We start from the raw sequence: 51,513 nt of genomic DNA on the forward strand, positions 1-51,513 counted from the left end.
CGGTTGGTGTACTTCTTGGCGATGGAGATCACCAGACGCAGGTTCGCCTCGACCATTTCCTTCTTGGCGCGGCGGGCCTTGGCCTCACCGATGGACATGCGACGGTTGATGTCCTTGATCTCGGCAACGGTCAGGCCGGTTTCTTCTTCCAGGTCGCGCAGCTTCTGCTGGCAACGCTTGATATCAGGCTGGAAGCGTACGATGGCCTCGCCGTGCTTGCTCTTGCTGCTGGCAATCGAGTCGCTCCACGACAGGTCGACTTCGTTGCCCGGGAACGAACGCAGGAACTCGGCACGCGGCATGCGCGCATCACGCACGCACAGCTGCATGATGGCGCGTTCCTGGGCACGCAGGCGCTCCAGGGCACCACGCACGCGCTCGACCAGCACTTCGAACTGCTTGGGCACCAGCTTGATCGGCATGAAGAGGTCAGCCAGGGCGAGCATTTCTGCCACGGCCTGCTTGTCTTCACGGCCTTTCTTCAGGGCCTTGAGGGTGATGGCCAGCTGATCGGCGACGGCGCCGAAGCGCTGCTGGGCGACCACTGGGTCGGGACCGCTTTCGGTCTCTTCCTCTTCGTCGCTGCCTTCGGACTCTTCGTCTTCGTCGTCGTCCTTGTCATCGGCCTTGGTGGCCTTTTCGTCCATGGGCGGCGGGACTTCGGCCGGTGGCGCGATGCCGTCGTCCGGGTCGATGTAGCCGCTGAGAACGTCGGACAGACGACCGCCTTCGCTGGTGACGCGATCGTATTCGGAGAGGATGTACTCGACCGTGCCAGGGAAGTGCGCGATGGCGCCCATCACTTCACGAATGCCTTCCTCGATACGCTTGGCGATTTCGATCTCGCCTTCGCGGGTCAGAAGCTCGACCGTACCCATTTCGCGCATGTACATGCGCACCGGGTCGGTGGTGCGGCCGATGTCGCTCTCTACCGCGGCCAACGCTGCGGCCGCTTCTTCAGCGGCGGCTTCGTCGGTGTCGGCATCGGCCAGCATCAGGGCGTCTGCATCCGGAGCACTCTCGTGGACCGGGATCCCCATGTCGTTGATCATGCGGATGATGTCTTCCACCTGCTCCGGATCTGAAATATCCTCCGGCAGGTGGTCGTTGACCTCTGCGTAAGTCAGATACTTCTGCTCACGGCCCAGGGTGATCAACTCTTTGATACGAGACTGCTGTTGCGCTTTTCCGGACATAACACCCTATCCACTGAAGGTCTTGGCGGGCAAAAAACAAGCCGGGGATTATACCCGAGCTATGACCTCACACGCCAGTTGAGGTCGGGTTTTGTGTCTGCTCTTTACGACAGAGCAAGCCGAGCAGTTGCGATTTCTCTTCCGCAGTCAGCCCGCTTTGTTTCTCTTTGCTGATCAATCGATCCAGGAGTCGCTCGCGCTGGCGGGCGGATAACCTAGTTATAGTGTCGAAAAACTGTTGTTCAAGGTTGCCGGCTTCGATCAACCATTCCTTCTCGGCCAGCGCGCGCAGCAGGCGGCCCTGTTCGGTGCCATGCCAGCGCGCTATCAACTGTAACGACCGCAAACCCGGATTCTTTTGCCGGGCTTCGATCAAGGCGACCAGCAGCTGTGCCTGAAAATTGTCTTCATCCGCGAACTGGCTGGCATTGTCGACTTTTTCGGCCAGTTCCGGGTGGTGCAGCAGGGTGCGCAGCGCCGTTTGCATGGGCTGCTCCACCGTGACCGGTGTACGCGGCTGGCGCGGTTCGAAGTCCTTGCGCCCGCCCTTGTTGCCCCACTGCTTGTTGTTGTCCCACTTCTTCTGGCCCTGACGACCGGCGCCACCCTGCTTTTGCGGGGTCCATTGCGGCGCTTCGTCGTGCAGGCCTTCGTAGCCGCCGGCGGGCTGATAGTCGCCGTAGTCCGGCATGCCGCCATAGTCGGCGAACGGGTCGTGGCTGGGCTGGCTCGGCGCGGGGGCGCTTTGTGCCATCTGGCTCATGGCGTCGCCGCTCAGCCCGGTGATCTCGCTCAGCCGCTGGCGCATCAGGGTGCGCAGGTTGGCGCCGGGGACCTTTTCGATCAGCGGTGCCGCCAGGGTCACCAGGTGCGCCTTGCCTTCCAGCGAGCGCGGGTCGGCCTCTTGGGTCAGCTGCTCGAAGAAGTAGTCGGCGAGCGGCTGGGCATGCTGGTTGATGCGTGCCTTGAAGGCGTCGGTGCCTTCGGCGCGTACCAGCGTATCCGGGTCCTCGCCCTCGGGCAGGAACAGAAAGCGCGCCCGGCGGCCGTCTTGCAGGCTCGACAGGGTCGCCTCCAGGGCGCGCCAGGCGGCGTTGCGGCCGGCCTGGTCGCCGTCGAAGCAGAACAGCACGCTGGGCACCACGCGGAACAGCCGCTTGAGGTGCTCTTCGCTGGTCGCCGTGCCCAGGGTCGCCACCGCATTGCGCAGGCCTTGCTGGGCCAGGGCGATGACGTCCATGTAGCCTTCGACGACGATGATCTCGTCGAGGTTGCGGTTGTGCTTGCGCGCCTCGAACAGGCCGTACAGCTCCTGGCCCTTGTGGAACACCGGGGTTTCCGGCGAGTTCAGGTACTTGGGCTTGTCGTCGCCCAGAACCCGGCCACCGAAGGCGATGACCCGGCCACGGGTGTCGCGAATCGGGAACATCACTCGGTCGCGGAAGCGGTCGTAGCGCTTGCCGGTCTCGGTGTTCTCGATCAGCAGCCCGGCGTCGATCATCACCTTCTGTTGCAGGCTGTCGCTGCTCAGGTGCTTGTACAGGTTGTCCCAGCCCGGCGGCGCGAAGCCCAGGCCGAAGTCACGGGCAATCTCGCCCGACAGCCCGCGCCCCTTGAGGTATTCCACCGCTGCCTTGCGCGCCGGGTGGCTCTTGAGCGCCTGGCGGTAGTACTGCGCGGCGGCTTCGAGCAGCGGGTACAGCGGTGAGTCGGTGGGCTGGCGCGGCTTGTTGCCCCGGTTGCCCTGTTCCCTCGGCACTTCCATGCCGGCGGCCTTGGCCAGTTCTTCCACGGCCTGGGGGAAGTCCAGGTTGTCGTGGTCCATGATGAACCCCAGCGCGTTACCGCCGGCACCGCAACCGAAGCAGTAATAGAACTGCTTGTCGGGGCTGACGCTGAACGAAGGGGTCTTTTCCTTGTGGAACGGGCAGCAGGCGACGTGGTTCTTGCCGGCCTTCTTGAGTTGCACGCGCGAGCTCACCACGTCGACGATGTCGGTGCGGTTCAGCAGGTCGTCAATGAAACTCTGGGGTATCAGCCCGGCCATGGTGTTCTCATCAGGCGAAATGCAAATTATCGGTGCGCGTCATTGTGAAGCATGGCTGACGGGGATGCACTCGAGCCCTGAAACGACAGGGTGCTTTCTTGAATGATGTGACGGGGTCAGCCATCTGCGCGGCTGCCTTATATAAAACGCTGCCCTGTCGACTTTGCTTGGAAAGCCTGCAGGGCATTACGTTCTGTGCGTGAATCGCTTCGCCAGGGAAGCGAACCGCACGGCCTGGAATCAGGCGAGATGTGCGCTGACCGCGAAGCCCGTCAAGCGGGACCTGCTGTCAGTGAAGCTGAACTGCCGACAGCCCGGCTCAGGGCCGGGCATGGCAGAAAGCTTGCGGCGTCAGTCTGTATTAGTACAGACGAACGGCGCGGCGCTGTTCGCGCTGAACTTTCTTGGCGTGACGCTTAACGGCAGCCGCTGCTTTGCGCTTACGCTCGGCAGTTGGCTTCTCGTAGAATTCGCGGCTACGAACTTCAGCCAGAACACCGGCTTTTTCGCAGGAGCGCTTGAAACGACGCAGAGCTACGTCGAAGGGTTCGTTCTCTTTTACTTTGACGGCTGGCATCCAGAGCTACCTTCATTCATTACCGGGGGCAACGCTTCGTGCAAACGTTGCACTGAATACGTCGGTTTTTAAGGGTTGCGGATGTTACCCCTTCGGGCGAGGGATTGCAAAGCCTCTGATCGAAAACCGCTGGTCGGCACCCGGGCCGACGACTATCATGCGCGCCTTCGAAGGCCGGGCGGCAGTGTAATCGCCCCGCCGCGTCACGTCTGCCCCCCTGAAAAGGCGCACCCATGCTAGTACTGGGATTAGAAACCTCCTGCGACGAAACCGGCGTCGCCCTCTACGACAGCGAGCGCGGCCTGCTGGCCGATGCGCTGTTCAGTCAGATCGACCTGCACCGGGTCTACGGTGGCGTGGTGCCCGAGCTGGCCTCGCGTGATCACGTCAAGCGCATGCTGCCGCTGATCCGCCAGGTGCTGGCCGAAGCCGACCGCGTGGCCACCGATATCGACGCCATCGCCTACACCGCCGGCCCCGGCCTGGTCGGTGCGCTGCTGGTCGGCGCCTCCTGCGCCCAGGCCCTGGCCTTCGCCTGGGACATCCCGGCGCTGGGCGTGCACCACATGGAAGGCCACCTGCTGGCGCCGATGCTGGAGGCGCAGCCGCCGCAGTTTCCGTTCGTCGCCTTGCTGGTGTCGGGCGGCCATACCCAGCTGGTGCGGGTCGATGGCATCGGCCAGTACGAGCTGATGGGCGAGTCGCTGGACGACGCCGCCGGTGAAGCCTTCGACAAGACCGCCAAGATGATGGGCCTGCGCTACCCCGGTGGCCCGGAAATCGCCAAGCTGGCCGCCAGTGGCGTGCCGGGGCGTTTCACCTTTCCGCGGCCGATGACCGACCGCCCCGGCCTGGCGTTCAGCTTCAGCGGCCTGAAGACCTTCGCCCTGAACACCTGGCAGCAGTGCCAGGCGTCTGGCGACGACAGCGAACAAACCCGTTGCGACATCGCCCTGGCCTTCCAGGAGGCGGTCGTGGAGACTCTGACCATCAAGTGCAAACGCGCCCTCAAGCAGGCCGGGCTGAACAGCCTGGTGATCGCCGGTGGGGTGAGTGCCAACAAGGCGCTGCGGGCTTCGCTGGAAAGCATGCTGGCGGGCCTCAAGGGCCAGGTGTTCTACGCCCGCCCGCAATTCTGCACCGACAACGGCGCGATGATCGCCTACGCCGGTTGCCAGCGTTTGCTGGCCGGGCAGAAGGAAGGCCTGGGCATTCATGTGCAGGCGCGTTGGCCAATGGAGCAGTTGCCCAGCCTTTAAGCCCGGGCTGCGTCAGAAATGTCGTTCGCGCCCTGCCAGCAGGTCGCGTAGATTGCCCCGGTGGCGCCACACGATGAGCAGCGTCAACAGGCTCACCGGCAACAAGGCGCGGGGTTCCTGCCAGGCCAGTAGCGGCAGGGTCAGGGGTGTGGCGATCAACGCCGCCAGCGAGCTGGTGCGGGTCAGGTAGAAGGTCAGCAGCCACACGGCCACGGCCAGTGCGGCGGCGGGCGGGTAGAGGCCCAGCAGCATGCCGGCGGCAGTGGCCACGCCCTTGCCGCCCTTGAAGCGGAAATACAGCGGAAACAGATGGCCGAGCACTGCGCATAGGCCGACCCAGGCCTGTTGGCCGTGGCCCAAGCCGTAGTGCTGGGCGATTAGTACGGGCAACAGGCCTTTGCAAAGATCGCCGGCCAGGGTCAGGATGGCGAGCTTCTTGCCCGCCAGGCGCAGCATGTTGGTGGCGCCGGCGTTGCCCGAGCCACTGGCGCGCGGGTCCGGGCTGCCGCTGAGGCGGCTGAGCAGGATGGCGAAGGACAGTGAGCCAAGCAGGTAGGCGAGTATCGCCAGTAACCAAAACATGCTAACCATTCCGGGCAAGGATGGCCCTGATTCTAACGGCGCATTGCGCCCTTGTCGTGCTGTGGAGAGTAGTGCTTGGACAGAGTGTTCATCGAGGGGCTGGAAGTCGAGACGGTGATCGGCGCCTATGACTGGGAGCGCGGCATTCGCCAGTGCCTGCGCCTGGACCTGAGCTTCGCCTGGGATAACCGCCCGGCAGCGGCGGGCGACGACCTGAGCAAGGCGCTGGATTACGCCAGTGTGTCCGAGCGCATCCAGGCCTTCGCCGCGCAGACCCAGTACCAGCTGGTGGAAACCTTTGCCGAGCGCCTGGCCGAAGTGCTGATGAGCGAGTTCGGCATTCCCTGGCTGCATATCAAACTGACCAAGCCGGGCGCCGTGGCGGCCGCTCGTGGCGTGGGTGTGGAGATCGAGCGCGGATGTCGCTGACGCGGATTTTCCTGGGCCTGGGCAGCAACATCGAGCGCGAACGGCACCTGACCGCCGGCCTCGATGCGCTGGCGGGCTTTCTCGGCGACCTGCAGTGCTCGCCGGTGTTCGAGAGCCATGCCGTGGGTATCAAGAGCGGGCCGTTCTTCAACCTGGTGGTCAGCGCGCTGACCGACCTGCCGTTGATGGAGCTGGACCGTCGGCTGAAATTCATCGAGGCCGACAATGGCCGTTATGCGCCCGACCGTGTCGGCCTGCCGCTGGATATCGACGTGTTGCTGTATGGCGAGCAGGTGGGCAATTTCGATGGGCTAGTGCTGCCGCGTGCCGAAATCCTGAAAAATGCCTTCGTATTGTGGCCATTGTCGTTGATCGCGCCGGAGCAGGTTCATCCCGGTGCGGGGCAGTCGTTCGCCAGCCTGTGGGCCGAGGCGCAGATCGACCAGCAGCTGTGGCCGGTGGCCTTCGAGTGGCAAGGCCAGGCGCTGACCCCGGCGCAAATGCTGACCCGTGCCTGACCGGGGCCAGGCCTTTCGCGGCTGAAGCCAATACTGATCAGTTAGGCCGTGGGAGCGAGCTTGCTCGCGAAGGCGGGGTCACGTTCACAGCGAAATCAGCGACTTTGCCACCTTTTCGCGAGCAAGCTCGCTCCCACAGAACCGCAAAGCGCTTAATCGAGCTGTATTGGCTTCAGCCGGGATGCTTTTCGTGGCTGAAGCCGCGCCTCCCGGTAGGCATCAGGCTTGCTGGCTGGCCTTGTAGACTTTCAGTCTGTCCAGCCTGGCTTCGCGCAGGGCATTGCCCAGTTCCTGGCCCTTGAGTCCCTTTTCCAGCAGCGGTTGCACGGACACCGCGCGGGCCGCGTCGGCGGCGCCGCGCAGGTAGATGGCCTGGGGATAATCTCGCTCTTCGAAACCCTGTCGGCCACGGGCGTCCATTTCGCAGGCGGCGATGAATTCTTCGAAGCGCTGCGGCCGACGGTAGACGTCGAAGCTCTGCAGCAGGTCCAGCAGGGTCGAAGGCTTGAGTTCCAGGGCGCGATGCCCGTGGGTATGGTACTGGCCGACCAGCAGGGCCAGTTCCTGGCACTCCTTTGGCGCCTTGACCCGCTCGTTGACCGCCTTGATCAGCGGCAGGCCGGTGTGTTCGTGGGCAATGTGGCGCGGCCATTCGTCCGGCGGGGTGGCGCCTTTGCCGAGGTCGTGCAGCAGGCAGGCCCAGCGCACGCTCAGCGGCTGCTGGTGGCGGGCGGCCTGCAGCAGGACGCGGAGAATGTGTTCGCCGGTATCGATTTCCGGATGATGCGCCTCCGGCTGCGGCACACCGAACAGGGCTTCGACCTCTGGCATCAGTTCCTGCAGGGCGCCACAGTCGTGCAATACCCGAATGAACACGTCGGGGCGCTCTTCCATCAGGGCGCGGGAGATTTCCTTCCAGCTGCGTTCCGGGGTCAGCGCCTTGAGTTCGCCGGACTCACTGAGCTGGCGCATCAGGGCCAGCGTTTCGGGGGCTATGCTGAAACCCAGCGGGGCATAGCGTGCAGCGAAGCGCGCCACACGCAGCACACGCAGGGGATCTTCGGCGAATGCCGGGGAAACGTGACGCAAGATGCGGGCTTCGAGGTCTTGCTGGCCGCCATAGGGGTCGGTCAGCTGACCGTCCTTGTCTTCGGCCATGGCGTTGATGGTCAGGTCGCGGCGGATCAGGTCCTGTTCCAGGGTGACCTCTGGGCTGGCATGGAACACGAAGCCGCCATAGCCCACGCCGCTCTTGCGCTCGGTGCGCGCCAGGGCGTATTCCTCGCCGGTCAGCGGATGCAGGAACACCGGAAAGTCAGTGCCCACCGGGCGGTAGCCCTTGACCAGCATCTCTTCACTGGTGGCCCCAACCACCACCCAGTCGGTATCGGTGACGGGTTGCCCCAACAGGCGATCGCGAACCGCGCCGCCGACTTTGTAAATCTGCATAAGAACCTCCGTAGGCCCGACAGGATAAACCTTGTACGGGCCGCAGGAGGTTAAAACTGCGTGATGAGGCGTTGCAGGGGAGTCAGAGGTGATGGACTACCGCCAGGTCCAGGCGCGGGTATTCGTTGTCGGCGCCTTCGCCACGGGGCGGTACGTGGTGGGTCTTGACGATCTGGTCACCCTGCAGGGTTTCCAGGTGCACGTCGAAGCCCCACAGGCGGTGCAGGTGCTTGAGCACTTCGTCCGTGGACTCGCCCAGCGGTTTGCGATTGTGCTGCTGGTGGCGCAGGGTCAGCGAGCGGTCGCCGCGCCGGTCGATGCTGTAGATCTGCACGTTGGGTTCGCGATTACCCAGGTTGTACTGTGCGGCCAGGGTTTCACGAATGATGTGGTAGCCCGCTTCGTCATGGATCGCCGGCACCAGCAGCTCTTCCTTCTGGTCGTCGTCCATGATGCTGAACAGCTTGAGGTCGCGCATCACCTTGGGCGACAGGTACTGCAGGATGAAGCTCTCGTCCTTGAAGCTGCTCATGGCGAACTTGATGGTGCTCAGCCAGTCGCCACCGGCAAGGTCCGGGAACCAGCGGCGGTCTTCGTCGGTGGGGTTCTCGCACATGCGGCGAATGTCCTGGAAGATCGAGAAGCCCAGGGTGTAGGGGTTGATGCCGCTGTAGTAGGGGCTGTCGAAGCCAGGCTGGTAGATCACGCTGGTGTGCGACTGCAGGAACTCGAACATGAAGCCGTCGGTGACCAGCCCTTCGTCGTACAGGTCGTTGATCAGGGTGTAGTGCCAGAAGGTCGCCCAGCCTTCGTTCATCACCTGGGTCTGGCGTTGCGGGTAGAAGTACTGCGCGATCTTGCGCACGATGCGCACCACTTCACGCTGCCAGGGCTCCAGCAGCGGGGCGTGTTTCTCGATGAAGTAGAGGATGTTCTCCTGCGGCTCGGCTGGAAACCGCGCGTTGTCGGCCTGGCTGTTCTTCTCGGCGCTTTTCGGGATGGTGCGCCACAGGTCGTTGATCTGCCGCTGTAGGTGCTCCTCGCGGTCCTTCTGGCGACGGCGCTCCTCTTCGGCGGAGATGGGGTAGGGCCGCTTGTAGCGGTCGACGCCGTAGTTCATCAGCGCATGGCAGGAGTCGATGAGGTCTTCCACGGCGTCGATGCCGTGGCGCTCTTCGCACTGGGTGATGTACTGCTTGGCGAACACCAGGTAGTCGATGATCGAACTGGCATCGGTCCAGGTGCGGAACAGGTAGTTGCCCTTGAAGAAGCTGTTGTGCCCGTAGCAGGCATGCGCCACCACCAGTGCTTGCATGCACATGGTGTTTTCTTCCATCAGGTAGGCAATGCACGGGTCGGAGTTGATGACGATCTCGTAGGCCAGTCCCATCTGTCCACGCGAGTAGGACTTTTCCGTGCTGAGAAACTGCTTGCCATAGGACCAGTGATGGTAGCCCAGCGGCATGCCCACCGAGGCGTAGGCGTCCATCATCTGCTCGGCGGTGATCACCTCGATCTGGTTGGGGTAGGTGTCCAGGGCATAGCGTTCGGCGATACGCGCGATTTCCCGGTCGTATGCCTGGATCAGTTCGAAGGTCCACTCTGACCCCGTGGAGAGGGGCTGGCGTTTCTGATCTCTAGCGGTCATGTCACTAACCTGCGCTGGAAGAGTTCACGGAATACCGGGTAGATATCACCGGCGGACACCAGTTGCTGCTGGGCGAAGGTATCGGCGAATTCCTCGCTGATGCGCTCGTATTCGTACCACAGCGCCTGGTGCTCGCGGGGGGTGATTTCCACGTAGGTGTAGTACTGCACGAACGGCATGATCTGCTTGGTGAGGATTTCCCGGCAGATGGGCGAGTCGTCGTTCCAGTTGTCGCCGTCGGAGGCCTGGGCGGCGTAGATGTTCCACTCGTTGGCCGGGTAGCGCTCGGCCATGATCTCCTGCATCAGCTTCAGGGCACTGGAAACGATGGTGCCGCCGGTTTCCCGGGAGTAGAAGAACTCTTCTTCGTCCACCTCGCGGGCGCTGGTGTGGTGGCGGATGAACACCACGTCGATCTTGTCGTAGTTACGCTTGAGGAACAGGTACAGCAGGATGAAGAAGCGCTTGGCGATGTCCTTGGTTGCCTGGGTCATCGAGCCGGAGACGTCCATCAGGCAGAACATCACCGCCTTGGAGCTGGGGTTGGGCTGCTTGACCAGCAGGTTGTACTTGAGGTCGAAGGTGTCGAGGTAAGGCACACGGCGAATGCGCGCCTTGAGGCGTTCGACTTCGCCTTCGAGTTCCTGGATATCGCCGAAGTTGTCCGGTTCTTCGACCTTCAGGCGCTCCAGCTCGGCCTGCACCTGCTTGAGCCGCGCGCGGCTGCTGCCCGACAGGGCGATGCGCCGGGCGTGGGCCGAGCGCAGGGTGCGGACGATGTTGATGCGCGAGGGGTTGCCCTCGTTGCTGATGCCGGCGCGCACGGTCTTGAAGGTGTCGGTGCCGGTGAGGTGGCGTTTGACCAGGTTGGGCAGTTCGAGGTCTTCGAACATGAATTCGAGGAATTCTTCCTGGGTGATCTGGAAGACGAACTCGTCCATGCCTTCGCCGGAATTGCTGGCCTTGCCGGCGCCCTTGCCGCCACCGCCGCCCTGGGGACGGGCGATGCGCTCGCCCGCAGTGAATTCCTTGTTGCCGGGGTGCACGACGGTCTGCTTGCCGCCGCGGCCATGGTGCAGGACCGGCTCGTCGATGTCGCGGCCGGGGATGCTGATCTGTTCGCCGTGCTCCATGTCGGTGATGGAGCGGCGGCTGACGGCTTCTTCAACCGCCTTCTTGATGTGGTCGCGGTAACGCCGCAGGAAACGCTGGCGATTCACCGTGCTCTTGTTCTTGCCGTTCAGGCGTCGGTCGATCACGTAACTCATAGGGGCCCCTTAGGGGAGCTGCAAGCTCCAGGCTACAAGCTGCAAGTTGCCTATCCAAACGCCGGCTTCACGCAGTCAACGGCGCACCTGCTGCCCCCTGTGGGGCGACAGGTACGTCGTTGCTGACCTGAAGCTTGCCGCTTGTCGCTGCCTTACTGCGATTTGCGTACGCGCAGGTACCACTCGGAGAGTAGACGCACCTGCTTGTCGGTGTAGCCCCGCTCGACCATTCGAGTGACGAAGTCGTTGTGTTTCTGTTGGTCTTCCTTGCTGGCCTTGGCGTTGAAGCTGATGACCGGCAGCAGGTCTTCGGTGTTGGAGAACATTTTCTTCTCGATCACCACCCGCAGCTTTTCATAGCTCAGCCAGGTTGGGTTCTTGCCATTGTTGTTGGCACGTGCCCGCAGGACGAAGTTGACGATCTCGTTGCGGAAGTCTTTCGGGTTGCTGATGCCGGCCGGCTTCTCGATTTTCTCCAGTTCTTCGTTGAGGGCCACGCGGTTGAGGATTTCACCGGTTTCCGGGTCGCGATATTCCTGGTCCTGAATCCAGAAGTCTGCGTACAGCACGTAGCGGTCGAAGATGTTCTGCCCGTACTCGCTGTACGACTCCAGGTAGGCGGTCTGGATTTCCTTGCCGATGAACTCGATGTAGCGCGGTGCCAGGTACTCCTTGATGAAGCGCAGGTAGCGCTCGCGGGTTTCGGCCGGGTATTGCTCCTGTTCGATCTGCTGCTCCAGCACGTAGAGCAGGTGCACCGGGTTGGCGGCGACCTCGTGCGGGTCGAAGTTGAACACCTTGGAGAGGATCTTGAAGGCGAAGCGGGTGGAAAGCCCGGTCATGCCCTCGTCGACGCCTGCGCTGTCGCGGTACTCCTGGATCGACTTGGCCTTGGGATCGGTGTCCTTGAGGTTTTCCCCGTCGTAGACGCGCATCTTGGAATAGATGTTGGAGTTCTCCGGCTCCTTGAGGCGCGACAGGGTGGTGAACTGGGCCAGCATCTTCAGCGTGTCAGGCGCGCAATGGGCGCTGGCCAGCGAACTGTTGATCAGCAGCTTCTCGTAGATCTTGATCTCGTCGCTGACACGCAGGCAGTACGGCACCTTGACGATGTAGATCCGGTCGATGAAAGCCTCGTTGTTCTTGTTGTTGCGGAAGCTGTGCCACTCGGACTCGTTGGAGTGGGCCAGCAGCGTGCCGTTGAAGGGAATCGCGCCCAGGCCTTCGGTGCTGTTGTAGTTGCCTTCCTGGGTGGCGGTGAGCAAGGGGTGCAGGACCTTGATCGGCGCCTTGAACATCTCGACGAATTCCATCAGGCCCTGGTTGGCCCGGCACAGCGCGCCCGAATAGCTGTAGGCGTCGGCGTCGTTCTGCGGGAATTCTTCCAGCTTGCGGATATCGACCTTGCCCACCAGCGCAGAGATGTCCTGGTTGTTCTCGTCGCCCGGCTCGGTCTTGGCGATACCGATCTGGTTGAGGATGGAAGGGTAGAGCTTGACCACCTTGAACTGGCTGATGTCACCGCCGAATTCGGCCAGGCGCTTGGTGGCCCAGGGCGACATGATGGTGTTGAGGTAGCGGCGCGGGATACCGAAGTCCTCTTCGAGGATGTCGCCATCTTCGGCAGCGTTGAACAGCCCCAGCGGCGACTCGAATACCGGCGAGCCCTTGATCGCGTAGAAGGGCACCTTCTGCATCAGCTGCTTGAGCTTTTCGGCCAGGGACGACTTGCCGCCGCCGACCGGGCCGAGCAGGTAGAGGATCTGTTTCTTCTCTTCCAGGCCCTGCGCGGCATGGCGGAAGTAGGAGACGATCTGCTCGATGCACTCTTCCATGCCGTGGAAATCGGCGAAGGCCGGGTAACGTCTGATCACCTTGTTGGAGAAGATCCTCGACAGGCGCGAGTTGGTAGAGGTGTCTACCAGTTCGGGCTCCCCGATGGCCATGAGCAGTCGCTCTGCTGCCGAAGCGTAGGCGCTGCGATCCCGTTTGCAGAGCTCAAGGTACTCCTGTAGTGAGAGCTCTTCCTGCCGTGTGGTTTCGAAGCGTTGTTGGAAGTGGCTAAAAATACTCATGACGTCACCTCGCTCGATACGTTGAGCCGGCGGCGGATCGTCAGTCGATGCTGGCAGCAGCTGAGTATCCAGATGCCGTTACCCCCCAGAACACCATAAAAGTAACTACCGATGACCCACGCGCCGGTGTACCGGCTCTCCCCGGATTACGGATGGCCTGTGGGTAAGAATAGTTCGGTTTCTGGAAGGTAAAGAAGGGATGTGCGAAAGGAGCCCCGAGCCGTTCGTCGGTTCAGGGCGCCAGCCCACGCGCTACGCGGGGTGAGCCGGATTAAATTTTTTTTTCGTTCAGCCTTGCTCGGTTTCGTTCGGGTAGTGGCCACGCCATGCCTCGAAGCCGCCGTCGAGGCTGTAGACGTCGGTGAAACCCTGGCTGGCCAGGTAGGCGGCGGCGTTCTGGCTGGAGTTGCCGTGGTAGCAGACCACGATCACCGGCTGGCTCGGCTCGGTGTCGGCGATGAAGCCGGCCAGCGAGTGGTTGTCGAGGTGGCGGGCACCGCTGATATGGCTGCCGGCGAAGGTCTGTGGGTCGCGGATATCGACCAGCACGGCGCCTTGTTCACGCAGGGTGTGGGCCTGCTCGGCGGAAATGCGTTTGAAGTCGGTCATGTCTGGGCTCCAGGCTGGGGTCAGTTCGGGGTGGTCGTGATCGGGCGCTGGGCCACGGCCCGCCCGTCAGGGTCGCAATCGCAGTAGTGGCGCTGCAGGGTATCGACATCGAGCAGGGTCATGCCACCGCCCCATACGCAGCCGCTGTCGAGGGCGAACACGCCGGGCTCGTCGCAGCGCCCCTCCAGGGCCGCCCAATGGCCGAAGATGATCTTCAGGTCACGGGTCTTGCGCTCCTTGTGGCTGAACCAGGGGGCATAGCCGGGCGGGGCGGTGTCGATGCCTTCCTTGCCCTTGAGGTCGAGCTTGCCATCGGCGGTGCAGAAACGCATGCGCGTGAAATAGTTGGTGATGACCCGCAGGCGCACGACGCCTTGCAGATCACCGTCCCACTTGGCTGGCTCGTTGCCGTACATGTTGGCCAGGTAGTCGTCGTAGCGGGCGTCGTCGCGCAGCACGGCTTCGACCTCGGCCGCCAGCTTGAGGGCTTTCTTGAGGGTCCACTGCGGCGGGATGCCGGCATGCGCCATGGCCACGTTGCGCTCGGCATCGTAGTGCAGCAGCTTCTGCCGGCGCAGCCAGTCGAGCAGTTGCGCGCCGTCGGGGGCCTCAAGGATCTCGTTGAGGGTGTCGCCCTTCTTCAGGCGCCCGGCCTGGCGTGACACGGCCAGCAGGTGCAGGTCGTGGTTGCCCAGCACGCAGGTCACCGCGTCACGGATGCCATACAGGTAACGCAGGGTCTCCAGCGATTGCGGGCCGCGATTGACCAGGTCGCCGACCAGCCACAGCTGGTCCTGGCCAGGGGTGAAGCGCACATGGTCGAGCAGGCACTTGAGCGGTTCCAGGCAACCCTGCAGGTCACCGACTGCATACACCGCCATCAGTGCAGGGCGCCCGGTACGGCGAGGCGGAAGGGCGCAATCACCGCGTCGAAGCGTTTGCCGTCTTCGGCGAGCATCTGGTAGCTGCCCTGCATGGCGCCGACTTGGGTGGGCATCACCGTGCCGCTGCTGTAGGTGTGGCTTTGCCCGGCCTTGATCAGCGGCTGCTGGCCGACCACGCCCTCGCCACGCACTTCTTCGACATTGCCGTTGCCATCGGTGATGACCCAGTGCCGTGACAGCAGCTTGGCCGGCAGCAGGCCGTTGTTGTGCACGGTGATGGTGTAGGCGAAGGCGAAGCGGTTCTGCTCGGGATTCGATTGCTCGGCGAGGTAGCGCGTCACGACGCTGACATCAACCTGGTAACGAGGATCGGACATGCGGTGTGCCTTGAATACTTGGGTTTCGTAGAAAACCCAGGGCGAATGACTCAAGCAAGGGCTCAGTCTAGGTCATGTACGGGGAAAATCACCGCAGGTGAAATGCCCCGTAATGCTCCGGACCTTATTGCGCGCTGCTTTTCTCGCTGAGCTTATCGGCCAGGCGGACGAATGCTGAAAGGTCGAGTTGCTCCGGGCGCAGGCTGCCGTCCACGCCGGCGGCCTCGATCTCTTCGCCGCTGAGCAGCAGCTTGAGGGTATTGCGCAGGGTCTTGCGGCGCTGGTTGAAGGCCTCGCGGACGATGCGTTCGAGCAGCCGGTGGTCCTTGGCCGGGTGTGGCAGGGTCTCGTGTGGCACCAGGCGCACGATGGCCGAGTCGACCTTCGGCGGCGGGTTGAACGCACCGGGGCCGACGTTGAACAGGTGTTCCACACGGCAGTGGTACTGCACCATGATCGACAGGCGACCCCAGTCGCCGCCGCCGGGACCGGCCGCCAGGCGCTCGACCACTTCCTTCTGCAGCATGAAGTGCATGTCGCGGATCAGCGCGGCGTTGTCCAGCAGGTGGAAGATCAGCGGCGTGGAGATGTTGTACGGCAGGTTGCCGACCACCCGCAGGCTGTGCGGCTCTGCGCCCAGGCTGTTGAAGTCGAACTTCAGCGCGTCGCCCTGGTGCAGGTTGAAGTTCGGCTTGCCGGCGAACTGGCTGTTGAGGATCGGCACCAGGTCTTTGTCCAGCTCGATCACGTCCAGGTGTGCGCCGCTGCCCAGCAGGCCTTCGGTGAGGGCGCCCTGGCCCGGGCCGATTTCCAGCATGCGGTCTTCAGGGCGCGCACGGATGGCGCGCAGGATACGGTCGATGATGCCCGCGTCGTGCAGGAAGTTCTGCCCGAAACGCTTGCGCGCCCGGTGTTGGTATTGCTCGGTCATGAATGGGTCTCGGCCATCTGGTAGGCGGTTTGCAAGGCGACCTGCAGGCTGCCGGTGTCGACCTGGCCGCTGCCGGCCAGGTCGAGGGCGGTGCCATGGTCGACCGAAGTGCGGACGATGGGCAGGCCCAGGGTCACGTTGACCGCAGCGCCGAAGCCCTTGTACTTGAGGACCGGCAGGCCCTGGTCGTGGTACATCGCCAGCACGGCGTCGCAATGCGCCAGATACTTGGGGGTGAAGAGGGTGTCGGCCGGCAGCGGGCCCTGGAGGTCCATGCCCTCCAGGCGCAGGCGCTGCAGGGTGGGCTCGATGATGTCGAGTTCCTCGCGGCCCAGGTGCCCGCCCTCGCCAGCGTGCGGGTTGAGCCCGCAGACCAGGATGCGCGGTCGGGCGATGCCGAACTTGCCGACCAGGTCGGCGTGCAGGATACGCGTGACGCGCTCCAGGCGCTCGGCGGTGATGGCATCGGCCACTTCGCGCAGCGGCAGGTGGGTGGTGACCAGCGCCACGCGCAGGTCGCCGGTGGCCAGCATCATTACCACCTGTTCGGTGGCGGTGAGGTCGGCAAGAAACTCGGTATGCCCTGAAAAGGCCATGCCGGCGTCGTTGATCACGCCCTTGTGCACCGGGGCGGTGATCATCCCGGCGAACAGCCCGTTCAGGCAGCCGTTGCCGGCGCGGGTCAGGGTTTCCAGGACGAAGCCGGCGTTGGTGGTGTTCAGGTGCCCGGCGACAACCGGCGCGCCCAGCGGCGTATCCCAGACGTACAGGCTGCCGGCCGGCGCCGGGGCGCTTGGCAGGGCTTCAGGGCTGACGCTGATCAGGTTGACGGCCAGTCCCAGCTGCACGGCCCGCTCGGTGAGCAGGGCGTGGCTGGTGATGGCGATCAGGGGGTGTGGCTGGGGTTGCGCGGCGAGCAGCAGGCAAAGGTCAGGGCCTATGCCGGCCGGCTCGCCGGGCGTCAGCGCGAAGCGCCGTGGCTTCACTTCTGGGCCTGGGCGGCGCCAGGCAGCTTGATTTCGACGTAGGCTTCATCGCGGATCTGGCGCAGCCAGGTCTGCAGCTCTTCGTCGTACTTGCGGTTACGCAGGATGTTCAGTGCCTGTTGCTCGCGAGCCTGATTGGTGGCGTCGGTGGAGCGACGGCCCAGGACTTCCAGGACGTGCCAGCCGTACTGGGTCTTGAACGGCTTGGACAGCACGCCTTGCGGCGTTTCGTTCATGACCTGGCGGAACTCGGGAACCAGCGAGTTGGGGTCGACCCAGTTCAGGTCGCCGCCGTTGAGCGCCGAGCCCGGGTCTTCCGAGAAGCTCTTCGCCAGTTCGCCGAAGTCTTCGCCGGCCTGGATGCGGTCGTAGAGTTTCTGCGCCAGACGCTGCGTCTCGGCCTCACTGCGGATCTCGCTCGGCTTGATCAGGATGTGGCGTACATGGACTTCGTCACGCAGCTGCACCTGGCCTTCACCACCGCGCTTTTCCAGCAGCTTGAGGATGATGAAGCCGCCTGGAGTGCGGGCGGGCGGCGTGACTTCGCCAGGACGCATGGAGCTGAGCATGTCACCGAACGGTGGGGGCAGTTGGCCGGCTTTACGCCAGCCCATGTCGCCGCCGTCCAGGGCGTTCTCGGTGGCCGAGTTGGCAATGGCCAGCTGGCCGAAGTCGGCACCGCGCTGCAGTTGCGCGTAGATGTCCTGGGCCTTGCTGGCAGCCTTCTGGATGTCGCTGGAGGAAGCGCTGTCCGGAGTGGCGATCAGGATGTTGGCCAGGTGCAGGTCTTCGGACATCTGCGCCTTGCCCAGGTCGGAGGCGAGGAAGTTTTTCACTTCCTGCTCGGACACCTGGATGCGCTCGGCCACGCGGCGCTGGCGCACACGGCTGATGATGATCTCGCGACGGATCTGCTCGCGGGCATCGTTGTACGACAGGCCGTCGTGGGCCAGGGCGGCGCGGAACTGCTGCAGGGTCATGCCATTGCGCTGGGCGATGGTTTCGACCGCGGAGTTGAGTTCTTCGTCGCTGATGCGGATGCCGGCACGGTCGCCCATCTGCAGTTGCAGATTTTCCAGGATCAGGCGGTCGAGGGCCTGCTGTTGCAGGGCCTCGGCGGGTGGCGTACCACCGCCACGCTTGGCGATGGTCTGCTGGACTTCGCGTACGCGCTGGTCAAGCTGGCTCTTCATGATCACGTCGTTGTCGACGATGGCCACGACGCTGTCGAGCGGTTGCACGGCAGCGTGGGCCGCGCCGCTCAGCAGGAGGGCGCCCAGCATCAGCGGGCGCAGGCAGTCAGAAAGCTTTGTCTTCACGTTCACGATAACCTTGGATGCCTTTGTCGAGGAAGCTCTCTACCTTGGCGCCGGTGACGCCGCCGAGACCTTTCAGCACAATTTGGAGGAATATGCCGCGGTCGCCTTTTTCGTTCTGAGGCGCTTCCTGGCTGAATTCGTCGTAGTCGACCCAGTAGCGGTTGATCAGACGCAGCTTCCAGCAGCAGTTGTCGTATTCGAAACCACCGAATGCCTCGATGGTGCGGGCACGGTTGTAGTCGTACTGCCAGCGGCTGATCAGGCTCCACTGCTCGACGATCGGCCAGATGACCGAGAAGTCGTGCTGCTCGATCTTGTAGTAGTCCTTCACGTAGCCAGGCTGGCCCGGAGTACCGTAGTCGCCGCCGCCCACGCTCCACTTGCCGGTGGTCTGGTCGTAGCGGACCAGGTCGTTGCGGTAGCGGTAGCCGACGTTGACGATCTTGCCGGGGTTCTCTTCAGGCTGGTAATGGAACATCGCGCTGCCGGAACGGGTGCTGTGGCTGTCCGGGTCCCAGTTGAAGTCGGACGAGAAGCGCCAGTCGCGGTTGAAGCGGTATTCGTATTCCAGGGCGTAAGGCGACACGTCGGCCTGGGCGTCCTTGCGGTCGGCGAAGACGACGCCGGGCAGCTGCACCTTGCGGTCGGCGAAGTACACGGCCTGGCCGATGCTGAAGCGCTGACGTTCGAAGCCGTTGTCTTCGATCCAGCGGTTGGTCACGCCCAGCGACAGTTTGTTCTCGTCACCGATGCGGTCGGAGCCGACGAAGCGGTTGTCACGGAACAGCGACGAGTAGTTGAACGTGGTTTCGGCGGTGTCGAAGACCGGGATGTCGGTCTGGTCTTTCTCGGGTACGTAGAGATAGAACAGGCGCGGTTCCAGGGTCTGGCGATAGTTCTTGCCGAACAGCTGGGTGTCGCGGTCGAAGTACAGGCCGCTGTCGACGCTGAACACCGGCACGCTGCGGCTCTCGGTGCTCTTGTACTGCTCGTCGGGCAGCAGGGTGGCCTGGCCGCGACCGTCGAGGTCCAGGTCGTACTGGGTGTAGACGTACTTGAGCTTGGGTGTCAGGAAACCCCAGGTCCAGTTCATCGGCAGGCTGACCGATGGCGCCAGGTTCAGGCGGTCGCCGTTGGCGCGGGCCAGGCCGGTGACGTTGTTGTCCAGGCGCGGGCTGGCGTTGCCGTTTTCGTCGATGAAAGCACCGCTGCGCAGGTCACGCTCGAAGCGCACCAGTTCTGTCTGGTAGTCGAACTGCAGCCCGCCCGGGTTGTAGGGCAGGGTGCCGTTGAGGGTCAGCTGCGGCAGACGGTTGTACGGGGTGATGTTGGCAACGGTGGCCAGCTTGTACGCCTGGGCGTTGAGCTGCGCGGTGTAGCTGTCGCCACGGTAGGTCAGCACGCCCTGCTGGTTGACGAAGTCGGTGCGGCTGACACCGATCTGGTCGGTCTGCAGGTCCTGGAAGTAGTACGGGTCGCTGATGTCGGTGTAGTCGACCTTGGTCGACAGGCGCGAATCCAGGCCACCCTTGTGCTGCCAGTTGACCATCCAGCGGGTCTTGTCGTAGTCCGTCTGCAGTTTGCGATCGTCGTCCTCGTCGTTGAGGTACGCACCGCCGACCTGGCCTTCGCTGCTCTTGGTCAGGTAACGGAATTCGCCTTCCATCAACAGGCCGCGCTTGGTCATGTAGCGCGGGTAGAGCGTGGCGTCGTAGTTCGGCGCCAGGTTGAAGTAGTACGGCGTGACCAGCATGAGGCCGGTCTTGCTGGTACTGGCGATGGTCGGTGGCAGGAAGCCGGACTGGCGACGATCGTCGATCGGGAAGTAGATGTACGGGGTGTAGAGGACCGGAATGTCCTTGACCCGCAGGGTGACGTTGGTCGCGGTACCGAAACCGGTGGCCGGGTTCAACGTGACGTTGTTGCCCTTGAGTGTCCAGGCGTTGCTGCCCGGTTCGCAGGAGGTGTAGGTACCGTCCTTGAGGCGGATGATCGCGTTCTCGGAGCGCTTGGCGTACAGCGCGTTGCCGCGCACGTTCGACTTGTGCAGCACGTATTCGGCGTTGTCGATCTGTGCTTCGCCGGTATCCAGCTGCAGCTCGGCATGGTCGCCGACGATCAGCGCGCCCTTGTCGCGCAGACGCACGTCGCCGTTCAGCTCACCGCGGTTCTCGGCCTGGTGCAGCGAGGCTTCCTGCGCCTCGACCTGCATGCTGCCCTGGCGCATGACGACGTCACCGGCGAGGGTCGCGACCTGCTGTTCCTGCTCGTAGCGCGAGGCCTTGGCGCCGATGAAGGTCGGGGCTTCGCTCTTGGGCGTGGTGTCGTCCATGCCTGGGCGGATGGGCTCGATGTAGGCGCCGGCGCAATACGGGGCGGTTTCGGCGAGCTGCGCCGGAGTGAGCTTTTCACGCGGGACCCAGTCGAGATGGCTGTAGTCGGCGCTGCGCGACTTCAGGGCCTTGCCCTTGGCTTCGGTGACCAGCACGGGCTTCGGCTCGCTGGCCGACGCTGCGCTCGATGCTTCAGCGCCGCTGGAGCTGACCGCCGTGGTGCTGTGTGCAGGGCGAGGCGGCAATGGCGCGGCACTGGCGCTGGCTTTCGGAGCGCAGTTCCAGGCTCCCGAAGCCGACACCGAACAGTCATACTGTTCGGCGGCAACCACATACGAGGTAGCCAGAGGTTGCATGGCCAGCAGACTGCCGGTTACCAGCAACGGAAATTTTTTACGAAACGCGGGGGATTTCAATGCCATCTTATTAGTCCGGGCTTCCTGCGCGCCATCTGCCCGCGGGGGGCCGCACGCCTTCTCGATGGGCTGAAAAAGATCCCGGATGATAAAGCATGACCCGCTTGACGGCTAGCGCCGTCGGAGACCCTTGTAATGCCCGATCAAGATATACGCCTGCAAAAGCTCGAAGACTGGCTCGCCGGGGAGTTGCCTGCACTGTTCCTGCGTAACGGCTGGGGTGAAGTCCCCGCGGCCAGCCTGACCGCCGCCAGCAGCGACGCCAGTTTCCGCCGCTATTTCCGTTGGGACGGTGGTGGCCGCACGTTGATCGTGATGGATGCGCCGCCGCCGCAGGAGAACTGCCGGCCTTTCGTGGACATCGATCACCTGCTGGCCAGCGCCGGTGTCAATGTGCCAGTCATTCACGCCCATGATCTGCAACAGGGCTTCCTGCTGCTCAGCGACCTGGGGCGCCAGACCTACCTGGAGGTGATCGACGCCGAGAATGCCGACGCCCTGTTCAGCGATGCCCTGGACGCGCTGCTGGCCTTCCAGCGCCTGCCCATGGATGCACCGTTGCCCAGCTACGACGTGGCCCTGCTGCGCCGCGAGCTGGAGCTGTTCCCCGAGTGGTACGTGCAACGGCATCTGGGCCTGACCCTGAGCGCCGAGCAGCAGGCGGCCTGGCAGCGGGTCAGCAGCCTGTTGATCGACAGCGCGCTGGCGCAGCCCAAGGTGCTGGTGCACCGCGACTACATGCCACGCAACCTGATGCACAGCGAGCCCAACCCTGGCGTGCTGGACTTCCAGGATGCGGTGTACGGCCCGGTGACTTATGACGTGACCTGCCTGTTCAAGGATGCCTTCCTGAGCTGGCCCGAAGAGCGTGTCGGCGGTTGGCTGCGCCAGTACTGGGAGCGCGCGGGCGAGGCCGGCATTCCCGTGCAGGCCGAGTTCGACGAGTTCCGCCGTGCCAGTGACCTGATGGGCGTGCAGCGCCACCTGAAAGTCATCGGTATCTTCGCGCGGATCTGCCACCGGGACGGCAAGCCGCGTTACCTTGGCGACGTGCCACGTTTCTTCTCTTATATAGACACCGTGCTGGCCCGCCGTCCGGAGCTGGCGGAACTGGCACAATTGCTGGCCGAACTGCGCCACAACGCTGCAACGCCGGCCTGAGTGCCGGCCCTGTCCCAATACTCGCCAATTGGGCTGTATGTGACAGGGTGGGAGCGGCTTCAGCCGCGAAATGGCGAGAGCGTTCACCGCGTCGGCTGTGAACATGACTTCGCGTCGCGGCTGAAGCCGCTCCTACCAGGCCTGACTGACCCGTATTGGACCCTGGCCCGAACCTGAAGAGAGCTGCATGAAAGCGATGATTCTCGCCGCCGGCAAAGGCGAGCGAATGCGTCCCCTGACGCTGACCACCCCCAAGCCGCTGGTGCGTGTCGCCGGCGTACCGCTGATCGAGTACCACCTACGGGCACTGCGTGTCGCTGGCTTCACCGATGTGGTGATCAACCATGCCTGGCTCGGCCAGCAGATCGAAGACTACCTGGGCGATGGCCAGCGTCTGGGCCTGAGCATCCGTTATTCCCCGGAAGGCGAACCGCTGGAAACCGGCGGCGGCATCCATCGCGCCTTGCCCTTGCTGGGCAGTGAGCCGTTCGTGGTGATCAACGGCGATGTCTGGACCGACTACGACTTCGCCCGCCTGCGCGGGCAGCAGAGCGGCCTGGCGCACCTGGTGATGATCGACAACCCGGCGCACCACCCCGAGGGCGACTTCTGTCTGCTCGACGGCCAGTTGCGTGACGATGGACCGGTCGGCTCGCGGCTGACTTTCAGCGGCATCTCGGTGCTCGACCCGGCGTTGTTCGCCGGTTGCCAGCCGGGCGCCTTCAAACTGGCACCCTTGCTGCGCCAGGCCATGCAGGCCGGGCAGGTGAGCGGTGAGCACTTCCGTGGGCAATGGGTGGATGTCGGCACCCACGAGCGTCTGGCCGAAGTCGAGCAGCTGCTGGCGGAGCGGCGCTGATGCTCTGGCCGGGAACCCTGATCGGTGCCGGTGCCGGCTACGCCATCGCGAGCATTCCCGGCGCCTTGCTCGGCGGCATGCTGGGCCAGGTGCTGGACCGTCGCCTGAAGCTCTACAGCTGGGCGCACATCCGCGAGAAGCTGGGTGGACGCCCGGCGATTCGTGACGAGGATCTGCTGTTCGTGCTGCTGGGGCGCCTGGCCAAGAGTGGTGGGCGTGTGGAGCCCAGCCATATCCATCAGGCGCGGGCAGAGATGAGCAGCCTGCGCCTGGACGACAGTGCCCAGCGCCAGGCCATCCAGGCCTTCAATCGTGGGCGCGACGGTGACGAGGGGCTGCGCAGTTACCTGCGCCGCCTGCGTGGCGAGCCACAAAGCGCCGAAGCCCTGCTGCGCGCCTGCTGGCGCATGGCCTGGGCGGACGGCAAGGTCGGGCGTGTCGAGCAGGAAATGATCAATGCCTGGGGGCAATGGCTGGGCTGGTCGGCGTTGCGCCTGCAGGCCCTGGCTGACGAGCATGACCCCATGAAGCGCAAACGGGTCAGCCCAGGGGATGCCTACCAGCAGGCCCTGGCGCTGCTCGGGGTGGCCGATGACAGCGAGCCGCAGGCCATCAAGCAGGCCTATCGGCGCCTGCTCAGCCGTCATCACCCGGACAAACTGGAAGGTTCCGGCGCCAACGCCTGGCAGGTTCGTGAGGCGACGGAAAAGACCGGTGAGCTGCATGCCGCCTACGTGCTGATCAAGGCGCGGCGCGGCTTTCGTTAATTGTCGCCAGCTTCCGGCTGCACCCAGCCACGCACGCGGCGAAACAGCTGTTCCTGTTCGGCGTCGCTGGTGCCTGCCATGTTGACCAGCCCGACCTGTGTGTAGCCTGCGCCCTTGTTGCGCCGGCTGACCTGCAGGCGTTCTTCGGCGGCGCGGGACAGCGGGTTCTTGTAGACGAAGTCGGCGGTCTGGATCTTCAGCGCTGGAATGACGCTGGTCAGCGACGGCGAAGCGGCGGCCGGCTCACTGGCGGCGATCATCACCAGTTTCTGCACTTGTACGCCGGCTCGTTCGCTGACGTAGCGCGCAGCCCAGTAGGCGCCGCTGCCGTGGCCGGCCAGCACGATGCTGCGTGCCTTGTTTTGCCGGGCGAAGGCGATGGCGCTGTCGAGGCGGCTGAAGATCTGTTCGGCCTGCGCCTGGGCCAGCACCTGGGCGGCGGCAGCCTGATCGGCCTCGGCCTGTTGGCGGCTTTGGTCATCGGCCGGAGCGTCGCTCTTGCTCTCGGCGGGCTTGCCTTCCGCGCTGGTGGGGGTGGCGTCTGTTTCGCGGGGTTGCAGGGCCGGATCCTGGATGTCGGGCATGGCCAGGCTCAGGGTCGCCCAGCCAACATCGGGAAACTTGCGGCGCAGCGGGCCGACCACGTCGGGCCAGTCTGGCGACTGGTCGGCACCCGGCACGATGATTACCGCGCCTTGCGGGTCCTCGGTATTGGCCGGGCGCCACAGCGCGAGGAACTCTGTACTGCCGGCTTGCAGGCGTTGCAGCTCTTCGGCCGGCAGCCGACGCGCCAGTGCCTGGGCTTCCTCCTCTTCGCGAGGCAGCAGCGCCGGGCGCTCGGCAGGCGTCTGGGCGGCGGCATCGCTGGCAGGGGCGGGATCGGCAGCCATCGCGGGCAGGGTGTGCGTCAGGCTCAGTGACAACAACAGCGCGGGAAACATTGCGCGAATGGTGTAGGACATTGGATATTCCAGGGCCAAAATCGATACCGGCTGCCGGACACGGCCGTCAGCGTGAACAAGGGTAAGCCTGCCCGACAGGGGAACAGACGGGAATGAAGCGTTGATGATAGCGGTTGTGCGTGGATTTTTTATCGGCAGTCTGACGCTGCTCTTGATGCTGGCCAGCAGCCTGGCGCGGGCCGATGAGCCCGAGCCGACCGCGCTCGCACCGCTGACCCAGGCCCAGCGCGACTGGCTGAACCAGCACGGGCCGCTACGCGTGGGCCTGGTGCTGCGCGCGCCCTATGCGCAATTCGACCAGCGCCTGCAGCAGCTTTCCGGCGCCAACGTCGACCTGATGAATGCGGTCGCCGCCGCCCTGCGCGTAGAGCTGTCGTGGCGCACCTACCCGGACCAGGCGGCGATGGAGCACGCTCTTGGCGCGGGTGAGCTGGACCTGGCGCCGGGGCTGATGCAGACCCCCGCCAGCCTGCGCCACTGGCTGTTCTCCGACCCCTATTTGCGGGTTTCGCAACTGCTGGTGGGCGAGCGCGATGGCAGCGGCACTGTCGACCTGGAAACCCTCGACCCGCGCTCGCGCGTAGTGGTGCGCATGCCCAGTGCCACGGCCGAATACTTGCGCAGCAACTTCCCGAACCTGAACCTGCAAGGCGTGCCGCTGGAGCGCCAGGCCTTGCAATTGCTGCTCAGCCAGCAGGCCCGATATGCCGTGGTGGACGAGGCGCAACTGAGCCGACTGTTCCGCGAGCCGGAGTTCGCCGGCCTGGCCATCGTCGGCGACATCGGCCTGCCACAGCTGCTGCGCATCGCCTCGCGGCGCGACTCGCCGGAACTGGCAGCGATCCTCAGCGAAGCGCTGCTGGCCATTCCGGCCAAGGAGCTGGACCAGCTGCACAGCCGCTGGATGCCCCTGACGTCGTCGCGCTTCACCGAATCCACCGGGTTGTGGAAGAACCTCTGCCTGTTGTTGCTGGTGCTGTGCCTGGGCTGCGCGGCCCTGGTGATCTGGCAGCGTCGTGCGCAACACAAGCTGGAGCAGGAGCTGCTCGACGCCCGCGACGACATCGCCCGACGCCTAGCCAACGAAGAAGCCCTGCGCCTGGCGCAGTTCTCCATCGACCAGAGCACGGTGGGCATTCTCTGGGTCAACTGGGACAGCCGGGTGCGCTATGCCAACCGGGCGGCCGAGACAATGCTCGGCTACCTCGCCGGGCAGGTGGTGGATCGGCCGCTGATCGACTTCGACCCCGGGCTGCACATGGACCGCTGGCTGAACCTGTGGCGCGCCGCCCGCTCCAGCGAAGACAGCCCGCTGGTGTTCGAGACCAACTGCGTGCGCGCCGATGGCAGCGTGCTGCCGACCGATGTGTCGTTGAGCTTCCTGCGCTTTCGCGAGGCCGAATACCTGGTGGTGTTCCTCAACGACGTGAGCGAGCGGCGGCGTGCCCATGAACAGCTGCGCGAGCTGTCGGCGCACCTGGAAAGCGTGCGTGAAGAAGAAAAGGCGCGTATCGCCCGTGAGGTGCACGATGAACTGGGGCAGATGCTGACCGTGCTGAAGCTGGAAACCTCCATGTGCGAGCTGGCCTATGCGGATCTGGACCCTGGCCTGGGCGAGCGGCTGACCAGCATGAAGCGCCTGATCGCCCAGCTGTTCCAGCTGGTACGTGACGTGGCCACGGCGCTGCGCCCGCCGATCCTGGATGCCGGTATCGCCTCGGCCATCGAATGGCAGGCGCGGCGCTTCGAAGAGCGTACGCAGATCCCCTGCCTGGTGGACGTGCCGGACAATCTGCCGGCCCTGAGCGATGCGCGTGCCGTCGGGCTGTTCCGTATCCTTCAGGAGGCGCTGACCAACGTCATGCGCCATGCGGCGGCGCATTCGGTGCAGATCAGCCTGACCCTGGTCGATGACCTGCTGTGTCTGAGCATCGCCGATGATGGCAAAGGCTTTGACCCGGATGCCGAGCGCCCGGCATCCTTCGGCCTGGTCGGCATGCGCGAACGCGTGCTGATGCTCGGCGGGCGACTGGAGCTGGACAGCGAGCCGGGCGAGGGCACAACCTTGCATATCCATATTCCCTTGAACCCCAGGCAGGAGTGAGCCCCGTGATCCGTGTACTCGTGGCCGAAGACCACACCATCGTGCGCGAAGGCATCAAGCAGCTCATCGGCCTGGCCAAGGACATGCTGGTGGCTGGCGAGGCGAGCAATGGCGAGCAGTTGCTCGATACCTTGCGTCATGTGGCCTGCGAAGTGGTGTTGCTGGACATCTCCATGCCTGGCGTCAACGGCCTGGAGGCGATCCCGCGCATTCGCGCCCTGGCCAACCCGCCCGCGATCCTGATGCTCTCGATGCACGACGAGGCGCAGATGGCCGCCCGTGCCCTGAAGGTCGGGGCCGCCGGTTACGCCACCAAGGACAGCGACCCGGCGCTGCTGCTCACCGCCATTCGCCGGGTGGCGGGCGGGGGCCGCTACATCGACCCGGCGCTGGCCGACCGCATGGTGTTCGAGGTGGGGCTGACCGACAGCCGTCCGCTGCACTCACTGTTGTCCGAACGCGAGTTCTCGGTGTTCGAGCGTCTTGCCCAGGGCGCCAACGTCAACGACATCGCCCAGCAACTGGCGCTGAGCAGCAAGACCATCAGCACCCACAAGGCGCGGCTGATGCAGAAGCTCAACGTCAATTCCGTGGCCGAACTGGTCAAGTACGCCATGGAACACAAGCTGCTCTGAGCGGTGCATATCCATAAGCGACACGCCTGTGGAAAGCGCCAGGACCAAGAGGGGGCAGGGCTCTTCGTGGTGCACGCGGTTCCTGCAGTCAGGGGCATATCCATGCGCGCCATGCGTGTAGGGCGTTCCCTACAAGACACCTTCCAGCCCGCCTAGCTCATTCTCTCCCGGCCCCCGATTTGCCTGGCCTATGGCCTGCACTAGTCTTGAACGCATGCAGTCATAGTCATAACAAAGGTGTGGGTAATGAGCGACGTCGATTCAAGCGCTGGGGCCAAAGACGTTCTGGTCAGCTTTCGTGGTGTGCAGAAGAGCTACGACGGCGAATCACTGATCGTCAAAGACCTGAACCTGGACATCCGCAAGGGCGAATTCCTGACCCTGCTCGGCCCCTCGGGCTCGGGCAAGACCACCAGCCTGATGATGCTGGCCGGCTTCGAAACGCCGACCGCCGGGCAGATTCTTCTCGCTGGCCGGGCCATCAACAACGTGCCGCCGCACAAGCGCGACATCGGCATGGTGTTCCAGAACTACGCGCTGTTCCCGCACATGACCGTGGCCGAGAACCTGGCCTTTCCGCTGTCGGTGCGCGGCCTGAGCAAGACCGACATCGGTGAGAAGGTCAAGCGCGCACTGGGCATGGTCCAGCTCGACGCCTTCGCCCACCGTTACCCGACCCAGATGTCCGGCGGCCAGCAGCAGCGTGTGGCCCTGGCCCGCGCCCTGGTGTTCGAGCCACAGCTGGTGCTGATGGACGAGCCGCTGGGGGCGTTGGACAAACAGCTGCGCGAACACATGCAGATGGAGATCAAGCACCTGCATCAGCGCCTGGGTGTGACCGTGGTCTATGTGACCCACGACCAGGGCGAGGCTCTGACCATGTCGGACCGCGTGGCGGTGTTCCATCAGGGCGAGATCCAGCAGATCGACGACCCGCGCACGCTCTACGAGGCACCGAAGAACACCTTCGTGGCCAACTTCATCGGCGAGAACAACCGCCTCAATGGCCGCCTGGTCAGCCAGGACGGCGAGCGCTGCGTGGTCGAGCTCAGCCGTGGCGAGAAGGTCCAGGCGCTGGCGGTGAACGTCGGCCAGCCAGGCGACCCGGTGACCCTGTCGATTCGCCCCGAGCGCATCAGCCTCAACGGCCGCAGCGAAAGCTGCGCGAACCGCTTCTCGGGACGTGTCGCCGAGTTCATCTACCTGGGTGACCACGTGCGTGTCCGCATGGAAGTGGCCGACAAGAACGATTTCTTCGTGAAACAACCGATTGCCGAACTCGACCCCGCCATGCGCGTAGGCGATGTCGTACCGATCGGCTGGCAGACCGAGCACGCCCGCGCGCTCGATCCGCTGGAGCAAGTGCACTAAACCTTATAGAGACGAAGCATCGTCCCCCTTTGCATAACCAACACTGCCCGTGGAGAGAAGAATAAATGCTCAAACCATTGAAGTTCACCGCTATCACGCTGGGAATGATGTGTGCAGCGCACGCCATGGCAACCGACCTGACGGTCATTTCCTTCGGTGGCGCCAACAAGGCGGCCCAGGAAAAGGCCTTCTACGCGCCGTGGGAAAAAGCGGGTAATGGCAAGATCATCGCCGGCGAATACAACGGTGAGATGGCCAAGGTAAAAACCATGGTCGACACCAAGAGCGTGTCGTGGGACCTGGTCGAGGTCGAGTCCCCGGAGCTGGCGCGCGGCTGTGACGAAGACATGTTCGAAGAGCTGGACCCGAAGATGTTCGGCAAGGCTGAGGACTACGTGTCCGGCGCCATCACCACCTGCGGTGCCGGCTTCTTCGTGTGGTCCACCGTGCTGGCCTACAACGCCGACAAGGTGTCCTCCGCACCGACCAGCTGGGCCGACTTCTGGGACGTGAAGAAGTACCCGGGCAAGCGTGGCCTGCGCAAGGGCGCCAAGTACACCCTGGAATTCGCCCTGATGGCCGACGGCGTCAAGCCGGCTGACGTTTACAAGGTACTGGCCAGCAAAGACGGCCAGGATCGCGCGTTCAAGAAACTCGACGAACTCAAGCCTTACATCCAGTGGTGGGAAGCGGGCGCCCAGCCGCCGCAGTACCTGGCCTCCGGCGACGTGGTCATGAGTTCGGCATACAACGGCCGGATCGCCGCGGTGCAGAAAGAGAGCAACCTGAAGGTGGTCTGGAACGGTGGCGTGTATGACTTCGACGCCTGGGCCATTCCGAAGGGTTCGAAGAACGCCGAAGCGGCGAAGAAATTCATCGCCTTCAGCCTGCAGCCGCAACAGCAGAAGACCTACTCGGAAAACATCGCCTACGGCCCGGCCAACACCCAGGCAGTGCCCCTGCTGGACAAGAACATCCTGGGCGACATGCCGACCACTCCGGAAAACATCAAGGACCAGGTGCAGATGAACGTGGCGTTCTGGACCGACAACGGCGAATCCCTGGAGCAGCGCTTCACCGCCTGGGCCGCCAAGTAACACCCCTGACCCCGGTCAGACCCTGGAGTGCTCCCCACAAGGGGGGCACTCCTCTCGTTCAAGGATTTTTCGGAGTTCGTTATGGCCACCGCCGTGCCCCTGTCTGAAGGCGCCAGCCCCACCCTCAAGCAACGTCTGGCTCGTGCCGAGCGGGTCAACCGCTTCAAGGCTCAGGCATTGATCGCGCCGCTGGTTATCTTCCTGCTTCTGGTCTTCCTGGTGCCCATCGCTGCGCTGCTGTACAAGAGTGTCGGCAACCCGGAAGTCGTCGAAGCCCTGCCCACCACCATCGTCGAAGTCGACAAGTGGGACGGCAAGGGCCTGCCGCCCGAATCGGCCTACAAGGCACTGAGCCTGGACCTGGCCGAAGCGCGCAAGAATTCCACCGTGGGTGACCTGGCCAAGCGCCTGAACCAGGAGCTGGCCGGTTACCGCAGCCTGCTGAGCAAGACCGCACGGGCCTTGCCATTCGCCAGCGAACCGGCGTCCTACAAGGATGCCCTGGAAGCGCTGGACGAGCGTTGGGGCGACCCGGCCTACTGGCAGGCCATTCGCCGCAACACCAGCAGCGTCACCCCTTACTACCTGCTGGCCGCGCTGGACCATCGCATTGATGACGTCGGCGAAATCGCCCCGGCGGCACCGGACCAGGCCATTTACCTGGACATCTTCGCCCGTACCTTCTGGATGGGGCTGGTGATCACCGCGTTCTGCCTGGTGCTGGCCTACCCGCTGGCCTACCTGCTGGCCAGCCTGCCGGCCCGGCAGAGCAACCTGCTGATGATTCTGGTGCTGCTGCCGTTCTGGACCTCGATCCTGGTGCGCGTCGCGGCGTGGATCGTGCTGCTGCAGTCCAGCGGACTGATCAACAGTGCGCTGATGGCCATGGGCATCATCGATAAGCCGCTGGAGCTGGTGTTCAACCGAGTGGGTGTGTACATCGCCATGGTGCACATCATGCTGCCGTTCATGATTCTGCCGATCTACAGCGTGATGAAGAACATCTCGCCAAGCTACATGCGTGCGGCCATCTCGCTGGGCTGCCACCCGTTCGCCAGCTTCTGGCGGGTGTACTTCCCGCAGACCTACGCCGGTATCGGTGCCGGTTGCCTGCTGGTGTTCATCCTGTCCATCGGCTACTACATCACCCCGGCGCTGCTGGGCAGCCCGAACGACCAGATGGTCAGCTACTTCGTGGCCTTCTACACCAACACCAGCATCAACTGGGGCATGGCTACGGCCTTGGGCGGCCTGCTGCTGCTGGCCACCATCCTGCTGTACCTGATCTATAGCTGGTTGGTCGGCGCCAGCCGCCTGCGCTTGAGCTGAGGAGAATCACCATGCTGAGCCCCTACACTTCGCCCATCGAGCGCATCTGGTACTACGCCCTGCGCACCCTCTGCGCGCTGGTGCTGCTGTTCCTGGTCTTGCCGGTGCTGGTGATCGTGCCGCTGTCGTTCAACTCCGGCAGCTTTCTGGTCTACCCGCTGCAGGGCTTCTCGCTGCAGTGGTACGAGAACTTCTTCGACTCGGCCGAATGGATGCGAGCCCTGAAGAACAGCATGATCGTCGCCCCGGCGGCGACCCTGCTGGCCATGGTGTTCGGCACCCTGGCGTCGATCGGCCTGACCCGTGGCGACTTCCCTGGCAAGTCGCTGGTGATGGCCCTGGTGATCTCGCCTATGGTGGTGCCGGTGGTGATCGTTGGCGTCGCCAGCTACCTGTTCTTCGCGCCGCTGGGCCTGGGCAACAGCTACACCTCGCTGATTCTGGTGCACGCGGTGCTGGGTGTGCCGTTCGTGATCATCACCGTGTCGGCGACCCTGCAGGGCTTCAACCATAACCTGGTGCGCGCTGCCGCCAGCCTGGGCGCCTCGCCGCTGACCACTTTCCGCCGGGTGACCTTGCCACTGATCGCACCTGGGGTGATTTCCGGCGCGCTGTTTGCCTTTGCCACCTCGTTCGACGAAGTGGTGGTGACCCTGTTCCTCGCCGGCCCGGAGCAGGCGACCCTGCCACGGCAGATGTTCAGCGGTATCCGCGAGAACCTCAGCCCGACCATCGCCGCCGCCGCGACCCTGCTGATCGCCTTCTCCGTGGCGCTGTTACTGGTGCTGGAATGGCTGCGCGGGCGCAGCGAGAAGCTGCGTACCCAGGCGGAGTAAGGCAGCCACAAGCGGCAAGCCTCAAGCCAAAAGCCACAAGCCATACATGGTGTGGCCGCGAACCGCTTGTAGCTTGCCGCTTATGGCTTGCCGCTGCTCCTGAGTTACAATGCGCGCCACCGTGATTCTGCCAACAGGTGCGCCATGCAGCCCTTCGTCATTGCTCCATCGATTCTTTCCGCCGACTTTGCCCGCCTGGGGCAGGAGGTCGAGAACGTACTCGCCGCTGGGGCCGACTTCGTTCACTTCGACGTGATGGACAACCATTACGTGCCGAACCTGACCATCGGCCCGATGGTCTGCAGCGCGCTGCGCAAATATGGCGTGACTGCGCCCATCGACGTGCACCTGATGGTCAGCCCCGTGGACCGCATCATCGGTGACTTCATCGAGGCCGGCGCCACCTACATCACCTTCCACCCTGAAGCCTCCCAGCACATCGACCGCTCGCTGCAGCTGATTCGCGACGGCGGTTGCAAGGCCGGCCTGGTATTCAACCCGGCCACGCCGCTGAGCGTGCTGGAATACGTGATGGACAAGGTCGACATGATCCTGCTGATGAGCGTCAACCCCGGCTTCGGCGGGCAGAAGTTCATCCCCGGCACCCTCGACAAACTGCGCCAGGCGCGTGCGCTGATCGACGCCTCGGGGCGTGACATCCGCCTTGAAATCGACGGCGGCGTGAACGTGAAGAACATCGGTGAAATCGCCGCCGCCGGTGCCGACACCTTCGTTGCCGGTTCGGCGATCTTCAACGCCCCGGACTACCAGGCGGTCATCGAGCAGATGCGCAGCGAACTGGCGTCCGCCCGCTCATGAGTGGCTTCGAGCAGCTTTTTCCAGGTCAGCTGCCGAAGCTGATCATGTTCGACCTGGACGGCACCCTGGTGGACTCGGTGCCAGACCTCGCCGTGGCGGTGGACAAGATGCTGGTCGCCCTGGGGCGGCCGCCAGCTGGCCTGGAGGCGGTGCGCGCCTGGGTCGGCAATGGTGCGCCGGTGCTGGTGCGCCGTGCCTTGGCTGGCAGTATCGAGCACGACAGCGTCGATGACGCTCTGGCCGAGCAGGGGCTGGAGCTGTTCATGCAGGCCTATGCCGAGGCGCACGAGCACACCGTGGTCTACCCCGGTGTACGGGAAACCCTCAAGTGGCTGCAGAAGAAAGGCGTCGAGATGGCGCTGATCACCAACAAGCCGGAGCGTTTCGTCGCCCCCTTGCTGGATGAAATGAAGCTGGGGCGGTTCTTCCGCTGGATCATTGGTGGTGACACCCTGCCACAGAAGAAACCCGACCCGGCGGCCTTGTTCCAGGTCATGTCGCTGGCCGGTGTATCGGCCGGCCAGGCCCTGTTCGTCGGCGACTCGCGCAGCGACGTGCAGGCCGCCAAGGCGGCCGGCGTGGCCAGCGTTGGCCTGACCTATGGCTACAACCATGGCCGACCGATTGCCGAAGAGCAGCCCTCGCTGGTCATCGACGACCTGCGCAAGCTGATTCCCGGTTGCCTGGACCAGGGCGCTGAGATACTGTTGCCCGACATCGAACAGCCCTCGCAACGAGGTTCCATCGTGGTGGTCACCCGCAAACTCTGGATGAAGGTCATCAAGGCTCTGGCGCGTTGGCGCTGGCGCGCCTGATTCGTTCGCGGCCGCTCGCGCGGCACGTTTGCCTGCTTGACCCTTTGTCCCGAACCACGAGGTGACTCATGAACCGCGAAGAATTCCTGCGTCTGGCCGCTGAAGGCTATAACCGCATTCCCCTGGCCTTCGACACCCTGGCCGACTTCGACACCCCCCTGTCCATCTACCTGAAGCTGGCCGACCAGCCGAACTCCTATCTGCTGGAGTCGGTGCAGGGCGGCGAGAAATGGGGCCGTTACTCGATCATCGGCCTGCCGTGCCGCACGGTGCTGCGGGTACATGGCCACAAGGTCAGCGTCACTGTCGATGGGGTGGAGACCGAGAGCCTGGAAGTCGAAGACCCGCTGGCCTTCGTCGAGACCTTCAAGGCTCGCTACAACGTCCCGACCTTGCCGGGCCTGCCGCGTTTCAACGGCGGACTGGTGGGCTACTTCGGCTACGACTGCGTGCGCTACGTCGAGAAGCGCCTGGCGCATTGTCCTAACCCGGACCCGTTGGGCGTACCGGACATCCTGCTGATGGTGTCCGACGCCGTGGTGGTGTTCGACAACTTGGCCGGCAAGATGCACGCCATCGTTCTGGCCGACCCCGCTCAGCCCCAGGCCTATGAAAACGGTCTGGCGCAGCTCGATGGCCTGCTGGAAAAACTGCGCCAGCCGATTACCCCGCGCCGTGGCCTGGACCTGTCGCGTCCGCCAGCCGCCGAGCCGGCGTTTCGTTCCAGCTACACCCAGGGCGATTACGAGCGCGCCGTAGACAGCATCAAGCAGTACATCCTCGCCGGCGACGTGATGCAGGTGGTGCCGTCGCAGCGCATGTCCATCGACTTCAAGGCCGCGCCCATCGATCTGTACCGTGCGCTGCGCTGCTTCAACCCCACGCCGTACATGTACTTCTTCAACTTCGGTGACTTCCATGTGGTGGGCAGCTCGCCGGAAGTGCTGGTGCGCGTCGAAGACAACCTGGTCACCGTACGGCCTATCGCCGGTACCCGCCCGCGTGGCGCCACCGAGGAAGCCGACCGCGCCCTGGAAGAAGACCTGCTGTCAGACGACAAGGAAATTGCCGAGCACCTGATGCTCATCGACCTGGGTCGCAACGACACCGGGCGGGTTTCGGAGATCGGCAGCGTGCGCTTGACCGAGAAGATGGTCATCGAGCGCTATTCCAATGTGATGCACATCGTTTCCAACGTCACCGGCCAGTTGAAGAGCGGCCTGACCGCCATGGATGCCCTGCGCGCCATTCTGCCGGCCGGCACGCTGTCGGGTGCGCCGAAGATCCGTGCCATGGAAATCATCGACGAGCTGGAGCCGGTCAAGCGCGGCGTGTACGGCGGTGCGGTGGGCTACATGGCGTGGAACGGCAACATGGACACCGCGATTGCCATCCGCACGGCGGTGATCAAGAACGGTGAACTGCATGTGCAGGCCGGTGGCGGCATCGTTGCCGACTCGGTGCCGGCGCTGGAATGGGAAGAAACCATCAACAAGCGCCGCGCCATGTTCCGCGCCGTGGCTTTGGCCGAGCAGACCGCCCAGGATTGAGGCGCAGGCCTGCTAGGGGCGGCTTTGACCGCGATACTGGTCAGCCAGGACTTTAGAGCGTGCTCGCGAAGGCTGCGTCATGTTCACAGCAGATGCAGTGAACATGACGGCCTCTTCGCGAGCAAGCTCGCTCCAACAAAAGCCAGAGCGCGCCGACTGACCTGTAGTCTTCGCGACTGAAGTCGTTCCTACAGGCAGTCAAGCCGCTTCCGTCAGTCAGAAGTCCAACGTCAGGCCCAGGCTGACGCCCTGTTGGGTCAGGGCGTCGTTCTTGCGCCAGTTGTAGCCGGCGCGCAGGCTGAGGTCTTCGGTCAGTTTGTGGGCGACGCCCAGGGTCGCGCGGTTCAGGCTGCGCGCCGGGGTGTAGCCGGGCAGTTCGAAGTCGACCGACGGCAAACTGTTGAAGGCCATGCGCACCTGCTGCGCATCGGTCTCGAATTCGCGCTCATGGGCAAATTCCCCCCATAGCTGCGTGGCCGCAGTGAACTGCCATTTGCCCTGCACGCCGACTCCGGCGCGTTTCGAGGTGCGCTGCTGGTCGGCGAAGCTCAGGGCTGTCGAGTCTGCACCGTTCTCCCGATAACCGTCCACGTCCACCCGCGCATAGTCGGCACTCACGAAAGGCGACAGGTGCCAGGTGCGCTGGCTGCCGGCCAGGTCGTAGCCAAGCCGGGCGCTGACGGCCCACAGTTCGCCACGGGTGTCGCCTTTTTCCTGGCGCTCGCCGGCACCGAGGGCGAAGGTGCGCTTGGCCTGGTCGTAATCCAGGTAACCGCCCGAGGCGGCCAGGTCGCCCCACAAGTGATTGGCCTGGTACTGCAGGAAGGCGCTGGCGATGTAGCCGTTGAGGCGATAGCGCGAATCCTGCGCACCGGCCTCCAGGCGCTGGCGATAGGCTCCGCCCACCAGCCCGGTGCGCCAGTGCTCGGCGAAGCGATAGCTGCCGCCCAGGGTCAGGCTATAGCCCCGGGCATCGGCCTGGGCACTGCCGTCCTCAGCATCCAGATCCAGGTGCTGGCCGTTGGCCGAGAGGATGCTGCGCCATTGCCCTACGGGTTGCCAGGCTGCGTAGTCGGCCAGCCACTGGGTGCGCAGTTCGTCCTGCTGGGTGCGCAGGGCGTTGTGGCCCATCTCCGGCAGTAGCGTCAGTTCCCAGGGCGCGGCCAGCACCGAGAAAGCGTAGTCGGCGAGCAGTTGCTGGGCGGCGGTGGTGGGGTGCACGCGGTCGTTGAAGAACAGCCGGTTCGGATCGGCCGTGGCGCTGCTGATGCCGTACACGGGGTTCTCGCGGCAGCTGTCGCCGCTGAAGCAGGTGCCGACCAGATTGGTGTCGGCGGCGAAGCCGAAGCGTGCCGGGTCGGCGACGACCTCGCTGATCAGCAGTGGAATGTTCAGCGGCATCACTTGGGCGTCGATGCCTTCCAGGCGTTCGACCAGCCGCTCGTTGAAGGCTTCGCTGAGTGACGAGAGGGTCGACTGCAGGGGCGTGTCTTCGAAAGCCGGCGTCTGGCCGATGTCCGGCAGCAGCCAGACCATGATGTAGCGCGCGCCGGCCTGCTGCAGCACCTGCACGCTGTCGGCCAGGCGGCCGCCGGCGTCGCGGGCATCGCCGGCGCTGAGCACGCGCAGTTGCAGGAAGTCATTGCCGCCACCGGTCAGGTAATAGAGGGCGTTCGGGTCGGCGCGCAGGCCATTGCTGGGCAGGTAGCCGGGGCGGGTGCGCAGTACGGTGCCGGAATCGGGGTCCGCTACCTGCGACTCGGACGTGATGGCGTCGTAGATCTGGTCGGTACGGTCGCCACCCACTGCCCAGTTCTGCCCGTCGGGTAGGCCGAGTGCGGCATTCACCGGAGAGGTCGAGGCGGCCAGGTCGCCGGCTGGCACCTCCAGCATGCGCCCCAGCAGCGTGGAGGAGCTGAACCCGATGGGTTCGGTCGCGCCGTAGGTCGGGCCGACGCGATTAGTGAAACGCAGGGTGGCACCGGGCGGGCCGTCGACATCGGGAAACTGCCCGGCATCCACCAGGCTGTCGCCAAACACGATCATCGTGGAGTAGGGCGCGGCATGGCCCGTAGCCGGCAGGCAGGCCAGGGTGAGCAGACCGGCCAGCAGAGGCTTGCGCCAGGCGCGAAACGGCAAGAGTGAGTGGTGCATCGCGAACATCCCTTGTTTTTGTTTTCACTGACCCTAGCAAGCTCCTGCCAGCTCGCCAGTGACGCGCCCGCCACCCGCCAGGCGGTCGTGCAAAGGCCGCTGGCAGGCTGGTGTGCTTTATCCAGGCGTTTCTGATGGGATATCCCGGCGGTTTTCTTGCGTACAATCATTGCGCCGTGTGACTCGGTACGCTAATGTCCCGAAACGTTTAGATGAGACTCCTTCCGTGACGACTGTCAGCAAACTCTTGATGCGCGTTATCAAGGCCCACGCCCGTTGGCGTTGGCGCGCCTGACTGCTTCTTCTTCCGGCCTGGCCGGACTCGTAATGCTATGCCCCCCGTGAATGTCTGCCACTTCGACTCGGTTACCCGAACGGACCGGTCGTGCAAGCCTGTGAGCGACATCCCGGCGTGAGGCCGTTTCAACAGTCAGCGATTTCAAGAGGTGTGCCCATGTTGCTGATGATCGATAACTATGACTCCTTTACCTATAACGTCGTGCAGTACCTGGGCGAACTGGGCGCCGACGTGAAGGTGATCCGCAACGACGAGCTGAGCATTGCCGAGATCGAGGCCCTTAATCCCGAGCGCATCGTCGTTTCTCCAGGCCCCTGCACCCCCAATGAAGCCGGCGTCTCGCTGGAGGTAATCCGTCATTTCGGCGGCAAGCTGCCGATCCTCGGCGTGTGCCTGGGGCACCAGTCGATTGGCCAGGCTTTTGGCGGCGATGTGGTGCGTGCCCGCCAGGTGATGCATGGTAAGACCAGCCCGGTGGTACATGAGGGCAAGGGCGTGTTCGCCGGCCTCAACCAGCCGCTGGTGGTGACCCGTTACCACTCGCTGGTGGTCAAGCTCGACACCTTGCCCGAGTGCCTGGAAGTGACCGCCTGGACCGCCCATGAAGATGGCGCGGTCGACGAAATCATGGGCCTGCGCCACAAGACCCTGAATATCGAGGGGGTGCAGTTCCACCCCGAGTCGATCCTGACCGAACAAGGCCACGAACTGTTCGCCAATTTCCTCAAACAGACCGGCGGCACGCGTCAGGCATAAGGATTTCCCATGAGCACCCCAATGAATATCAAGCTCGCCCTGGACCGAGTGGTCAATCACCTGGACCTGAGCACCGAGGAAATGAGCCAGGTGATGCGTGACATCATGACTGGCCAATGCACCGACGCGCAGATCGGCGCCTTCATGATGGGCATGCGCATGAAGAGCGAGAGCATCGACGAGATCGTCGGCGCGGTCTCGGTGATGCGCGAGCTGGCCGGCAAGGTCGAGCTGCAGTCGCTGGAGCGGGTGGTGGACATCGTCGGCACCGGTGGCGATGGCGCGAACATCTTCAACGTGTCGACGGCAGCGGCGCTGGTGATTTCCGCCGCTGGCTGCACCGTGGCCAAGCACGGTAACCGTGCGGTGTCCGGCAAGAGCGGCAGCGCCGACCTGCTGGAAGCCGCCGGCGTGTACCTGAACCTGACCCCTGTGCAGGTGGCGCGCTGCATCGACAGCGTGGGCATCGGCTTCATGTTCGCCCAGGCCCATCATGGGGCGATGAAGCACGCCGCCGGCCCACGCCGCGATATGGGGCTGCGTACCTTGTTCAACATGCTTGGCCCGCTGACCAACCCGGCTGGCGTGCGTCATCAGGTGGTCGGCGTGTTCAACCAGGCGCTGTGCCGACCGCTGGCCGAAGTCTTGCAACGTCTGGGCAGCCAGCATGTGCTGGTGGTGCATTCCCAGGACGGCCTCGACGAATTCAGCCTCGCTGCGCCGACCTATGTGGCCGAGCTGAACAAGGGCGAGATCAGCGAGTATTGGGTACAGCCTGAAGACCTGGGCATGAAAAGCCAGAGCCTGTACGGCCTGGTGGTCGACAGCCCGGAGGCATCGCTGGCGCTGATTCGTGATGCATTGGGCCGGCGCAAGACCGAAAGCGGGCAGAAGGCCGCCGAGATGATCGTGCTCAACGCCGGTGCCGCGTTGTATGCCGCCGACCATGCCACCAGCCTCAAGGAAGGCGTGGAGCTGGCCCATGATGCGCTGCATACTGGTCTGGCCCGCGAGAAACTCGAAGAGCTGGGCGCCTTTACCGCCGTATTCAAGCAGGAGAACGAAGGATGAGCGTGCCAACGGTTCTGGAAAAAATCCTCGCCCGCAAGGCCGAGGAGGTCGCCGCCCGGCGTGCCCAGGTGAGCCTGGCCGACCTCGAACGCCAGGCCGCGCAGGCCGACGCGCCGCGCGGCTTCGCCAATGCACTGATCGAGCAGGTCAAGCGCAAGCAGCCGGCGGTGATTGCCGAGATCAAGAAGGCTTCGCCCAGCAAGGGCGTGATCCGCGAAGACTTCCATCCCGCAGACATTGCCCGCAGCTACGAGCAGGGCGGGGCGACTTGCCTGTCGGTGCTGACCGACATCGACTTCTTCCAGGGCGCCGATGCCTACCTGCAGCAGGCGCGCGCCGCCTGCCAACTGCCGGTGATCCGCAAGGACTTCATGATCGATCCCTACCAGGTGGTCGAAGCGCGGGCGCTGGGTGCCGACTGCATTCTGCTGATCGTCGCTGCGCTGGATGACGCGCGCATGGCCGAACTGGCCGCCACCGCCAAGGGCGTGGGCCTGGACGTGCTGGTCGAGGTGCATGACGGCGATGAGCTGGAGCGTGCCCTGAAGACCCTCGACACGCCGCTGGTGGGGGTCAACAACCGCAACCTGCACACCTTCGACGTCAGCCTGGAAACCACCCTCGACCTGCTGCCGCGCATTCCGCGTGACCGCCTGGTGATTACCGAGAGCGGCATTCTCAACCGTGCCGACGTCGAGCTGATGGAAATCAACGACGTGTATTCGTTCCTGGTCGGCGAGGCCTTCATGCGGGCAGCGCAGCCGGGTATCGAGCTGCAGCGCTTGTTCTTCCCCGAGCGTGCTCCGGCAGTGAGCGCTGTCGGCCCGGCCATCGACTGAGCCGGGCATGAGCGCTCAGGTGCTCGACACAACCGTGGAGCAGGGCCTGCAGTTCGAGCAGGACCTGCTGGCATCGGTGTGTGCCGGCGAGGCCGAACACGGGCTGCTGTTCTGGCGGCCCCTCGACCAGGCCTTGGTGATGCCGCGGCGCATGAGTCGCCTGCCGGGTTTCGAGGCCGCCTGCGAGCCACTGGCCGACAGCGGCTGGCCGGTGCTGCTGCGTGAAACCGGTGGTGAGCCGGTGCCGCAGTCGTCGGCGACGGTGAACATTGCCCTGGTCTACGCCCAGCCCTCTGACGACCTGGACCGCGAGCGGATCGAGACCGCCTACCTGCGCCTGTGCCAGCCACTGCTCGATGTACTCGGTGAGCGAGCATCGTTGGGCGAGGTGGACGGCGCATTCTGTGACGGGCGCTACAACGTCAACCTCGACGGTCGCAAGCTGGTCGGTACCGCCCAGCGCTGGCGCCAGGCCCGAGGCGGGGCGCGCCCGGTGGTGCTGGTGCATGGCGCCTTGCTGCTGGACAACCAGCGTGACGAGATGGTGGCCGCGGTGAATCGCTTCTACCTGGGGTGCGGGCTGCCGGCACGTGTAAGGTCGGCCAGCCACATTGCCTTGCATGAGGTCTTCGCCGGGGATGCGCTGCTCGACGGCCTGGCCGAGCGCTATCGACACCTGCTGGCGGCGTTGTAGAGCGCTGCTCAGCGGGTGCCGTAGACCACCATGGTCTTGCCACGCACGTGGACCAGGCTTTGTTCTTCCAGCGACTTGAGTACGCGACCGACCATTTCCCGTGAACAGCCGACGATGCGGCCGATTTCCTGGCGGGTGATCTTGATCTGCATGCCGTCGGGGTGGGTCATGGCATCGGGCTGCTTGCACAGGTCCAACAGCGTGCGGGCTACCCGGCCGGTGACGTCGAGAAACGCCAGGTCGCCGACCTTGCGAGTGGTGTTGCGCAGTCGTTCGGCCATCTGTCCGCCCAGGGCATAGAGGATTTCCGGCTCCTGCAGCACCAGTTCACGGAATTTGGCGTAGCTGATTTCCGCGACTTCGCATTCGGTCTTGGCGCGTACCCAGGCGCTGCGCACGGTGGCCAGGCCGGGTGGCTGGAACAGGCCCAGTTCGCCAAAGAAGTCGCCGCTGTTGAGGTAGGCGACGATCATTTCGCGGCCTTCGCTGTCGTCGATCTGGATCGTTACCGAGCCCTTGAGGATCAGAAACAGCGAATCCGCCGGCTCGCCAGCACAGATGATATTGCTTCTGGCGGCGCAGCGACGGCGTTGCGCGTGAACCAACAGTTTATCGATGCTCTTTATCTTCGAAGTGACGGGTAGGGCTGCCATGCGTATGTCCCGAGGTAGTTCTGCGCCTGATTGCTTGTTATGCGTATCGGCCAAAGCGCTTTTATCCCCAGCACTTTGCTTTAACTTTGGCATTGTTTGCGAAGTTTCCTACACAAGTACTGCGCAAGTCATGGCTTATCCATCTGGCGTGCCGCCCTGTACGCGCACCTTGCGCTGGATGCGCAACACCCCCTAATCTGGCGGCCTTTTTTTCAGCAGTGGAGTCTGGCGATGAAAGCACGCATCCAATGGGCTGGCGAAGCCATGTTCCTCGGCGAGTCTGGCAGTGGTCACGTGGTGGTCATGGATGGCCCGCCGGAGAGCGGTGGTCGTAACCTGGGTGTGCGGCCGATGGAAATGGTGCTCATCGGTCTGGGCGGCTGCAGCAACTTCGATGTGGTGAGCATTCTCAAGAAAGCCCGCCAGCCGGTGGAAAGCTGCGAGGCCTTCCTCGACGCCGAACGCGCCAGCGAAGACCCGAAGGTGTTTACCCGCATTCACCTGCATTTCGTGGTCAAGGGCCGCGGCCTCAAGGAGGCGCAGGTCAAACGTGCCATCGAGCTGTCGGCAGAGAAGTACTGCTCGGCCTCGATCATGCTCGGCAACGCCGGGGTGAAGATCACCCACGACTACGAGATCGTCGAGCTGGGCTGACTGCCCTGTCCTAAATGAAAAAGGCGCCTTGCGGGCACCTTTTTCATGTGTGCGGTCAGATCCGATAGGTGCTCTTGGTCATGACCTTGGCCAGTATGCTCATGCCGAACTTGACCGGTGCCGGGAAGCGGAAGCCGCCGGCATCCAGTGCGGTTTCGGCATGCTGGGCTTCATCGGTGCGCATCTGTTCGAGGATGGCGCGGGACTTGGCGTCTTCGGCCGGCAGTTGGGTCAGGTGCTCGTCGAGGTGCTTGCAGACCTGATCTTCGGTGGCTGCCACGAAGCCCAGGCTCATGCGGTCGCTGATCAGCCCGGCGGCGGCACCGATGCCGAACGACAGGCTGTAGAACAGCGGGTTGAGCACGCTGGTGTGGCTGCCCAACTGGTGAATGCGCTGTTCGCACCATACCAGGTGGTCGATTTCTTCCTCGGCGGCATGCTCCATGGCCTTGCGCACCTGTGGCAGCTTGGCGGTCAGGGCCTGGCCCTGGTACAACGCCTGGGCGCAGACTTCGCCGGTGTGGTTGATGCGCATGAGGCCGGCAATATGCCGGGTCTCGTCCTCGCTCATCTTGTGTTCGGGCAGTGGAATGGCCGGCGAGGGGCGGGGAGACTGGCCGCTCGAAGGCAGCAAAGTGCGCATCGCGCTATCGGCCTGCAACAAAAGCTTGTCCAGGACGGAGTAATGACGTTCGGTTGCCATGGGCACCTCCGGTGATATCCATTGGCCCCAGTCTACTGCAATCCCTGGCCTGAGGCTTGAGGCGGATCATCCTGCCACGATATTGCCGATTCGCGGCAGGCTGCGACCGCTGGTCGGGACTCAGCCCGGTGGCCAGTTCATCTGGCGCTGACCGAGCACATGCATGTGGATGTGATACACGGTCTGGCCACCCAGTTCATTGCAGTTCATCACCACCCGGAAGCCTTCTTCGCAGCCCAGTTCGCGGGCCAGACGCTGGGCGGTGAACAGGATGTGGCCAGCCAGACCCTTGTCTTCTTCGGTCAGGTCGTTGAGGGTGCGGATGGGCTTTTTCGGAATGACCAGGAAATGCACCGGCGCTTGCGGGGCGATGTCGTGGAAGGCCAGGACCTGATCGTCCTCGTAGATGATGTTTGCCGGGATTTCCCGGTTGATGATCTTGGTGAAGATGGTATCCACTGCCATGGGCTCCTTTTAGGGTGGATGGGTCTGTCCGCAGTGTACTGAGCAAGTGGCGCTTCGTCAGTAATTCAGGCAGCGCTTGCGGTTGAGCAGGCCGCTGATGCGCCGTACCAGCCAGCGAGAACCCAGCCGTGGCGTCAGTGTCCGCAGGCGGTTGCCCCAGCCCGGTACGATGACCGCCTGATCGCGCTCGAGCGCCCTGACGGTATACAGCGCCAGTTCTTCCGGGCTCATCAGCGCTGCTTCATCGGCGCGTACCTGGGCCGTGCGCCAGAACGCCGTACGGGTCGGGGGCGGGCAGAGCACCGAGACTTTCACGCCGTTCTTGCGGCCTTCTTCGCGCAGCGCCTCGGAGAAGTGCAGCACGTAGGCCTTGCTGGCGGCATAAGTGCTCATCCACGGGCCGGGCTGGAAGGCAGCCATGGAGGCGATGTTGAGAATCTGCCCGCCGCCATGCAGGGCCATCAGGTTGCCCACCGTGTGGCACAGGCGCGACAGGGCGAGGATGTTGAGGTCGATGAGGTCTTGTTCGGCAGCCCATTCCTGACCCAGGAACGGACCGCAGGTGCCGATACCGGCGCTGTTGACCAGCAGGTCGATCTGGTGCGGGCTGTCTTCCAGCTCCAGCAGGAAGCCCGACAGGCGTAGCGGCTCGCCCAGGTCGCAGGCCCGCAACAGCACTTCGACCCCGAAGCGCTGGGTCAGCTCCAGGGCGATGCTCTCCAGCAGGTCGCGCTGACGGGCCACCAGGATCAGGTTGTGCCCGCGGCGTGCCAGGGCTTCGGCCATGGCCAGGCCTATGCCACTGGAGGCGCCGGTAATCAGGGCGTAACGGGTCATGCGGGTCTCCATCGTGTGGCAATTGCATCGTTGCGGCATATCGACTGCCAAAGCGCGCAGCGAGTCACGCCTTTGGCCTGGTTTACTCCGACACCAGGCCGCCGATGATGACCAGCAGGGTCATGATCACCACCAGGACCAGCCAGACACCAGCGAGGATCTTCACGGCCCGGCTGTTGGGGGGCGGCGGCGGGCCGTAGCGGTTAGGGCCGCGGGTGCCCGGCATGAACATCATCACCAAGGGGAACAGGCTGCCGACGAACGGCACCAGATTGAGCAGTAACAGCCAGCCCGACCAGCCCATGTCATGCAGCCGCTGTACGCCGATGGGCAGCGTTGCGGCGACCACCACCAGGGAAATGGCGATCATGCCCATGCTGGCAAGGCCTTCTGAAAGCGGCATGAATACGCTGCCCACGATCATCGCGCCCAACAAGATGCTGATCAGCGCCAGTGACCAGGCCAGGTAGCGCAGGCGGCCGATGCGGCCGCTCAGGCTGAAGACCTTCAGTTGTCCATAGCCTTGCGGGCTTTCTACCTCCACCTCGGCCTTGGGCGGGGCGTAGGGCGAAAAGGGCTCGGCGGGCGGTGCGGGGTGCGCAGGCGGCGTAGGCGCAAGAGGCTCGACCTTGTCCAGGTTCAGGCTCACTTCCGGCTCGATGTGCGCCTGCACGCCGGCCTCCTGCAAGGCCTGGAGGTAGCGTTGGGCCTGGGGTTGATCCAGGCCGCGCTTGAGCACGTGAGGCTGGCCATTGAACAGGGGCTCGACGGCCGCCAGCTCGCTCTTGAACAGTTGTGCAAGGTTGGCCCTGGCCGTCTCGGGCGCCACGTCGCCGAACAGCTGGCCTTCGAAAACGATTCTGAAGTGGGTTTCGGTCATGCAAGGCTTCCTTGTCCGAAAGAGAGGGTGTCGATGCTTGGGCAGCCCGGCGGGCTGGCGGTTCATCACCAGCCGCGAGGGCCAGGTAATCAGAAGGGTTTGACCACCACGAGAATCACCACGGCCAGCAGGATGAGTACGGGAATTTCATTGAACCAGCGATAGAACACGTGGCTGCGGCCTGGCTCGCCACGCGCGAAGCGTTTGATCTGCGCGCCGCACATATGGTGGTAGCCGACCAGCAGGACCACCAGGGTCAGCTTGGCGTGCAGCCAGCCCTGGCTGAGCCAGCCGGGGTTCAGCCAGACCAGCCAGGCGCCGAGCAGCAGAGTGGCGATCATCGACGGGCCCATGATGCCACGGTAAAGCTTGCGCTCCATGACGCAAAAGCGTTCGCGGCTGGGGGTGTCTTCGCTCATGGCGTGGTAGACGAACAGACGAGGCAGGTAGAACAGGCCAGCGAACCAGCAGACGATGGCGACGATGTGCAGCGCTTTGATCCATAGGTAGAGCATCAGGAGGGTCCTCCAGGTTCACGGTGGCCGAATAGTAGGGCGGCGATGGCCCGTACGTCACGCTGTCGGTTGTCGCGCAGGCGTCAGGCCCCTATCATCACCGGCTTTCCAGTCGTTTTGTTGAGGGCAGGTCATGGTCAAGGTCGGTATCGTCGGCGGCACGGGTTACACCGGAGTCGAGCTGCTGCGTCTGTTGGCACAGCATCCACAGGCACAGGTGGAGGTCATCACCTCGCGATCCGAAGCCGGCATGGCAGTGGCCGACATGTACCCGAACCTGCGTGGCCACTACGATGGCCTGGCCTTCAGCGTACCGGACGTGAAGACCCTGGGGGCCTGTGACGTGGTGTTCTTCGCCACCCCGCATGGTGTCGCCCATGCCCTGGCCGGCGAACTGTTGGCGGCCGGCACCCGGGTCATCGACCTGTCGGCGGACTTCCGTCTGCAGGACCCGGTGGAGTGGTCCAAGTGGTACGGCCAGCCGCATGGTGCGCCGGACCTGCTCAAGGATGCCGTCTATGGTCTGCCCGAGGTCAACCGTGAGCAGATCAAGGGCGCACGCCTGATCGCCGTGCCAGGATGCTACCCCACCGCCACGCAGCTGGGTTTCCTGCCGCTGCTGGAGGCCGGCCTGGCCGACAACAGCCGCCTGATCGCCGACTGCAAGTCCGGGGTCAGCGGTGCCGGGCGCGGTCTGAGCGTCGGCTCGCTGTATTCCGAGGCCAACGAAAGCTTCAAGGCTTATGGGGTCAAGGGCCACCGTCACCTGCCGGAGATCAGCCAGGGCCTGCGTCGCGCCGCCGGTGGTGACATCGGCCTGACCTTCGTACCGCACCTGACACCGATGATCCGCGGCATCCACGCCACCCTTTATGCGACCGTGGCGGACAAGACCGTCGACCTGCAGGCGCTGTTCGAGAAGCGTTATGCCGACGAGCCGTTCGTCGATGTCATGCCGGCCGGCAGCCATCCGGAAACCCGCAGCGTGCGTGGTGCCAACGTCTGCCGCATCGCGGTACACCGTCCGCAGGGCGGCGACCTGGTCGTGGTGCTGTCGGTGATCGACAACCTGGTCAAGGGGGCTTCGGGCCAGGCGGTGCAGAACCTCAACATCATGTTCGGCCTGGATGAGCGCATGGGGCTGTCCCACGCTGGCATGATGCCTTGATGCTGTACGGCCGAGCACGTCTTGCCCGGCCGATCTCGTCGCAATAGTTGACCTGTTTTCTCGGACAAGCGGATAATGCCCGTCATTACGCATCACGACGGCTTAACGCCGGGAGATATCTGACATGAGTGTGGAATCCTTCACTCCAGTGGCCCTGGAATTCACCCCCGGTGCCGCGCACAAGGTGAAAACCCTGGTCGAGGAAGAGGGCAACGATCGCCTGAAGCTGCGGGTTTTCGTAACGGGCGGTGGCTGCTCGGGCTTCCAGTACGGCTTCACTTTCGATGAAGACGTGGCCGAAGATGACACCATCGTCGAGCGCGAGGGCGTGAGCCTGGTGGTCGACCCGATGAGCTTCCAGTACCTGGCGGGTGCCGAGGTGGATTATCAGGAAGGTCTGGAAGGTTCGCGTTTCGTGATCAAGAATCCGAACGCCACCACCACCTGCGGGTGTGGTTCGTCGTTCTCGATCTGATTCGTCACGCCGATTAGCAAAAAGCCGCGCATCTGCGCGGCTTTTTCGTTTGCGAGCGTTGGCTTCAGGCCGGGTAGATTGCGCCGAGCACACGCAGGCCACGTGCGCCGGTCACCGTTGGGCGGTTGGCCGGTACGCTTTCCAGGCAGCAATGTGCCAACCAGGCAAAGGCCATGGCTTCGACCCAATCGGGGTCGACACCGAAACTTGCCGTGCTGCTGACCCGGGTATTCGGCAGCAGGGCGGCCAGCCGATTCATCAACGCCTGGTTGTGGGCGCCGCCACCGCAGACCAGCAGTTCGATGGTCCCGGTCTGGGCGCTCTGCAGCGACTGGGTGATGCTCTGCGCGGTCAGTTCCAGCAGGGTAGCCTGGACATCTTCTGCTGCCAGGCCAGGGAACTGTTGCAGGTGGCGGTTCAGCCAGGCGAGGTTGAAGACTTCGCGTCCGGTGCTTTTCGGCCCCTGGGTCTGGAAGAACGGGTCGGCGAGCAGTCTGTTGAGCAGCAAGTCGTTGACCTGGCCGCTGGCTGACCAGTCGCCATTACGATCGAAGGGCAGATTGCGCTGCGCCTGTATCCAGGCATCCAGCAGCACGTTGCCAGGACCGCAGTCGAAGCCGGACACCGGCCGATCCGATTCGATCAGCGTCAGGTTGGTGAAGCCCCCGACATTCAGCACGGCGCGGCGATCACGATTGTCATCGAACAGGGCTTCATGGAAGGCCGGTACCAGCGGTGCGCCCTGACCACCGGCGGCGATGTCGCGGCGGCGGAAGTCGGTGACCACGGTGATCTCGGTCAGCTCGGCCAGCAGTGCCGGGTTGCCGATCTGGATGGTGAAACCGCGGGCGGGTTCATGGCGGATGGTCTGGCCATGGCTGCCGATGGCGCGGATCTGGCCGGCGACCATGTTCTGCTCTTGCAGCAGGGCCAATACGCCCTGGGCGACCAGGCGTACCCACTTCTGTTCAGCAAGGGCGGCACGGGCCAGTTCGTCGCTGCCCGTGGCGCACAGATCGAGCAGCTCGGCACGCAGATCTGCCGGCATGGGAATGTAATGCGTGGCCAGCAGCCTGGGCCGGTCATCCTGTTCCAGCAGGGCGATATCCATCCCGTCGAGGCTGGTACCGGACATTACACCAATGTAGAAGTGGGCCATGGCTTACCTTTTGTTCATGGCCAGCTTGGTGGCCTTTTCCTGATCCATGCGCGCCATCAGCGGTTGGCTGACCTGCATGAACCGCTGCTTTTCCGCCTTGGCGATCGGGTCGGCCATTGGCAGTTTCTGGCCCAGCGGGTCGACGTGAACGCCGTTGACCTGGAACTCGTAGTGCAGGTGCGGGCCGGTCGACAGGCCGGTGGTGCCAATATAGCCGATGACCTGACCCTGCTTGACGCTCGAGCCTGTCTGGATGCCTTTGGCGAAGCCCTGCATGTGGCCGTAGAGAGTGCGGTAGGTGTCGCCGTGCTGGATGATCACGGTGTTGCCGTAGCCGCCACGACGCCCGGCCAGCAGAACCTTGCCGTCACCGGTGGCCTTGATCGGCGTGCCGCGCGGTGCGGCATAGTCGACACCTTTGTGGGCACGGATCTTGTTCAGGATCGGGTGCTTGCGGCCCAGGGAGAAGACCGAGCTGATGCGCGCGAAATCCACCGGTGTGCGGATGAACGCCTTGCGCATGCTGTTGCCTTCGGCGGTGTAGTAGTTGGCAACACCCTGCTTGTTCACGTAGCGCACGGCTGTGTAGGTCTTGCCGCGGTTGGTGAAGCGGGCCGCGAGGATGTTGCCGGTGCCGATGGTCTTGCCGTTGACGAATTTCTGTTCGTAGACCACGTCGAACTCGTCGCCCTTGCGCAGATCCTGGGCGAAGTCGACGTCATAGCCGAAGATCTCGGCCATGGCCATGGTCATCGAATGCGAGAGGCCAGCGCGTTGCGCCGACAGCGACAGCGAGCTGTTGATCACGCCGTGAGCGTAGGTATTGCGGGTGTCGGGCTTGCTGACTTCGCGATCGAAGGTGTAGCCGCTCGCGCTTTTCGACAGGCTGATGGATTCCAGCTCGTTGAGCTTGGTGTGCAGCTTCTTCAGCTGGCCGTCCTGGGAAAGCTCGAACTGCAGGATCTGGCCGTCCTGCAGCTTGCTGAATTGCTTGGCCTGTTTGTCGCTGGCCAGTACTTCGTGAACCGAGGAGGCGGGCAGACCGACCTTTTCGAACAGGGTCGACAAGGTATCACCCCGTGCGACCAGCACTTCACGATGGTTGGGGTCTTTCTTCTCGGCGGGGACTGCTGCAACGGCTGCCTGAGACTGCTCGCCTTCGGTAGCGGCGGTGTCTTCGGTAGCGTCTTCGGGTTGGTCGATCTGCGCGAAAGGAGAGGCGCTGTCCTGGGATGTGGCTTCGCTGCCTTTAGTTGCGTCTTGATTCTGAGCCTGTTGATCGACCGGCATTTCCAGGTCAAGGCTGAGATTGGTGCGTTTCGCTTCGACTTCGCTGGAGGGAAATACCAGCAGTGCCAGGCTCAGCAGGGCCGCGATCCCGCTGGCGGCCAATAGATGGCTCTTTGGGTACAGCGGGGGCGCCTTAGGCGGAGTGTCGTTCATGAGTAATTTGACTTTGAAAAAGGTGAAATGGAAAAGATGAATGACATGATGAAGATGAAATAACTGTATAAAATATAATCAAAATCGCTATGAAGCAACCCTGACCGAGCACCGGTCAGGTGTCGCGGGCGTGTGCCGGGCAAAAACTTGTATTTGGGCGCTGATCTTGTAAGGTTGGTGTCCTTTTGAATCGGGGGTGATATGAAGTCGGTTGAAGAGCAGTTGGCGCTGATCAAGCGCGGCGCGGATGAGCTTCTTGTCGAGGCGGAGCTGGTCGAGAAGCTAAAGCGTGGTCAGCCACTGCGAATCAAGGCTGGTTTCGACCCGACTGCGCCCGATCTGCACCTGGGGCACACTGTCCTTATTAATAAGCTGCGCCAGTTCCAGGACCTGGGGCATCAGGTGATCTTCCTGATCGGCGACTTCACCGGCATGATCGGTGACCCGAGTGGCAAGAGCGCGACTCGTCCGCCCCTGACCCGCGAGCAGGTGCTGGCGTATGCCGAGACCTACAAGGCTCAGGTGTTCAAGATTCTCGACCCGGAAAAGACCGAGGTGGCCTTCAACTCCACCTGGATGGACAAGCTGGGTCCTGCCGACTTCATTCGCCTGGCATCGAACTACACCGTGGCGCGCATGCTCGAGCGTGACGACTTCCACAAGCGCTACACCGGCAGCCAGCCGATCGCCATTCACGAATTCCTCTATCCGTTGGTGCAGGGCTATGACTCTGTTGCACTGCGTGCCGATGTCGAGCTGGGTGGTACCGATCAGAAGTTCAACCTGCTGATGGGGCGTGAGCTGCAGCGTGCCTATGGCCAGGAAGCTCAATGCATTCTGACCATGCCGTTGCTCGAAGGTCTGGATGGCGTGAAGAAGATGTCCAAGTCCCTGGGCAACTACGTGGGTATCCAGGAGGCACCAGGCGTCATCTATAACAAGCTGGTCTCGATCCCTGATTCTCTGATGTGGCGTTACTTCGAGCTGCTGAGCTTCCGCTCCATGGACGAGATCAATGCGCTGCGTGCCGATGTAGAGGCGGGTGCCAATCCGCGCGACATCAAGATCCAGCTGGCCGAAGAGATCGTCGCGCGTTTCCATGGCGAAGAAGCAGCGGCCAATGCTCATCGCTCTGCGGGCAATCGCATGAAAGATGGTGAGCTACCGGAAGACCTGCCGGAAGTGGCTATCGCTTCCGCTGAAGATCTGCCGATCTCGGCCGTCCTTAATAAGGCAGGCCTGGTGAAGAACGCGGCGGGTGCTCGTGACCTGTTGGCGGCGGGCAGTGTTCGCGTAGATGGTGAGGTGGTCGATCGCGGCTTCGTATTCAAGCTGGGTGTGACGCACGTTTGCCAGGCCGGCAAGAAGGCTTTTGCCCGTATTACGCTGAATCGCGAATAAATCTGAAATAAGTGTTGACGGCCTTTCAGATGTCCTTATAATGCGCACCACTTCCAACGCGGAATGCACCGAAAACTCCTTGAGAATCAACGAGTTAAGGTGAGGCGAAAGAAGTGGTGCGAATCTTCGGATTCCGGCGG

At 63.7% G+C, this 51,513-nt stretch carries 48 protein-coding genes; 23 read left to right on the forward strand and 25 right to left on the reverse strand.

All coding sequences use genetic code 11. The annotated features are described in order from the left end of the window. The 3 genes from QZ497_RS14170 to rpsU form a co-directional block, all read right to left on the reverse strand. On the reverse strand, window positions 1-1,196 hold a 1,196-nt coding region (locus QZ497_RS14170; RefSeq protein WP_295476156.1), incomplete at its 3' end, for an RNA polymerase sigma factor region1.1 domain-containing protein. 67 nt (window positions 1,197-1,263) lie between these two features. Continuing rightward, window positions 1,264-3,243 (reverse strand): DNA primase, encoded by a 1,980-nt coding sequence (dnaG, locus tag QZ497_RS14175; RefSeq protein ID WP_295476158.1) that lies wholly within the window; start codon window positions 3,241-3,243, stop codon window positions 1,264-1,266. Window positions 3,244-3,604: 361 nt separating this feature from the next. After that, a complete protein-coding gene (gene rpsU, locus QZ497_RS14180) occupies window positions 3,605-3,820 on the reverse strand; it encodes a 30S ribosomal protein S21 (protein WP_003255575.1) in 216 nt (71 codons plus the stop codon). 233 nt (window positions 3,821-4,053) lie between these two features. Between rpsU and tsaD the strand changes: the two genes are divergently transcribed. Beyond that, window positions 4,054-5,079: a tRNA (adenosine(37)-N6)-threonylcarbamoyltransferase complex transferase subunit TsaD gene (gene tsaD / locus QZ497_RS14185; RefSeq protein ID WP_295476159.1), complete on the forward strand. Its 1,026-nt coding sequence runs from the start codon at window positions 4,054-4,056 to the stop codon at window positions 5,077-5,079. 12 nt (window positions 5,080-5,091) lie between these two features. Here tsaD and plsY read toward each other — a convergent pair whose 3' ends face one another. Further along, a complete protein-coding gene (gene plsY, locus QZ497_RS14190; RefSeq protein WP_295476161.1) occupies window positions 5,092-5,661 on the reverse strand; it encodes a glycerol-3-phosphate 1-O-acyltransferase PlsY in 570 nt (189 codons plus the stop codon). Window positions 5,662-5,736: 75 nt separating this feature from the next. Between plsY and folB the strand changes: the two genes are divergently transcribed. Together folB and folK are read left to right on the forward strand one after the other, a co-directional pair. After that, entirely contained in the window at window positions 5,737-6,090 is a 354-nt protein-coding gene (gene folB / locus QZ497_RS14195; protein ID WP_295476163.1) for a dihydroneopterin aldolase, read from the forward strand. Next, window positions 6,081-6,608, forward strand: coding sequence for a 2-amino-4-hydroxy-6-hydroxymethyldihydropteridine diphosphokinase (gene folK, locus QZ497_RS14200; RefSeq protein ID WP_295476165.1), 528 nt, complete (start codon window positions 6,081-6,083; stop codon window positions 6,606-6,608). The genes folB and folK overlap by 10 nt, the downstream gene beginning before the upstream one ends. Window positions 6,609-6,827: 219 nt before the next feature. Here the strand turns inward: folK and QZ497_RS14205 are convergent, their stop codons facing one another. From QZ497_RS14205 to QZ497_RS14255, 11 genes are all read right to left on the reverse strand, one after another. Continuing rightward, a complete protein-coding gene (locus QZ497_RS14205; protein ID WP_295476167.1) occupies window positions 6,828-8,057 on the reverse strand; it encodes a multifunctional CCA addition/repair protein in 1,230 nt (409 codons plus the stop codon). A gap of 82 nt (window positions 8,058-8,139) precedes the next feature. Next, complete coding sequence (locus QZ497_RS14210; RefSeq protein ID WP_295476169.1) at window positions 8,140-9,705, reverse strand: SpoVR family protein; 1,566 nt, start codon at window positions 9,703-9,705, stop codon at window positions 8,140-8,142. Then, a complete protein-coding gene (locus tag QZ497_RS14215; protein WP_295476171.1) occupies window positions 9,702-10,973 on the reverse strand; it encodes a YeaH/YhbH family protein in 1,272 nt (423 codons plus the stop codon). Before QZ497_RS14215 ends, QZ497_RS14210 begins: the two co-directional genes overlap by 4 nt. 152 nt (window positions 10,974-11,125) lie before the next feature. Beyond that, complete coding sequence (locus tag QZ497_RS14220) at window positions 11,126-13,048, reverse strand: PrkA family serine protein kinase (RefSeq protein WP_295476173.1); 1,923 nt, start codon at window positions 13,046-13,048, stop codon at window positions 11,126-11,128. Between the two features lie 288 nt (window positions 13,049-13,336). Continuing rightward, window positions 13,337-13,657, reverse strand: coding sequence for a thiosulfate sulfurtransferase GlpE (glpE, locus tag QZ497_RS14225; protein ID WP_295476175.1), 321 nt, complete (start codon window positions 13,655-13,657; stop codon window positions 13,337-13,339). A gap of 20 nt (window positions 13,658-13,677) precedes the next feature. Next, a complete protein-coding gene (locus tag QZ497_RS14230) occupies window positions 13,678-14,538 on the reverse strand; it encodes a symmetrical bis(5'-nucleosyl)-tetraphosphatase (RefSeq protein WP_295476177.1) in 861 nt (286 codons plus the stop codon). Continuing rightward, window positions 14,538-14,918 carry a Co2+/Mg2+ efflux protein ApaG gene (gene apaG / locus QZ497_RS14235; protein WP_295476179.1) on the reverse strand — a complete coding sequence of 127 codons (381 nt, stop codon included), beginning with the start codon at window positions 14,916-14,918 and terminating at the stop codon, window positions 14,538-14,540. The genes QZ497_RS14230 and apaG overlap by 1 nt, the downstream gene beginning before the upstream one ends. A gap of 124 nt (window positions 14,919-15,042) precedes the next feature. Continuing rightward, window positions 15,043-15,849 (reverse strand): 16S rRNA (adenine(1518)-N(6)/adenine(1519)-N(6))-dimethyltransferase RsmA, encoded by an 807-nt coding sequence (gene rsmA / locus QZ497_RS14240; RefSeq protein WP_295476181.1) that lies wholly within the window; start codon window positions 15,847-15,849, stop codon window positions 15,043-15,045. Continuing rightward, entirely contained in the window at window positions 15,846-16,835 is a 990-nt protein-coding gene (pdxA, locus tag QZ497_RS14245) for a 4-hydroxythreonine-4-phosphate dehydrogenase PdxA (protein ID WP_295476183.1), read from the reverse strand. Before pdxA ends, rsmA begins: the two co-directional genes overlap by 4 nt. Then, window positions 16,832-18,154 (reverse strand): peptidylprolyl isomerase, encoded by a 1,323-nt coding sequence (locus QZ497_RS14250; protein ID WP_295476185.1) that lies wholly within the window; start codon window positions 18,152-18,154, stop codon window positions 16,832-16,834. Before QZ497_RS14250 ends, pdxA begins: the two co-directional genes overlap by 4 nt. Continuing rightward, window positions 18,135-20,909, reverse strand: a complete 2,775-nt coding sequence (locus QZ497_RS14255; RefSeq protein ID WP_295476187.1) for an LPS-assembly protein LptD — start codon at window positions 20,907-20,909, stop codon at window positions 18,135-18,137. The genes QZ497_RS14250 and QZ497_RS14255 overlap by 20 nt, the downstream gene beginning before the upstream one ends. A gap of 129 nt (window positions 20,910-21,038) precedes the next feature. On the opposite strand from QZ497_RS14255, the gene QZ497_RS14260 reads away from it, so the two are divergent. From QZ497_RS14260 to QZ497_RS14270, 3 genes are all read left to right on the forward strand, one after another. Beyond that, window positions 21,039-22,064, forward strand: coding sequence for a phosphotransferase (locus tag QZ497_RS14260; RefSeq protein WP_295476189.1), 1,026 nt, complete (start codon window positions 21,039-21,041; stop codon window positions 22,062-22,064). 187 nt (window positions 22,065-22,251) lie between these two features. Then, window positions 22,252-22,923, forward strand: coding sequence for an N-acetylmuramate alpha-1-phosphate uridylyltransferase MurU (gene murU, locus QZ497_RS14265; protein WP_295476191.1), 672 nt, complete (start codon window positions 22,252-22,254; stop codon window positions 22,921-22,923). Beyond that, the gene (locus tag QZ497_RS14270; protein WP_295476192.1) at window positions 22,923-23,690 is read left to right on the forward strand and encodes a TerB family tellurite resistance protein; all 768 of its coding nucleotides are present in this window, start codon (window positions 22,923-22,925) and stop codon (window positions 23,688-23,690) included. The genes murU and QZ497_RS14270 overlap by 1 nt, the downstream gene beginning before the upstream one ends. Here the strand turns inward: QZ497_RS14270 and QZ497_RS14275 are convergent. Then, window positions 23,687-24,652, reverse strand: a complete 966-nt coding sequence (locus QZ497_RS14275) for an alpha/beta hydrolase family protein (RefSeq protein ID WP_295476194.1) — start codon at window positions 24,650-24,652, stop codon at window positions 23,687-23,689. The two genes, QZ497_RS14270 and QZ497_RS14275, sit on opposite strands and share 4 nt — an antisense overlap. A gap of 103 nt (window positions 24,653-24,755) precedes the next feature. Between QZ497_RS14275 and QZ497_RS14280 the strand changes: the two genes are divergently transcribed. The 9 genes from QZ497_RS14280 to trpE all read left to right on the forward strand — a co-directional run bounded on the left by QZ497_RS14280 (window position 24,756) and on the right by trpE (window position 35,208). Next, window positions 24,756-26,756: a sensor histidine kinase gene (locus tag QZ497_RS14280; protein WP_295476196.1), complete on the forward strand. Its 2,001-nt coding sequence runs from the start codon at window positions 24,756-24,758 to the stop codon at window positions 26,754-26,756. A gap of 5 nt (window positions 26,757-26,761) precedes the next feature. Further along, window positions 26,762-27,391 carry a response regulator transcription factor gene (locus QZ497_RS14285; RefSeq protein ID WP_295476198.1) on the forward strand — a complete coding sequence of 210 codons (630 nt, stop codon included), beginning with the start codon at window positions 26,762-26,764 and terminating at the stop codon, window positions 27,389-27,391. A gap of 246 nt (window positions 27,392-27,637) precedes the next feature. Beyond that, window positions 27,638-28,762 (forward strand): ABC transporter ATP-binding protein, encoded by a 1,125-nt coding sequence (locus tag QZ497_RS14290; protein WP_295476200.1) that lies wholly within the window; start codon window positions 27,638-27,640, stop codon window positions 28,760-28,762. Between the two features lie 65 nt (window positions 28,763-28,827). After that, window positions 28,828-29,859 carry an ABC transporter substrate-binding protein gene (locus QZ497_RS14295; RefSeq protein ID WP_295476202.1) on the forward strand — a complete coding sequence of 344 codons (1,032 nt, stop codon included), beginning with the start codon at window positions 28,828-28,830 and terminating at the stop codon, window positions 29,857-29,859. An 81-nt stretch (window positions 29,860-29,940) separates the two neighbouring features. Beyond that, a complete protein-coding gene (locus QZ497_RS14300; protein ID WP_295476204.1) occupies window positions 29,941-31,188 on the forward strand; it encodes an ABC transporter permease in 1,248 nt (415 codons plus the stop codon). Window positions 31,189-31,199: 11 nt separating this feature from the next. Then, window positions 31,200-32,024, forward strand: a complete 825-nt coding sequence (locus QZ497_RS14305) for an ABC transporter permease (protein WP_295476206.1) — start codon at window positions 31,200-31,202, stop codon at window positions 32,022-32,024. A 144-nt stretch (window positions 32,025-32,168) separates the two neighbouring features. Continuing rightward, window positions 32,169-32,843 carry a ribulose-phosphate 3-epimerase gene (gene rpe, locus QZ497_RS14310; protein ID WP_295476208.1) on the forward strand — a complete coding sequence of 225 codons (675 nt, stop codon included), beginning with the start codon at window positions 32,169-32,171 and terminating at the stop codon, window positions 32,841-32,843. Continuing rightward, a complete protein-coding gene (locus QZ497_RS14315) occupies window positions 32,840-33,658 on the forward strand; it encodes a phosphoglycolate phosphatase (protein ID WP_295476210.1) in 819 nt (272 codons plus the stop codon). The genes rpe and QZ497_RS14315 overlap by 4 nt, the downstream gene beginning before the upstream one ends. A gap of 68 nt (window positions 33,659-33,726) precedes the next feature. Next, window positions 33,727-35,208 carry an anthranilate synthase component I gene (gene trpE, locus QZ497_RS14320; RefSeq protein ID WP_295476212.1) on the forward strand — a complete coding sequence of 494 codons (1,482 nt, stop codon included), beginning with the start codon at window positions 33,727-33,729 and terminating at the stop codon, window positions 35,206-35,208. 216 nt (window positions 35,209-35,424) lie between these two features. Here the strand turns inward: trpE and estP are convergent, their stop codons facing one another. After that, window positions 35,425-37,362: an esterase EstP gene (gene estP, locus QZ497_RS14325; protein ID WP_295476214.1), complete on the reverse strand. Its 1,938-nt coding sequence runs from the start codon at window positions 37,360-37,362 to the stop codon at window positions 35,425-35,427. A 454-nt stretch (window positions 37,363-37,816) separates the two neighbouring features. Between estP and QZ497_RS14330 the strand changes: the two genes are divergently transcribed. The 4 genes from QZ497_RS14330 to QZ497_RS14345 are packed head-to-tail and all read left to right on the forward strand — an operon-like array spanning window position 37,817 to window position 41,020. Then, a complete protein-coding gene (locus QZ497_RS14330; RefSeq protein ID WP_295476216.1) occupies window positions 37,817-38,416 on the forward strand; it encodes an aminodeoxychorismate/anthranilate synthase component II in 600 nt (199 codons plus the stop codon). A 21-nt stretch (window positions 38,417-38,437) separates the two neighbouring features. Further along, on the forward strand, window positions 38,438-39,487 hold the full coding sequence (gene trpD, locus QZ497_RS14335; RefSeq protein WP_295476242.1) for an anthranilate phosphoribosyltransferase: 1,050 nt from the start codon (window positions 38,438-38,440) through the stop codon (window positions 39,485-39,487). Continuing rightward, the gene (trpC, locus tag QZ497_RS14340) at window positions 39,484-40,326 is read left to right on the forward strand and encodes an indole-3-glycerol phosphate synthase TrpC (RefSeq protein ID WP_295476218.1); all 843 of its coding nucleotides are present in this window, start codon (window positions 39,484-39,486) and stop codon (window positions 40,324-40,326) included. The genes trpD and trpC overlap by 4 nt, the downstream gene beginning before the upstream one ends. Window positions 40,327-40,333: 7 nt before the next feature. Further along, window positions 40,334-41,020, forward strand: a complete 687-nt coding sequence (locus QZ497_RS14345; protein ID WP_295476219.1) for a lipoate--protein ligase family protein — start codon at window positions 40,334-40,336, stop codon at window positions 41,018-41,020. Window positions 41,021-41,028: 8 nt separating this feature from the next. Here the strand turns inward: QZ497_RS14345 and crp are convergent, their stop codons facing one another. Continuing rightward, window positions 41,029-41,673, reverse strand: coding sequence for a cAMP-activated global transcriptional regulator CRP (crp, locus tag QZ497_RS14350; RefSeq protein WP_295476221.1), 645 nt, complete (start codon window positions 41,671-41,673; stop codon window positions 41,029-41,031). 231 nt (window positions 41,674-41,904) lie between these two features. On the opposite strand from crp, the gene QZ497_RS14355 reads away from it, so the two are divergent. Continuing rightward, the gene (locus QZ497_RS14355) at window positions 41,905-42,327 is read left to right on the forward strand and encodes an OsmC family protein (RefSeq protein WP_295476223.1); all 423 of its coding nucleotides are present in this window, start codon (window positions 41,905-41,907) and stop codon (window positions 42,325-42,327) included. Between the two features lie 55 nt (window positions 42,328-42,382). Here the strand turns inward: QZ497_RS14355 and coq7 are convergent, their stop codons facing one another. The 5 genes from coq7 to hemJ form a co-directional block, all read right to left on the reverse strand. Continuing rightward, the gene (gene coq7, locus QZ497_RS14360) at window positions 42,383-43,030 is read right to left on the reverse strand and encodes a 2-polyprenyl-3-methyl-6-methoxy-1,4-benzoquinone monooxygenase (protein ID WP_295476225.1); all 648 of its coding nucleotides are present in this window, start codon (window positions 43,028-43,030) and stop codon (window positions 42,383-42,385) included. A gap of 120 nt (window positions 43,031-43,150) precedes the next feature. Next, entirely contained in the window at window positions 43,151-43,489 is a 339-nt protein-coding gene (locus QZ497_RS14365; protein ID WP_295476244.1) for a histidine triad nucleotide-binding protein, read from the reverse strand. Window positions 43,490-43,552: 63 nt separating this feature from the next. After that, window positions 43,553-44,332: an SDR family oxidoreductase gene (locus QZ497_RS14370; protein ID WP_295476227.1), complete on the reverse strand. Its 780-nt coding sequence runs from the start codon at window positions 44,330-44,332 to the stop codon at window positions 43,553-43,555. Window positions 44,333-44,414: 82 nt separating this feature from the next. Further along, window positions 44,415-45,212, reverse strand: coding sequence for a DUF805 domain-containing protein (locus tag QZ497_RS14375; protein ID WP_295476229.1), 798 nt, complete (start codon window positions 45,210-45,212; stop codon window positions 44,415-44,417). A gap of 89 nt (window positions 45,213-45,301) precedes the next feature. Beyond that, a complete protein-coding gene (hemJ, locus tag QZ497_RS14380) occupies window positions 45,302-45,727 on the reverse strand; it encodes a protoporphyrinogen oxidase HemJ (protein ID WP_295476231.1) in 426 nt (141 codons plus the stop codon). Between the two features lie 133 nt (window positions 45,728-45,860). Here hemJ and argC point away from each other — a divergent pair, with 133 nt between their 5' ends. Next, a complete protein-coding gene (gene argC, locus QZ497_RS14385) occupies window positions 45,861-46,895 on the forward strand; it encodes an N-acetyl-gamma-glutamyl-phosphate reductase (protein ID WP_295476233.1) in 1,035 nt (344 codons plus the stop codon). Between the two features lie 124 nt (window positions 46,896-47,019). After that, window positions 47,020-47,370 (forward strand): iron-sulfur cluster insertion protein ErpA, encoded by a 351-nt coding sequence (gene erpA, locus QZ497_RS14390; protein ID WP_295476235.1) that lies wholly within the window; start codon window positions 47,020-47,022, stop codon window positions 47,368-47,370. Between the two features lie 64 nt (window positions 47,371-47,434). Here the strand turns inward: erpA and QZ497_RS14395 are convergent, their stop codons facing one another. Then, entirely contained in the window at window positions 47,435-48,529 is a 1,095-nt protein-coding gene (locus QZ497_RS14395) for an anhydro-N-acetylmuramic acid kinase (RefSeq protein WP_295476236.1), read from the reverse strand. A gap of 3 nt (window positions 48,530-48,532) precedes the next feature. Continuing rightward, window positions 48,533-49,972 (reverse strand): peptidoglycan DD-metalloendopeptidase family protein, encoded by a 1,440-nt coding sequence (locus tag QZ497_RS14400; RefSeq protein ID WP_295476238.1) that lies wholly within the window; start codon window positions 49,970-49,972, stop codon window positions 48,533-48,535. Between the two features lie 201 nt (window positions 49,973-50,173). Between QZ497_RS14400 and tyrS the strand changes: the two genes are divergently transcribed. After that, window positions 50,174-51,373 carry a tyrosine--tRNA ligase gene (tyrS, locus tag QZ497_RS14405; protein ID WP_295476240.1) on the forward strand — a complete coding sequence of 400 codons (1,200 nt, stop codon included), beginning with the start codon at window positions 50,174-50,176 and terminating at the stop codon, window positions 51,371-51,373. Window positions 51,374-51,513 lie beyond the last annotated feature (140 nt).

It is taken from the genome of uncultured Pseudomonas sp. (genome assembly GCF_913777995.1).
Lineage (GTDB): Bacteria > Pseudomonadota > Gammaproteobacteria > Pseudomonadales > Pseudomonadaceae > Aquipseudomonas.

What these genes read in the sequence shown, in the direction of transcription:
- QZ497_RS14345 (WP_295476219.1), top strand. Translation starts at nt 40,334, where the DNA reads ATGAGCGCTCAGGTGCTCGACACAACCGTGGAGCAGGGCCTGCAGTTC.
- QZ497_RS14215 (WP_295476171.1), bottom strand. Translation starts at nt 10,973, where the DNA reads ATGAGTTACGTGATCGACCGACGCCTGAACGGCAAGAACAAGAGCACG.
- dnaG (WP_295476158.1), bottom strand. Translation starts at nt 3,243, where the DNA reads ATGGCCGGGCTGATACCCCAGAGTTTCATTGACGACCTGCTGAACCGC.
- QZ497_RS14270 (WP_295476192.1), top strand. Translation starts at nt 22,923, where the DNA reads ATGCTCTGGCCGGGAACCCTGATCGGTGCCGGTGCCGGCTACGCCATC.
- QZ497_RS14210 (WP_295476169.1), bottom strand. Translation starts at nt 9,705, where the DNA reads ATGACCGCTAGAGATCAGAAACGCCAGCCCCTCTCCACGGGGTCAGAG.
- QZ497_RS14230 (WP_295476177.1), bottom strand. Translation starts at nt 14,538, where the DNA reads ATGGCGGTGTATGCAGTCGGTGACCTGCAGGGTTGCCTGGAACCGCTC.
- QZ497_RS14255 (WP_295476187.1), bottom strand. Translation starts at nt 20,909, where the DNA reads ATGGCATTGAAATCCCCCGCGTTTCGTAAAAAATTTCCGTTGCTGGTA.
- QZ497_RS14370 (WP_295476227.1), bottom strand. Translation starts at nt 44,332, where the DNA reads ATGACCCGTTACGCCCTGATTACCGGCGCCTCCAGTGGCATAGGCCTG.
- QZ497_RS14205 (WP_295476167.1), bottom strand. Translation starts at nt 8,057, where the DNA reads ATGCAGATTTACAAAGTCGGCGGCGCGGTTCGCGATCGCCTGTTGGGG.
- rpe (WP_295476208.1), top strand. Translation starts at nt 32,169, where the DNA reads ATGCAGCCCTTCGTCATTGCTCCATCGATTCTTTCCGCCGACTTTGCC.
- tsaD (WP_295476159.1), top strand. Translation starts at nt 4,054, where the DNA reads ATGCTAGTACTGGGATTAGAAACCTCCTGCGACGAAACCGGCGTCGCC.
- plsY (WP_295476161.1), bottom strand. Translation starts at nt 5,661, where the DNA reads ATGTTTTGGTTACTGGCGATACTCGCCTACCTGCTTGGCTCACTGTCC.
- apaG (WP_295476179.1), bottom strand. Translation starts at nt 14,918, where the DNA reads ATGTCCGATCCTCGTTACCAGGTTGATGTCAGCGTCGTGACGCGCTAC.
- QZ497_RS14395 (WP_295476236.1), bottom strand. Translation starts at nt 48,529, where the DNA reads ATGGCCCACTTCTACATTGGTGTAATGTCCGGTACCAGCCTCGACGGG.
- QZ497_RS14375 (WP_295476229.1), bottom strand. Translation starts at nt 45,212, where the DNA reads ATGACCGAAACCCACTTCAGAATCGTTTTCGAAGGCCAGCTGTTCGGC.
- QZ497_RS14290 (WP_295476200.1), top strand. Translation starts at nt 27,638, where the DNA reads ATGAGCGACGTCGATTCAAGCGCTGGGGCCAAAGACGTTCTGGTCAGC.
- argC (WP_295476233.1), top strand. Translation starts at nt 45,861, where the DNA reads ATGGTCAAGGTCGGTATCGTCGGCGGCACGGGTTACACCGGAGTCGAG.
- folK (WP_295476165.1), top strand. Translation starts at nt 6,081, where the DNA reads ATGTCGCTGACGCGGATTTTCCTGGGCCTGGGCAGCAACATCGAGCGC.
- coq7 (WP_295476225.1), bottom strand. Translation starts at nt 43,030, where the DNA reads ATGGCAACCGAACGTCATTACTCCGTCCTGGACAAGCTTTTGTTGCAG.
- crp (WP_295476221.1), bottom strand. Translation starts at nt 41,673, where the DNA reads ATGGCAGCCCTACCCGTCACTTCGAAGATAAAGAGCATCGATAAACTG.
- QZ497_RS14220 (WP_295476173.1), bottom strand. Translation starts at nt 13,048, where the DNA reads ATGAGTATTTTTAGCCACTTCCAACAACGCTTCGAAACCACACGGCAG.
- QZ497_RS14355 (WP_295476223.1), top strand. Translation starts at nt 41,905, where the DNA reads ATGAAAGCACGCATCCAATGGGCTGGCGAAGCCATGTTCCTCGGCGAG.
- trpE (WP_295476212.1), top strand. Translation starts at nt 33,727, where the DNA reads ATGAACCGCGAAGAATTCCTGCGTCTGGCCGCTGAAGGCTATAACCGC.
- QZ497_RS14330 (WP_295476216.1), top strand. Translation starts at nt 37,817, where the DNA reads ATGTTGCTGATGATCGATAACTATGACTCCTTTACCTATAACGTCGTG.
- estP (WP_295476214.1), bottom strand. Translation starts at nt 37,362, where the DNA reads ATGCACCACTCACTCTTGCCGTTTCGCGCCTGGCGCAAGCCTCTGCTG.
- QZ497_RS14315 (WP_295476210.1), top strand. Translation starts at nt 32,840, where the DNA reads ATGAGTGGCTTCGAGCAGCTTTTTCCAGGTCAGCTGCCGAAGCTGATC.
- QZ497_RS14275 (WP_295476194.1), bottom strand. Translation starts at nt 24,652, where the DNA reads ATGTCCTACACCATTCGCGCAATGTTTCCCGCGCTGTTGTTGTCACTG.
- QZ497_RS14300 (WP_295476204.1), top strand. Translation starts at nt 29,941, where the DNA reads ATGGCCACCGCCGTGCCCCTGTCTGAAGGCGCCAGCCCCACCCTCAAG.
- QZ497_RS14400 (WP_295476238.1), bottom strand. Translation starts at nt 49,972, where the DNA reads ATGAACGACACTCCGCCTAAGGCGCCCCCGCTGTACCCAAAGAGCCAT.
- erpA (WP_295476235.1), top strand. Translation starts at nt 47,020, where the DNA reads ATGAGTGTGGAATCCTTCACTCCAGTGGCCCTGGAATTCACCCCCGGT.
- QZ497_RS14295 (WP_295476202.1), top strand. Translation starts at nt 28,828, where the DNA reads ATGCTCAAACCATTGAAGTTCACCGCTATCACGCTGGGAATGATGTGT.
- hemJ (WP_295476231.1), bottom strand. Translation starts at nt 45,727, where the DNA reads ATGCTCTACCTATGGATCAAAGCGCTGCACATCGTCGCCATCGTCTGC.
- glpE (WP_295476175.1), bottom strand. Translation starts at nt 13,657, where the DNA reads ATGACCGACTTCAAACGCATTTCCGCCGAGCAGGCCCACACCCTGCGT.
- murU (WP_295476191.1), top strand. Translation starts at nt 22,252, where the DNA reads ATGAAAGCGATGATTCTCGCCGCCGGCAAAGGCGAGCGAATGCGTCCC.
- QZ497_RS14260 (WP_295476189.1), top strand. Translation starts at nt 21,039, where the DNA reads ATGCCCGATCAAGATATACGCCTGCAAAAGCTCGAAGACTGGCTCGCC.
- trpC (WP_295476218.1), top strand. Translation starts at nt 39,484, where the DNA reads ATGAGCGTGCCAACGGTTCTGGAAAAAATCCTCGCCCGCAAGGCCGAG.
- QZ497_RS14305 (WP_295476206.1), top strand. Translation starts at nt 31,200, where the DNA reads ATGCTGAGCCCCTACACTTCGCCCATCGAGCGCATCTGGTACTACGCC.
- QZ497_RS14280 (WP_295476196.1), top strand. Translation starts at nt 24,756, where the DNA reads ATGATAGCGGTTGTGCGTGGATTTTTTATCGGCAGTCTGACGCTGCTC.
- rpsU (WP_003255575.1), bottom strand. Translation starts at nt 3,820, where the DNA reads ATGCCAGCCGTCAAAGTAAAAGAGAACGAACCCTTCGACGTAGCTCTG.
- rsmA (WP_295476181.1), bottom strand. Translation starts at nt 15,849, where the DNA reads ATGACCGAGCAATACCAACACCGGGCGCGCAAGCGTTTCGGGCAGAAC.
- tyrS (WP_295476240.1), top strand. Translation starts at nt 50,174, where the DNA reads ATGAAGTCGGTTGAAGAGCAGTTGGCGCTGATCAAGCGCGGCGCGGAT.
- trpD (WP_295476242.1), top strand. Translation starts at nt 38,438, where the DNA reads ATGAATATCAAGCTCGCCCTGGACCGAGTGGTCAATCACCTGGACCTG.